The following is a 57,671-nucleotide window of genomic DNA, read 5'->3' as shown; positions in this document are numbered from 1 at the left end:
GTAAAACCAGCTACGCACTGAAAACGGCGTTAAGCGCTATTATTAGCCAGGGTCATAACGATCGCGGTTATAACTGGGTATTCTTTAACGCCAATGACCTTGATCGCTACTTCGAGAATGACGGTACAATTCTGGATATTTATTCAGAAAATCCGTCAGCGACAGACCCGTACAACTTCACCGTCAGCAACGACCAGTGTGGTAATTATCGTGCCGAAGATGACTGCTATAACCGTGAACATGCGTTTCCACAAAGCTGGTTCAACAAAGACTATCCAATGCGCTCTGATGTTCACCATTTATTCGCTACCGACGGTTATGTTAATGGTCGCCGCAGTAATAACCCTTACGGTAACGTCAGTTCTGCCAGCTGGACATCCCGTAACGGATCACGCTTAGGCAGTGAAAGCAGCGCTCAGTTTAACGGCCCGGTATTTGAACCCATTGATGAGTTCAAAGGTGATCTGGCGCGAGCTTATTTTTACATCGCGACTCGTTATGAAAGTCAGATTGCCAACTGGCAGGGAAATGGTAATGCGGATTCCGTGTTAAATGGAACATCAGATCAGGTGTTTGATGATTGGCAGCTTACCCTGCTAAAACAATGGCACGAGCTTGATCCTGTGAGTCAGAAAGAACAAGACCGTAACCAGGCGGCATTTGAATATCAGGGCAACCGCAATCCATTTGTTGATAACCCACAATGGGTGGATGAAATCTGGGGAAATTAATTCCGCTCTCAACACGCCATCACTGTGATAGCGAGTTCATTTCAGCAGCCTGACAATACGTCAGGCTTGCTCACCAATCAGTTGGCGGTCGCTCCAAACCTCCTATCCCCTGAGTGCGATATACTGCACGGGTTCACAAAATCCAGTACAGCGCTTCAAGCGCAACTGCAACCTGGATACGATTCTCGGCCAAAGGTCGCGGCAGCATCTCTTCAGCCTTGGCAAGTCGTCGCAACAATGTATTGCGGTGAGTGTGCAATTTTTTTGCAGCTTCCGTGGCATTACAACCAGATTCAAGGAATGCATGCAGCGATTGACGAACGGTGGCTGGCGCCTGCGCTAACTCACCTAATATGTGCTCCGAATAATGCTGAATTGATTTAGCATCTTTCGATAACACCGCCATCAGACGCACCCGCTCATAACTCACCAACTGTGTATTAGATTTTAATCTTCCCAGAACCCGCTGCGCGGCCTGCGCATCCAGATACGCCCGACGAAAACCGTCCAGGCCAGAGCTACCCGAACCAAAGCTTATCCGCACATTTTCGTGTTGTTTTAATACCGTTTCGAGCAGTCGTTCATTCACCGAAAAATCTGCCGATACCCACACCCAGATTACCGACGGGCTGACAATAATTTTTAACGATTCGGTTTGCTGACACGCTTTTTGGAATACCGCAGCGACCGTTTCCAGCGCTGAAATTTCGGTATCTATTTCCTCACTCCAGACAATGGCGCTGTGATGGGGTCGTTGAATCGAATAATTTAATAAGTGGCTGGTGTGAGCAATATCAATGTCCTGACCATCAATAATTCGGGTTACCAGATCAATTTGCTCTTCTGTGCCACTGCGCTTACGACTGGCTTCAATTTTCTCCAGGCGTTCGAGGCCAAGCTGCAGGGAATCTTCACTGAAGGTTCGGATAGAAATCGACGATAACTCCAACAGCTGCTGTAACTCAAGCGGGTCTTTACTCAGCTGAAAAACGATTTTCATCCAATATTGCCAGGCAATATCCTGAATCGAGTGGGAGTTCTTCTGCAACATCTGTGCTGCCTGAGACTGGTACATATCGACGGTACTATCCACCGCTTCATCGACTGAATACGGCGAAACCGGCTGATCTGGCGCTTCGATAATGGCGTTCAACCAATGCAAAACGCTGGCACGAATTGCCCGGCGGTGCTTAGCCTGAATCACGGGGTCATCATGCACATCATCAGTATTGTTGCCTTTGAAGTTAACCCCTTCTAATGCGTCCAAAAACAGCGGGCTGGTAGCCAGCTCCAAACCGATCTCAGCACCACGACGCATCAGCTCGATGATCCGCGGCGAGGCTCTGGGCCAGTTTTGGTGTGAATGGATGGCGATATCTAACATGCTAAAGGCGCCCATTTAAGTGCAATATGCACCAAATATTAATCACAGAGTGTTATTTTGTACATTGTTTAGCGGATATTTAGTTCATAAACTGAACAACGTCGAATAACAGTAACAATAAAGGCATGTTATGAATGATCACGCTCAGGGGACTAACCCGGATACCGATGTATTAATTATTGGCGCCGGTGTGTCTGGGATCGGCTTGGCTTATTATTTACAACGAGATCAACCGAATAAGCGTTTCACCATCCTAGAGTCTCGCCGTGATATTGGTGGCACCTGGGATTTATTCCGCTACCCGGGCATTCGTTCCGATTCCGATTTATACACCTTTGGCTACGAATTTAAACCGTGGAAAAGTCCCAAAGCGATCGCCGATGCCGCCACCATTATGGACTATCTGCGAGAAGCGGTTGACGAGAATCAGATTCAGCAGAAAATTCGCTTTAACAGCCGTGTTAAAACCGCTAACTGGTCAAGCGCCGATGCCTGCTGGCACGTTGAGTTTATCGATAACGACAGCGGTAAAACACAAACCATGACCTCTCACTGGTTATTCTCTGCCGCCGGTTATTACAATTACGAAGAAGGCTTCACCCCAGAATTTAACGGTCGTGAAAACTTTAAAGGTCAGATTATTCATCCGCAGCACTGGCCGGAAGATTTAGATTACAGCAATAAAAAAGTGGTGGTCATTGGCAGCGGAGCTACAGCAGTCACCCTGGTGCCGGCCATGGCCGATAAGGCGGCCCACGTCACCATGTTGCAGCGAACGCCTACCTATGTGATCAGCCTGCCTACTGAAGATGTCATTGCCAATATTATTAAAAAAATCTTCCCGGAAAATACCGCCTACAAAATGATTCGCAGCAAAAACATCAATCTGACGCGTTGGTGGTGGCGATTCTGTATGCGTTTTCCGAACGCTGCGCGTAAATTAATCCGTGCCGGAGCCAAAAGACTGTTACCAGCCAATTACCCGGTTGATGTGCACTTTAATCCGCCTTACAACCCATGGGATCAGCGTTTGTGTGCGGTAACCGACGGTGATTTATTCAATGTGGTCAGTCAAGGTGATGCGTCCATCGTCACCGATCATATCGAGACCTTTACTGAACAGGGTTTGTTATTAAAATCCGGTGAAACACTCGACGCAGATATTATTATTACCGCCACAGGTCTTAACGTTCAGCTGTTCGGCGGCATCGATTATCGCGTTGACGGTAAACCGATCGATTACCCGAATTCGGTCGCTTATAAAGCCCTGATGTTAAGCGGTGTACCGAACTTTGCTTACGCTATTGGTTACACAAACTCCTCCTGGACGTTAAAAATTGGCCTGATCTGTGAGCACCTGTGTCGCATCATGCAACATATGTCTGAACACAACCACCAGGTTTGTCAGGCAGAGTTGCCGCACCCGAACATGCCTACCCGCCCATTGTTAGATTTTGGCGCCGGTTACGTGAAACGAGTGATCGATACCCTGCCGCGTCGTGGAATGGAGCCACCCTGGGATGTCGCTATGGATTACAAAGCGGATGCAAAAAATCTGCGCTTTGGTTCAGTAACCGACGAATGTCTGAAATTTTACTCGGCTGAGCAAATGGCCCGTAAAAAAGCGAAAAATCATCCGGCAGAAAAAACAACCCGCGAGCGGCACAGTAAAATCGGAGCAGAAGCATGAAGCACTTTCACAACAAGGTTGTTGTCGTAACCGGAGCTGCTTCGGGTATGGGTCGTGAGTACGCATTGGAATTTGCCCGCCTCGGCGCTCTTGTTGCAATTACTGATGTTAATGAAGCCGGCCTGTCAGAAACGCACGCAATGCTGCAGAAAATCACTAACAAATACAGTTACAGCGAGGTACTGGATATCGCCTCACAATCCGGTATCGAAGTCTTTGCGCAAACGGTAGAAGCCAAACTGGGGAGGGCGCATGTGCTCATTAACAATGCCGGTATCGGCGGCGGGGGCGCTCCGCTGTGGGCACAGGACTCGGCACAAATCCACACCACGATGAACGTCAATTTTTTTGCAGTGGTGCATATGACACGGGCATTCCTGCCGCAATTATTGGCCAATCAAGAAGGTGCTTTAGTTAACGTCTCCAGCGTATTTGGGTTAATCGGAACACCCGGCACCAGTGATTATTGTGCGTCTAAATTTGCCGTACGGGGATTCAGTGAATCACTCATGGTTGAGCTGGAAGAAACACCTGTTTCAGTTCATCTGGTGCATCCCGGAGGTATTAAAACCAACATTGCCAAAGACTCGAAAAACGGTGCTGAATTTGAAGAAAAATACCTGAAAACCGCTCCATTGGATGCCGTCCGTACCGTGATTAAGGGTATCCAGAAAGGCAAGCAGCGTATGGTCTTCGGCTATCAGTCTTCGCTGTTAAATACATTAAGACTGTTACCACTGAAGTTACGTAACAAAATTCTCTCACGCGAAATGAGTGACATGAGAGACCCGGAACATTACGACCAACTTGCCGTTCTTGCCGGTCAGAGCAAATAACCATAAAGACAAGATCAAAAATAACAAGGAGTCCGCCATGAGTAATCTTAGCCAGCCAGAAATTGAAGCACGTAAAGGAATCGACTTCGGTTTAGATGAAACCCTGCCGAAGTACTGGCATTCCAATGATCCCTTTAAAACCCGCTTACACGATGCATTGCAATCGACCTTTCCGGAAGGTGAACGCTACTTTATCTCCAGCGTGCGCGCATTTCGGGACCGTATAACCGACCCCAAACTGCAACATGAAGTCAAAGAATTTACCATGCAGGAAGCACAGCACGGTATTGCTCATACGGTGTTTAATGATCTTCTGGAAAAACAGGGGTTGCCGATGAAACGCCTGCTGGCCGAGCATAAAAATAAAACCAAAGAAGACGAACGCCGCTGGACACCAGAATACAATCTGGCTGTTACGGCTGCCGCTGAACACTTTACTGCACTATTAGCAGACACCTATTTCTCCAATAAAGAAACCACAGCCGGTATGCACCCCAAAATGCGCGCGTTATTTGCCTGGCATGCTATTGAAGAAATGGAACATCGGTCAGTAGCCTTCGATGTGATGAAGAACGTTGCCAAAGTCGGTTATTGGACGCGTGCTAAAGCCATGGTTCGCGCTACCTGGATTATTTCTTATTTTATGCTCCACTTTGCCGATGAAATGTTGAAGGCTGATGGCTTCTCGAAATGGCAACGCCGCAAGTTATTCGTGAAAAATATTCCATGGATGTACGGTCCGCGCAAAGGTATTTTGTCGTCATTTGCACCAAATCTGCTGCGTTATTTTAAACCGAACTTCCACCCGGAAGATATTCCGGTGGTACATAACTATGATCAGTGGGTCGATGTATACGATAAAACCGGTAATCCACATAAAGCCTGTGATGCCATGCTTGCAGCGGCTTATTAATTGCAGTGTGAGCCGTATGATTACTACCACCAGTAAACAGGGCTGTGTTAATTCTAAACGCAGCCCTGTTGGTTCTCAGAACTCATCTTCCAGTATGTCCTTCGCCGCACGTAGTGCCTCCTGAGCTGCAGGAGCGCCGCAATACACCGCCGAATGTAATAATACCTCGCGAATTTCTTCCGGTGTTGCGCCGTTATTTAATGCTCCCTGAATATGGCCTTTAATTTCGGTAGAAGCTTTTAATGCAGCTAACATGCCCACAGTCACCAACGACCGGGTTTTACGATCCAGTCCTTCACGTTGCCACACCGATCCCCATGCATGTTCGTTAATCCATTGTTGTACCGGTTCCATATAGGCGCTGGTGTTATCCATGGCTTTGTTAACGAACGCCTCACCCATGACTTCACAACGCACCTGCAAACCATTTTCCAAGTCTTCTTTACTCATTACCGTTATCTCTGACATTCAATTTGGTCGCTATGTTACTTGCTTGTCTATTCAGGGCCAATCGCTACAGTGAAGTGGTCAAAGCCGACCAAACCAGTGGCATATTTAGCGTGCAAAGGTAACAATGCGCCTGGCTTACACATTTTTTTTATCCCTGATACTTCAAACATCGTTACGTAAGAAACTATGAAATCACTACTCACCAGAATCTTCTCGCCTATCCTTAATCTGTTCGAAACTGACCAGCCTGCGGTCAATTACAAACCATCACATCGCATCATTCTTAACATCGTTGGTTTATTGTTTTCACTGCTGTCGGCCGTGTCACTCATTGCTGCAATCAGCAGCGGCGTGTTGGGTGGACTCATCCCAGGCGCAGTATTCTTTGCAGTGGCTTTGGTTACTCTGGTCGTGGGTACCCTTGGGTCAGACAATGCGGTAGCAAAGATCTGGGGCAATCGTTCTTGATCATTTACTCACCCGACCAAGTGGTTGGCGGGACAGATATTGAAATTCAAACCATTTTTACTGCCCCCTGAGACGCCTTTTCATTATTTCACTGCAACCATAAACCGAATAATATGGGCGCCACCGTTACTGGATGGATATGACCATGAATCAGGATATTCAGAAGACATTTGATAGTTACCCGACTGATGCACAACAACGGCTGATGCAGATTCGTGAGCTTATCCATGGTTTGGTGGCAGAGCTTGAGCTGGGGCCTTGTGACGAGACTCTGAAATGGGGCGAACCCAGTTATTCGGTTAAAAGTGGCAGCCCGATACGGCTCGGCTGGAAGGAGAAACATCCTGAGCGAGTCAGCATCTTCTTTAACTGCAATACCAAACTGGTTGCGACCTTTCGTGAGGTATACTCAGGGCTGTTGGAATTTGAGGGGAATCGTGAGCTGATCTTGCCATTGTATCGGCCACTGCCTTTGGCAGAGCTGAAGCATTGTTTGCAGCTGGCGCTGACCTATAAGATAGTGAAAGACCTGCCATTGTTGGGTAGCTGATCACCTCCCCTGTGACATGAATATCTGACCAGTACAATTACCGAAAACCTTTAATGCCTGCCTTTATTCACGCGATAAATTGCAAATAATGCTCGCTTGCACTGGTCAGCGACGCACATCCGTTGCATAATTAGAATTTAACAGTTATATCACTTATTTCTGAGAGTGCGTCCTTAGCTGACACTCATACAAAGTCAAGATTTAAACTACTTTGGAGCAATACTAAATGACGAAATATATTTTGATGTTATCTCTAATAACGCCTTCGATGACTTTAGCTCGTGGCTTAGCAGATAGTTATGACGTAGACAATGTGAGAGTTGATAAATCTGGATTAGGCTTTGTGACTTTTAAGAGTGATTTAGTAGCAAATAAAGAAGAATTGCCTGATTGTGGAAAAGGCTATCCGCGATCATTAGCATTCGATACCAATACCGAAGGTGGTAAAGCGATATTATCAATGGCTCTTAGTGCAAAAATGAGTGGTTCTAGCTTATATGCAGTTGGAACCAACGAATGCAGTGGGTACCAGGTAATTGAGAATATGAGCTACGGATTTTTGGAATAGTTAACTTAATAATTCTATGAAATACAGCAATCGATACTGCTACTATAAAATGGGCATCAAAATCTAATTAACGTTGATATAACCAATGCCGAAATACAATATTTCAAGACAAATTCGGTTTTATTCAAATGAATTAAAAGTAAAATCGGTGAAGCTAAGTTACCCACCTGACAGTATGAGTAAGTAAGTGGTTTATGATTTCGGTATTCATCTTGAAATAATACAGAAGAGAAGGCAGACTTGGTGATATAGTCAAAAGAGAATCGATATAAGAAACCACAAGATAATTTTACCCCAATAATTAGCTAACACAGAATATTCAATTAAATATAGATTTAAAAATTTCAGAAGGAGTCCCACATTCTAGAGATGTAGTAGAATAAAGCCTGAATATAGTTTGCTCTGCCTGTTTTATAGCTGGTTTTGTTGTTTACTTTACATTTCCGGCAACTGTGAGCAATAAAGAAAACTGCTATATTTGAGCGGTAGATATAGATGACCCCAGTATCTTACGATGTTATTAGTTTGGAACTTACTCCAGAAAACGGTATTTGGAAAATCTTGTGTTTGCCTATCCATTATAATAATGATATTTCTGATGATATAATCAGATCTGCCCAACTATACAGAGATTATAGAGCGTTTCTCCGAAACTGGATAAGTATGTACTTTGAGGTTAAATTATCTAGCTAGGAGTGGGGGCGTCAAAAATAAAGCTGTTTTTTATAGCTACAAGCGTGAGAAATTCATGTTAGGATATTAAATGGTAAAAATTTATTTTTAACAATTACTTATTGGAGAAAACATGATAACTAGATTTTTTTTAACAATCTTATGCTTCGTAAGCATCCCAATATATGCAGCAGATTCTGTTGCTACCGGTATGACAGGTTACTTTGAAATCAAGAGGTTACGATTCGGTGGCGGATTCGTAAGAGTTACCGCATCGACGCAATTTGAGGATCCTGGCGACTGCATTACAAATAGTCGCGGCAAAAGTCCCGTTGTGCTAGTTATGGAAGATACGAAATCATATAAAGAGATTGTAAGCACTTTACTCACTGCAAAAGCAGCGGGGAAATCTGTTCAGTTTTGGATCAATGGCTGCAAGGAAGATAGTGGACTGGAGTATCCGAATGGTACTTTCATATACATCGAGTAGATGATGTTTAGGGAGTGTTTTATAAAAATCTCTTGAAATCCACTGTTTTTTAGTATTCATATGAGACGAAAGTATATTATGATTTCAAAATTATCTATGAATATTCATCGACTTAATCGCTACTAGTTAACTTGCTAGATATTTTTCTATTATATAAAATATTGCTATTGATATTCTACTGGCGGCAGGATATCAATAGAAGCATGCAGGCTGTTCGTGTTGTTAAAATCTCAATGAAACTTAATAAATCTATCCTTATAGTATCGCGACTCAGAAAAATTATCTTTATAACCGCTTACATCTCAGTAGCCGGAAGTCGCTTCCGAAGATCCAGTAATATATGGTATATTTAGTCCCCTAATCTGAGTAGCTCAGTATCTTCTGTTTTGGGCCACGATGCAAAACACCGCCATGAATAACGTATCCAGCATCGTAGCTCTTTATACAATTACACAGAAAATAATACGTCCTGGGGATAGCTCTATAATATCTGCCAAGTAGAGCCAGTCTTTCTGAGTAAGATGCAAATAGTATCTGCGGTCATTAGCATTCGATGCCGATGGTGGTAAAGCGATATTTTCAATGGCTCTTAGTGTAAAAACGAGTGCCTCTGGATTACCTGCAGCTGGAACTAACGAATGTAAATGGCACCCGAGAATTGAAAATATGAGTTATAGGTTTTTGAAATAGTTAACTTAACACGGCAATAAAACAGCCTCCGATCCGGCCAATTGAAGCCGAATAAAGTCCCAAATAGCTACTGCCATCCCCTGTCAGAGCAAGCCACTATAGTCCTTGTCCTATTAATAAATCCAATGAATCCCCAGATAAGGACCCACCATGAAAATGAACTATTTCGTTGTTGGTACCAACAACATGGAAGCTGCCACTCAGTTTTATGATGCATTGTTCGAAACCGAGGGCCTGCACAAGGCCGTCGCATCAGAAAGAATGACCTATTGGCTGGCTGAAGATTTTGCCTTTGCCGTAGCTATCCCATTCGATGAGCAGCCAGCAACTAACGGCAACGGGACGATGGTGGGATTCAGCCTGGGATCGGTGGATAAAGTGAAAGAGTTATACAACAAGGCCCTTGAACTGGGTGGCAGCTGCGAAGGTGAACCCAATCAGCGTGGTCCACGTTTCTCGGCGTATGTCAGAGATCTTGATAGCAATAAAATCTGTTTTTCGGATTAGAACGATCTAAAAGACAGTGCTTTTTATTGGTAAAACTAAAACGAATTGCCAAAGACGTCGATAAACAGCGACAATAAGTCATAAGAGGTGAATATTACTCAATGGGACTCCTAGGCTATGGCTGAACTCACAATTTTTTACGATGGTTTTTGTCCATTATGCGTCCGTGAAATGAATCATTTGCGCAAAATCGACCAGCAACGCAAATTACGTCTGGAAGATATTCAGCAAGCGGATTTTAATGAGCGTTATCCCCAAATTGATAAAGCAGAAGCCAGCGCCATTTTATTGAGCCAACTACCCAACGGGACACTTCTGAGAGGTTTAGACAGCACTCATAAAGCCTGGAGTGTGGTGGGCCAGGGTTGGCGCACTGGCTGGCTGCGCTGGCCAGTGATTCGCTGGTTTGCTGACAAGGCGTATCTGTTTTTTGCCCGTAACCGTTATTCAATCTCGCGCTTACTGACTGGCCAGGCGCGGTGCAACAGCTGTTCACTGGATAACGAGGGTAAGCGCAATTGCGATTAATCAGGCCGTTTTAGATTACCGCTTGAGAGTAAATCCAGCGTCACTCAGCCAGGTAATTGCTTGATCTTGTTCAGAAAAACTGCGGCGCTGAAACTCCCCATGCTGCTCAATAACCATGTCATTGGCCTGCATCTCCTTCAGCATTGACGGCGAATAAACATGGGCGGCACGCTTCAGATCGTTTGCAACACACCAATGTACAAGATCTTCAATAATCGGGATCATTTCCGGCACCCCCAGACTCCAGTCCTCCAGAAACACCAGATGGCCCCAACTTTCGGTTAGCAGAGGTTCCGCAACAATCCGAAATTCGCGGTCAAAGGCCAGAGCCGCCTCTTTGTTCCAACCACCAATCAGATGTGCCACGAGAATATTCCCGGAAACAGATAATTCAAACTCTCCATGTTGTACTTGGGTCTGCAACATACACAGTACTCATACAAAATCAGCACCGACAGCATGGGAAACCCGCAGCAGGATGTCAATATGCGACAAATTTGCTTACATATCGCGTAATGTTATGTAACCAGCCTGCTAACCGTCGTACGATTTTTTGCGTAATAAAGCCGTTTTGGCTGATCAGGTTTATCAGATAAGTTGACCCTATTTAAGAAGAGCCAGCTCTATCTGGCTTATTCTGTTTTGCCCGAGCCTGCGCCATTTTTTCACACAACTGACGCGTTCCGATTAAAAAACGCGAGGTCGGACGCTGAAAAAAATTCGGGTGTATATGAAACAAATTACCAGACTGTACGGCATTTAATCCGGCGTATTTCTTCCATTTATCTAACCATTCCGGACGAGATTTCCCCATTCCGCTGGCAACAATAACCTGCGGATCAATTGCCAGTATCGACTCCAGGCTGACTTGTGGTGCACGAATCGGTAAATCCCTGAAAATATTTTCACCGCCACATAGCTCGATGGCTTTGGATATGAATGTATCTTTATTTTGGGTCATCAGCGGCTGATGCCACACCTGATAAAAGACCGACAAAGATGTCTGGTGACTGTAAGTTTCTTCAAGATCGATGACTTCGCTCATAAAACGATCCGCAACAATATTGCCTTGTTGCTCACGACCGGTCAGTTTTCCTAACTTGCGCAGATTATCTGCGATTCCATAAAAGGTGATCGGGTCGGAGGCATACAACTTAAACCCAAGTTGCTTAAGGCGCTGCAATTCCCGACTGGCATTACCTTCTGGCCAGGATAATAAAATATCCGGATTCATTGCGGCGATGGCTTCAATATTTAAGCCACTGTAACCACCCACCACCGGTATTTCAGTTGCCGCTTTGGGATAGTCGGAATATTTCACCGTACCGACAATCAAATCGCCCGCCCCAACTTCAAACAGTAGTTCGGTGCCATGAGGCATCAGGCTGACAATACGCTGAACCGGTTTATCGAAGGTATGGGTCACACCGGCATCATCTGTCAGCGTAAATTCAGCGTAGCTAACCTGGTTCAGACACAGAGCTGACCAGACACCCATTATCCAACAGCAAACCTGCGATATTTTTTTCATATTCATTGCCACTCTTCTTTGGGCAGATCCATTATTTGATGCTGCCCGCTTTTAACGATGTCAGAGCGAGCTGTAGCCGCTCAAAATTATGTTGCTGTGGCAAACCCAGGCGCAGTAAGTTCTGTTGTTTAAAACAGCGGCTCCAGATTTTCCTGCTCGCCAGCTGTTGCTGCCAGTATTCAGCCTCAGAGCTTTGTAACGTAATAAATAAAGGCGTTGTGCCATAAACCGGTAAACCCTCACAGGCATCAATCAGCTGCTGCTGAATCTGCTGAATCGCCATACGGTTTTGTTGTTGCCAGACATGGTCAGCAAATGCTTGTTGAGCAAGCCATAGGGTTAACCCAGACACTGGCCAGGGACCAAGTTGCTCTCTTAGTCGTTGCGCCCATTGTGGAGGTAAAATACAACAACCAAAGCGTAATCCAGCAAGCCCGAAAAACTTTCCAATGGAGGTTAATAACAACAGATTATTTTCCGATTGGCGGGTATTTTCTGTGCCGTTTTCATTGTTAGAAAATCCTTCAGCTTTATTATTGAAAAATACTTCGCCATTACTATCCGCAAAGGCACAGTCAAGAATCAACCAACCATTGTTTTTACTGAGCCTTTTCTGCCAGCTCTGAATTTCGTCATACGTCCAGTTCTCACCACTGGGATTATCGGGATTCACCAACAATAGAATATCAGGCAACCCGACATGAAGGTCCTGCAAACTATCCCGCAGCTGTTGTGCTGATTTTTCTGTGACCTGAGCACCCGCCTTCCACCAGCAATAACGGTGTTCGCCATAACTGCCCGCCATTACCCAGATGCGCAACTCAGAAACCGGTTTTTGATACACATGGGCCGCAAAAAAAATCGGTAATTGTTGAATAATCGCCTGAGTGCCTGAGGCCAATACGTATTGTTCACAACCCGCCTGCGACAACGGCGCGTAATATTCAGCAGCGGCGGACTGTGTTGCCCGATATAGATCATCATCGGGTAATTGATGCCAGCAGCTTGATGGCGCTCTCGTTAATACCTTTGCTACTGGCCAGCTGTAAGGACTGATCCCCGTCGACAAGTCCAGCCATTGCTCAGCTTGCCCGCCAAATTCAGCCATGGCGTGCGATAAATTACCGCCGTGTTGAGGGCCACCGCAGTTTGTATCAAACATAGCCACCCTCTATAAAAACCAGTAACAATCCGGCCAGCAGCCACAAGCTCATGTAAAGCACAATGGCACGAGTCACCAGAGTCAGCGCTGGTTGAATATCCTTAACGTCTGCCGCGTCACCACATCCCATTGGTGGTTTTTGTTGCCACTCACCGTGGTAAAAAGCACCGTCACTTAAACGGCAATTTAATGCACCGGCTCCGGCTGTCATAACCGGTCCGGCATTAGGACTGGAACATTGCTCTGCCTGGGTTTGCCAGCAGTACCAGGCTGCATTACGGCGCTTATCCACCAGCCATAACCAAGGACTTAACAGGCAAAAACACATAGCGGTTAAACGCGCCGGAATGTAATTCATCACGTCATCCAGACGCGCAGCCGCTCGACCAAAATATAAAAATTGGGGATTTTTATAGCCCCACATTGCGTCCAGCGTATTCAGCCAGCGGTGTAACAAAACCAGAGATGCACCACCAATCGCAAACCAGAACAATGAAGCAAAGATAGCATCCGAACTGTTTTCCAAAGTGGTCTCGATATTCGCCTGAGCAACCTGTTGTTCACTGAGTTGTGTGGTTTCACGACTGACAATCCAGCTGAGTTTTTGTCTTGCAGTCATCAGGTCGTGTTGATCCAACGCCTGTTTTACTGCCAGCACATGCTGTTGCAGGCTGCGGCCACCAATACACACATACAACAGGATTATTTCGACCAGTGCGGCCAGCCAGTGGGAATAAGCGTGTAACAGACGGAGAGCGGCCCAGAAAAAATAAAACAGCGGCCCAACGGCAATTAACAATGCAATAACACCAAAGATAAATTGTAGCGTGGTCGAGCGGCGCAGCATTGCAGGAAAAAGTGCCGATACCTTAGGATTCAGTCGTTGCTGCAAGGCATTGGCCCAGTTGCCAAAACCGACTAAAGGGTGAAAGCGTTTTGGCTCTGCCAGGCGATAATCCAGTAACAACGCCAGGGCAGCAAAAAAAGCACTTAAAAGTAGCGTCATGCCGTAAAATACTCAAAATTCATAAATACCGGGCCAAACACAGCGATAAAGGCCACGGAGTTTACCAGAAGGCCCACTTTATGACCTCAGCACCACAGCAGTTAATGATACAAGGCACCACGTCTGATGCCGGTAAAAGTACGCTGGTGTGCGCGCTGGGGCGGATCTATGCCAACCGTGGCGCACGGGTCGCCCCTTTTAAACCCCAGAACATGGCACTCAACAGTGCAGTCACTGCCGATGGCGGTGAAATCGGCCGGGCCCAGGCGCTGCAGGCGGTCGCGTGTAACGTCGAGCCAACGACGGATATGAACCCGGTATTATTAAAACCGACATCCGATATGGGCAGCCAGGTCATTATTCATGGTAAAGCCATTGGCAACCTGGGAGCCGTCGCCTATCACGATTATAAGCAAACCGCGATGCAAGCGGTGTTACAGTCTTTTCAGCGCCTGAGAGATTCGTACGATGCCGTTCTTGTTGAAGGTGCAGGTAGCCCGGCTGAAGTGAACCTGCGCACCAATGATATTGCCAATATGGGTTTTGCTGAAGCCGTGGATTGTCCGGTGATTCTGATTGCTGATATTGATCGCGGTGGCGTATTCGCTCACCTGGTTGGCACACTCGACTGTTTGTCCGAGTCGGAGCGAGAGCGGGTAATCGGCTTTGTCATAAACCGCTTCCGCGGTGATATTAAATTGCTGGAATCCGGTCTGGACTGGCTGGAACAAAAAACCGGGAAACCGGTATTGGGGGTGTTGCCCTATCTGCATGGTTTATATCTGGATGGTGAAGATGCACTCAATCTGGAACAACACCTCGATAAACAGATTGACCCACAGCAGAAGCTCACGGTTGTTGTTCCGGTTTATCCACGCATCAGCAATCATACGGATTTTGATGCCCTGCGTGTTCATCCCCAGGTTGACCTGAAATTGATTGGCCCGGAGCAGACGCCACCCCCCTGTGATCTGGTGATTTTACCCGGGTCAAAAAATACCCGCGCCGACCTTCATTGGTTGACCAGTCAATCTGCCGACTGGCCACAATACTTAAACAAACACCTGCGCTACGGCGGTAAATTAATGGGTATTTGCGGTGGCTTTCAGATGCTGGGTAAGTGTGTATCAGACCCGGAAGGAATTGAGGGGATCGCAGGGAAAACGACCGCCCTTGGGTATTTGCCGATCACTACCGAACTGCAGGCACAAAAAACACTGAAGCAAGTCAGCGGAATATTATCATTGCCGGACCAACAGGATGCGACCATTCAGGGCTATGAAATTCATGCCGGTATCTCTTTCAACGATGACACCGAATTACAATCGGTTATCAAATCCGGCAAGGTACCTTGTGGCTTTCTATCCGCAGATCAGCAAATTCTTGGCACCTACTGGCATGGATTATTTGATACCCGCGAAGCCCTCGAACCGTTATTGCGTTGGGCCGGGCTGAGTGGTGTGGAAACACCCGACTTTAATGCCATTCGCCAACAACAAATAGAACGTTTAGCCAACAGTACGGAAGAAGCTATGGACTTCGGGAAATTACAATCGGCTCTGGAAAAATTTAACCGCCATCGCTCTTAAATACCGAAACATTTTAACAGTATTCCGCAAAGGGTCATCTGTCACAGCTACAAGGTAAATGCAGCAAGAAGCAACGTTTCCTGCAACGCAATCGAGGCGCCAATGGTATCCCCGGTACAGCCGCCGATGCGTTGTATCATCACATGACGGAAAAATGCGTTTACTGCCAACCACAGCAAGAGTAGCAAGATTGCCTTCTGCTGAAATACGATCACAGCGGCCATTGCGATCAGGATCAGCATCGTAAAAATTCTCAGCCGTGTGGCACCTTTTACCAGCGAACTGGCCAGCCCTTTTGCTCTGACATAATCAGTGCTGGCTAACATGCCGACAACGCTGGCACGTGACATCGCCGGTAGCAGTAATAACGTGGCCAGGATCTGCCAAGACGGTAAAGCACCAGAAAATAATACCTGCAGCGCCGCAAATTGAAGCAGCAACAACAAACCAATACTTAAAGCGCCAATTGGACCAACCCGGGGATCTTTCATGATCTCCAGCGTTTTTTCTTTATTTCCTAAACCGCCAATCCAGGCATCGGCACTGTCGGCCAAACCGTCCAGGTGCAGTCCACCGGTAATTAACGTCAGTAGTGCCACCGTTAAGGCCGCCAGTAATGTCGGTGAAACGGCCGGGTTATACCACCAGCAACTCATCACAAAAGCAGCTGATAATGCACCTACAATCGCGCCTACCAGTGGATAGAATGCCAGCGAGCGCTGCGCCACTTCATCATCCACGCGCTGTAAATAAGGTGCCGGAATGCGGGTGAGAAACACCAGCGCATACCAAAACGCCCAGTACCAGCTGGCCATTGTTATCCATCCCCCAGAATGGTGTGGACACGATCATCACTCAGCTCTTCACCATCCATCGCCAGCAGCGACACCCAGTGCCTGGTTTTACCATTTTCTGACGTGTGATCCACTTTAAAGCGAATCAGCGCGGCGTAAGGAATGGCCAACCGATTCATCGCCTGCGGATCAAGCTGCAGCAGGTGTTGCATCAATACGCGCATCACACCACCGTGATTAACCAATAACAGATGTTGTCCCGGATACTTTGCTAACAACGCCTCCCAGGCGGCAACAATACGCTGTTGAAAATCAGGAACAGACTCACCATTCGGAGCGCAGAATGACATGGGTTGCTGCCACATTTTCTGCGCCTGATGGGAATGTTGTTTAAATACTTCATCGACCGGTTTATTTTCCCAATCGCCGTAATCAATTTCCTGCCAGTCGCTCACTTCGGTACAAGGCAACGCCCGATCGCTCGCCAGCCAATAAGCACTGTCGCTGCAGCGCTGTAATGGTGAAGTGATGATTTGTTGCCAGTTTTGTCGATGTTGTTTTACACGCGCCTGAAACTGACGTTTTCCGGTTTCGGTCAGAGGCAAATTTACCCGGCCACGAAACACGTTACCGCCATCCGGCTCTCCATGACGAATCAGATCGATATAAGTCGTTGTAACGTTACTCGAATCGTTCATATCAGCTGTCCGCTCCTGAAACGTTAGCCTGGGCAAACGTTGCCATTTGATTGTGTAACGCCAGCGCCTGACGAATCAGACTGATTGCCACTGCAGCACCGGAACCCTCGCCCAGGCGCATGCCCAGATCGAGTAACGGCCTGGCACTGAGACCCGCCAGCAAAGACTGATGCCCCGGCTCTGCAGAACCATGACTGAACATCAGCCATTCACGCACCGATGGGTTTAATTTCACTGCCAATAGTGCCGCGCTGGTGGCAATAAAGCCGTCAACTAACACCGGAATTCCACGTTGTGCCGCACGAACGTATGCACCGGCAATAGCACCGATTTCAAACCCACCCAACTGCACCAGCGCATCCAGTGGCTGTGTGTATTGTTGCTGTGCACGGTCCACACTGGCGACCAGAATTTCACGTTTATGATCCAGCGCCGCGCCGTCAACACCGGTTCCCGGGCCCACCAGCTCAGCAACACTCTGGGATAACAGCAACGCTGAGATGCCACTGGCAGCAGAAGTATTACCAATCCCCATTTCACCGGCCATGAAGAAATCACAACCAGACTGTTTCAACCGATCAACCTGGTCAGCTCCGATGGCTAACGCTTGCTCAGCCTGTTGTTGTGTCATCGCTGGCTGCTGAGAAAAATCGGCCGTACCTGGCGCTACCGGCGCATGCACCACACCCTCTAATTGATCGCACGGGATGGCCGTACCACAGTTAACCACCGACAGTTCAAATTGATTGAGCCGTGACAGCACTGAAATGGCAGCACCACCAGCAACAAAGTTCTTCAGCATCTCAACCGTCACCGCTTGCGGAAACGCAGAAACGCCCTGAGCCACCACACCATGATCGCCAGCAAACACCACACAATGGGGCTTTCGGATTTCAGGGTGAGGCTGACGCTGATAAGCGGCCATCCGGGTAGCCAACTGTTCCAGCTGACCCAGTGCACCGGGTGGTTTCGTCAGTTGGTTCTGATGTTCCCAGGCCTTTGCGAGACTGGTTTTGTCGATATCAGCAGCGGCAGCCTGCCACCAGGATTCTGTAGTCATAGTGATACGTCTTTTATTCGTCGTTTTTTATCGGTTGTTTTTCGTTAACGTTCTGCGGCATTTTTTTCAGACATGGGTCAAGCAACCCATCAGTCAGATAACAAATGCAGGGGTGGGCAGGCTGCGCCCGACTGCATTTGACCATTGCGCTTCAATGCCATCGGCAAACCTGCAACCACCAGCGTGACATCATTGGCCAACGCTGCGATGTCCTGGTGCAACCAACCGGCCTCATCAACAAATCGACGACTCAGTTCACCCATGGGGACCACGCCCTGACCCACTTCATTACTCACCAGAATAACCCGCTGCCTCATATTGCCCAGCTGTTGCAGCAACTGCTCTTTTTGCTCGGGCCAGCATTCGCTGTTATCCGCTAACAAACAATTGGTCAGCCACAACGTCAGACAATCCACCAGAATCACCGCATCCGGATGGCTGCTCTGAATATCAGCCAGACATTGTGCCAGATTGACGCTCTCTTCCCGGGTAAACCAATGTGCCGGGCGCTCATCGCGATGACGTTTAATACGATCCGACATTTCACCATCACCAGCAAATGCCGTCGCAACGTAGACCACCGGCGAGAGCCCCAATTGCTCGGCGCGACCTGTCTGCTGCTCACCGTAGCGGCTTTTACCAGAACGGGCGCCACCTAAAACCAATTCAATCGCGTTCATGTGCCAATAACTGATCTATAGTTAAAACATGGATTTAACCACAAAAGAGAGCGGTTTGATGACTCCCGAGCACCCCACTTCTGACAAAGAGCAGCGCATGCACCCTCGCTGGACACTGAAAAGTACGGTCAGTGTGTTTGAACATGGCAGCAAAGAATATCTGGGGTTGCTGGTCGATTGCTCTGAAACCGGCATAATGATTTCCAGTTATGAAGCATTGGCTCCGGGCACCACCTTCGAACTGGACCTGGTTGATATCCCGCCCAATATTGACGGGCGCCGCACGGGTAACTGCATCGCTGAAGTAGTGTGGAGCGATAAACTGACGCCCAGTCTGTACGGCAACGGCTGCACCATCAGTGGCGCAACAGACATGTTAAAAACCATGATGAAAAGCTACAGCCATAACTAACGACAACTGCGGCCGTTCAAAGACCCATCTCATCTTACTCAGCAGCATTCCCGACCGCTTGAATCTACCTTACACTGCGCCTGTTGAATTCTGCAGCAGGCCTTTCAATGACACGCACCACAGTGCCGGGTAAAACCTCCAACTTAAACGCCACGACACAAACGGAATTCCGGTTTGGTATCGATCTCGGCGGCACCAAAACTGAAATCATCGCACTGGATCAACAGGGAAATACTCGCCTGCGTCGCCGCACTGCGACACCCGCTGATGACTACCAGCAAATCGTCAGCAATATCGCCACCATGGTGCGCCAGGCAGCCACAGAGCTGAATGCAGAATACACCCTGGGAGTTGGAATTCCCGGAGCCATCAGCCCAGCGACTGGTTTGGTAAAAAACGCCAACACGGTGTGTTTGATTGGCCAGGACTTGCAGGGAGATCTGGAACGGGCACTGGGACATGACATTATCATCGCCAACGACGCCGATTGTTTTGCTTTGTCAGAAGCCACCGACGGCGCGGCCGCGGGCAAAGCATCGGTATTTGCCGTGATTATTGGCACCGGCTGTGGTGGGGGCTGGGTCATCAATGGTGGGCTGGTCAGTGGCCCGAATGCCATCAGCGGTGAGTGGGGTCACAACCCGCTTCTGTGGCGTGAGCAACAGGATTCGGAAATTGCCTGTTATTGTGGCCAATCGGGCTGCATCGAAACGTTATTATCTGGCCCCGGATTGCGCCAGCAAGCTGCACAAGAAACCGGCATCGATCAAAGTGCCGAAGCCTGGGATACACAGGCAAGGCAGAGCAATGCCCAGGCCCAGCGGGTAATGAATAACTACCATCGGCGTCTGGCAAAAGCGCTGGCGGGCGTCATTAACACCCTCGATCCACACGCGATTGTATTGGGTGGTGGGGTTTCCAACATCGATTCGATTTATCAGCAGGTACCACAAATCTGGGGCGAGTTTGTCTTCTCAGATACGGTAGTAACACCACTTCTGAAAGCCAGATACGGCGACTCCAGTGGTGTCCGCGGCGCGGCATGGCTGGGAGCTGAGATAAAAAAGCGCGGACGATGAGAATATTCTCTGTTGAACAAGGTGCTGTGTCGTTCACCTACATGAGCACACAGCAACACAGCTCCGGGGCAATCGATCCTGGTTAAAGCAACCAACCGCCGATGGTGGCAAATGCAATCCCTACCATCCAGATCGACATACTGCGTAAATGCAGATAATGCCACTCCTTTAACTCGGCCACGGCAGATTCGGCATCTTCATCAACACGGTGCCACTCTTTTTCTTCACCGTTGTGAGTTAAGGCACTACAAGCAACCTGATACAACACGTCGGCACTGCTGGCCTGTGTTTGCCACAAAAAACGCTGCCACACAGGCAAAGCACGCATAAAGTTTCCAGCCAGGCCAAAAGTGAGTCCTAATAAACGCGCCGGAATCCATTCAAGAAAATGCAAATAACGCCAGGCTTTGGCATCGCAGTCACTGGCACGAGCGTATTGCACACTGAACCAGGCCAGTAATACCCCGGCAACGTCAGCCACCATGTACCAGAAGACCATCAAAAAGAAATACTCAAACCAGCGGTGCAACAACACTTTTATAACCTGAACATTTAACGTGCTGACGTCGTTGGTGATATCAATTTCCGGTACCGCCAGATATTGCTCGGCGCAACGATAAGCGCCCTGTGTATCACCACGCTCCAGATCTTTTACATAAGCTTCAAAGTGACGCTCAAAACTGATGTGAGATAACACGTAAAGCAACAGTGCCACTTCAAAGATCGCCGCCCACAAGCCCCAGCTGTATTGTTCAATAAAAACGAACGCTGCTGCGCCGCCAACGGTTGGCAGAACAACCAGCAAAAAGTATTTCAGATGGCGCGGTAAGCGGCCAAAAAAAACCCGCGTTGACCAGAAAGACAACCAACTATGAAAGCTGCGACTTCGCGCGCTGCGTCGTGGCAAGGTCAGATTGTTCTGCAAAAATAAGGCAATAAACACAATCAAAAACTTCATCAGGCTTCCTTATGGTTCTCTGTCTGCTGGCGATCGGTTGATGGGTATAACACTGATACTGCGCCGGTAAGCTGGCCAATCAAATGCTGGGCCAGGATCGGTTTTTCTCCCGGGTGCAATATGCTCATGTCCGGTAATCCGCTCAGCAGTTATCTTTGGGTAAGCAGTCATGAGCGCTTGGGTAACTTCAGCAAGCGCCCGATATTGTTCATCACTGTAGGGGGTATGATCAGTGCCCTCCAGCTCGATGCCGATAGAATAGTCGTTGCAGTTATCGCGCCCGACAAAGCAGGAAACTCCGGCATGCCACGCTCTGTGGTTAAAATTAACAAACTGAACAATATGCCCGGTGCGTTCAATTAACAAATGACTGGATACCTGCAACCCGTCAATTTCTCTGAAGTAGGCGTGATCATCAATACCAAGACGATTCTGAAAAAACTGCTGAACATACCCTCCACCAAACTGACCGGGTGGCAAACTGATGTTGTGAATAACTAACAAAGACACTTCATTTTCAGGCCTTACGCCATAGTTGGGGGAAGGTAGCCATTCGGCTTGCTGCAATAGTCCATTTTCAACGTTCATAACACTCAGCCAGTTTTATCTGGTCATACTCTAAGTCAATTTTCCCGATATAAACAGCAACAGAGAGGCTTTCCAAGCGACTGAAAATAAATCTATCCGCACGGTCAAAAAAGTAGTTTCCCGCATTGGCTTAGCAGAATTGCGGGGATATAGTGTGAAATCTAAAAAACAGATAAAGAAGGAGCTGAGAATGGAAGCACTTAATAATCTGATCAGTCAGATCAATGCTTTTGTTTGGGGGCCCCCAATGTTGGGGATGCTGGGCGTAACCGGTGTGCTGCTGACCGTCGGTATGGTGTTTATGCCCTGGCGCAAAGTCGGTTACGGCTTCCGTCAGTTGTTCTCGGACCAGAATGACAGCGAACGTGGTGATGTTAAACCGTTCAACGCGCTGATGACTGCCATGTCCGCGACCGTCGGTACCGGTAATATTGCTGGTGTGGCGACAGCAATCGCGCTGGGGGGACCGGGCGCCATCTTCTATATGTGGGTCATTGCGTTATTCGGCATGGCAACCAAATACGCTGAAGCGGTGTGCGCTGTAACCTATCGTGAAGTCGATGAAAACGGCAAACACGTTGGCGGCCCAATGTATTATCTGCGTAATGGCGTGGGTGAGTTTGCTCCGGAGATGGGTAAAACGCTGGGTGTACTGTTCGCTATCTTTGGCGCAGTTGCCGCGTTTGGGATCGGCAACGCGGTTCAGGTAAATTCAATGGCTGCGGTGCTGGACGACAGCTTCAGCATTCCAACCTGGGTCACCGGTGTTATCGTTGCGGTACTGGTTGGTGTTGTTGTACTGGGTGGCATCAAACGTATTGGTGATGTGGCGGGTAAACTGGTTCCGGCCATGATCGTACTGTATGTTGGTGCATCGATTGTTATTCTGCTGATGAATGCCAGCGAGATTCCAAATGCATTCGCCATGATCTTTAAGTACGCCTTCGAGCCTGTCGCAGCAGTTGGTGGCTTTGCCGGTGCAGCGGTTGCAGCCGCCATTCGTTTTGGTGTCGCACGTGGTGTGTTCTCCAACGAAGCGGGGCTTGGTTCAGCTGCTATTGCCCACGCAGCCGCAAAAACCAATAACCCGGTTCAGCAAGGCGTTATTGCAATGCTCGGTACCTTTATCGATACCATTATTGTCTGCACCATGACTGCGTTGGTCATCCTGACCTCCGGCGCCTGGATGGCAACAGGTGCTGACGGTATTGGTCTGACGGGCGCCGTGTTAACCTCCGAAGCCTTCTCAAGCACCATTACCGGCGGCGATTATGTGGTCACCGTGGCTCTCGCCGTGTTTGCATTTACGACGATTCTTGGCTGGTCTTATTATGGCGAGCGTTGCTGGCAATATCTGTTCAGTGAAAAAACCCTGATCATCTATCGCGCAATCTTTGTACTGGCGATTCTGGCGTTTGCCAACGTTAAAGTCGATTTCGTCTGGAATCTGTCAGACACGCTCAATGGTCTGATGGCTATTCCGAACCTGGTTGGGCTGCTGTTACTGGCACCGATGGTGTTTAAAGTAACCCGCGAGCATTTCGCTAAGAACGACTGACCCCTTCAGCAGGCAGAGTGCCTCTGCCTGCTTTCTCCGATCTTCCTTACCCAGCGCGATGCAGAAGCCCGACTTTCGGGTTAGAATGCGCGCAATTTTTAGTTTCAAGAAAGAGTTACCAACATGGACCTGAGCCTGCACACGTCTGATATTCACCAAGCCGTGGCCAACGCCTTATCCGAAGACATTGGCAGTGGCGATATTACTGCACAGCTGATTCCGGCAGAAAATCAGGCTCATGCACGTATTATTTGCCGTGAACGCGCCATCATTGCCGGTATTGACTGGGTTAATGAAGTGTTTCGTCAGCTCGATCCATCTGTAGCCGTTATCTGGCGTGTATCCGAAGGCCAATGGGTACGCCCAAATCAAACCTTATTCGAACTGAAAGGTTCCGCCCGTTCGTTACTGACTGGTGAACGCTGCGCATTAAACTTCCTGCAAAGCCTGTCAGGAACAGCAACACTGTGCCGTTTCTATGCAGATATGGTTTCAGGCACCCAGGTGAAGTTGCTGGATACCCGTAAAACCATTCCGGGCCTGCGCATTGCACAAAAATACGCCGTATCCGTGGGTGGATGCTTCAACCATCGCATTGGTTTGTACGATGCTTTCCTGATTAAAGAAAACCACATTATGGCCTGTGGTGGCATTCAACAAGCCGTTGCCCAGGCGCATATCATCGCACCGGGTAAACCGGTAGAAGTGGAAGTCGAAACGTTCGAGCAACTGGATCAGGCCATCGATGCCGGTGCAGACATTATTATGTTGGATAACTTCTCACCAGCGGCAATGACACAAGCTGTTGAACATACCCGCAATAAAACCAATGGCCGGGTCAAACTCGAAGCTTCCGGCGGTATCACTAACGCCACTCTGCGTAGTTACGCAGAAACCGGTGTGGATTACATTTCAATTGGTGCACTGACTAAAGATTGCAAAGCCGTGGATCTGTCGATGCGACTGATCTGATTTGGTCTGATTAAAAGCCTACCGACTTTTAAATAACAACAAGTCATAAGAAGAAATAAGAGAGCCAGCTATGTTGGGATTAACACATTTAAACCGCTATCAGGCATTCGGAATTCACTTTTTGGCCAGCTTGGTGGTCTTTGCCATTCTGACGGCGCTGATCTTTTTTTACTGGTTCCCCGGCATATTGCGGGTCGCAGACCCAAGCTGGCAACAAATCCTGATAGTGATTGCTGGTGTTGACCTGGTGCTCGGCCCCGCGCTGACGTTGATTATCTTCAACCCAGCAAAAAAAAGCTTAAAGATGGATTTATCCATTATTGCTGCTCTTCAGATTGCGGCTTTGGCTTATGGCTCTTACACCGTGCATAACACCCGACCGCTGGCACTGTCTTTATCTTTTCCTGCAGCAGGTTTTGAAATTCTCTACCACGATAAAGTCACACCAGAGTTGGCCGACTTTATTCAGCAAAACCCGCCAAGCCAAAAAACTGCCTGCACAAAACTGTATATCTATACCGGTGATGCACCATTTGGCGTCGATATCACTAAACTAGCAACCGAAGATCTGACTGAGCTGCCATCAGATAATTTTGCCGATTGGATGAAAAAGAAAAATGGCGCAGATTTTCTAACGGAAGATATCTATACCTTGCCCCTGGGTTTTAGCAGCTCATATCAGGTTAATTTATCAACAACCGGGGAATTAATCGGCTGGAAATCAATCATAAAAACATCAACGCAGACACCCGCCGACAGTAAGTGACAAAATTTGTCACTTACTGCATTAAAACTCCTTCCCCCTGAATCATCAGCAATTGTAAAAACCCTTAATTCAGGGGCCTGCACAGGCTTGCAGAAAAAAAAGAACATTGGCACACTCTTGGCTATGTTATTCAACGTAGTAACTTATCAGGGAGCTGGCTTTGTTCTTAATTGAAAAAGATCAGCCCCGTAATAACAACATCTCACAATGAGAGTGGAGAATAGTATGAAAACTATGCAAAAAGGTTTTACCTTAATCGAACTGATGATCGTAATTGCGATTATCGGTATTCTGGCTTCTGTAGCGATTCCACAGTACCAGAACTACATTGCCCGTTCCGAAGTTCAAACCAGCTTGGGTGACTCTCGCGGCATCGTACTGGCTGTAGAAGATTATGCTGGTCGCTACGGTAAACTTGCTGCTGATGCCACTGCTCTGACCGGTTATACTGGTTTCGCACCTGCTGCTGATATGTCTACGAACCCAAAATGGACTGTTGCGGCTGATGCAACTACTTGGGCTATTACTGTAACATTCTTAAGTGGCGCATCGAGTGCTCTTAACCAAACCGGCGCAGACACCTATACTTTGACCCCTACTGTAACTGCATTCAGCGGCACAGCTGGTAAAGAAAGTGTATCATGGGCCGTTGGTGGAACGGTACCTGCTCAATACCAGCCGAACATCACTGATTAATTCGGTGTAAGCGAAAGCCTTCTAATAAAAACCCAGTGCTAATTGGTAGTACTGGGTTTTTTTATGATTTCTATTATTCAGTTTCCGACTAGACTAAAGGGCACCTAGCTACACAAACTTTTGTCTGGTATGTTCTTCTGAAATAGCAATTAGTGTCAGGCTTACAAAATGAGCGGTATCTCCGGTTTACCCAAACGCTTAGTCGAACAAAATCTAATCGATTCCAGCCAAGCCATACAAATATTAGAAAGCGCTAAAAAAGACAAAGTTAGCTTTGTTAGTGCTGCAGTTAGATCCGGCAAGATTAAAGCGAAGCCAATCGCAGTACTCGCTTCGGAAGAATTTGGCTTACCGGTTCTGGACTTATCCGCGTTTGATTTTGATCTTGCACCTCAAGATCTGGTCAGCAAAGACCTGATTGAAAAACATCGCGTTCTTCCTCTTTTCTCTCGCGGTACACGCCTGTTTGTCGCACAAAGCGATCCATCTGCCATGATGGCGATTGACGAAATCAAATTTAATACAGGCATGAATATCGAGTCGATATTGGTCGAGGAAGATAAACTCGCAAGTGCCGTTGAAAAATTTCTGAGCGACAATGACAATTCATTTGGTGATCTTGATGGCGAGCTGGATGACGTTGACCTTGAAGACCCTGATGAAGAGCAGAAAAAGCGCGAAGCTGAGCAAGAAAATGCTGATGATGCCCCCATTGTAAAATTTATCAATAAAATGCTGCTCGATGCCATTAAGATGGGCTCATCCGATCTGCATTTTGAACCCTATGAAAAACGCTACCGCATTCGTTATCGAACCGATGGTGTATTACACGAAGTGGCCAGCCCACCGGTTAATCTGACTGGTAAAATTGCCGCCCGTCTGAAAGTGATGTCGCAGATGGATATTTCCGAGCGCCGCATCCCCCAAGATGGCCGGATTAAAATGAAAATATCCAAAACCAAAGCCATCGATTTCCGGGTGAATACATTACCAACCCTGTTCGGTGAAAAAATTGTATTACGGATTCTTGATCCCTCTTCTGCTCAGCTAGGCATCGACATGCTGGGTTATGAACCGGCTCAGAAAGAGCTGTATATGGAAGCGTTGGGCAAACCCCAGGGGATGATTCTGGTTACGGGTCCAACCGGCTCTGGAAAAACGGTATCACTTTATACCGGGCTCAATATTCTCAATGTGGAAGGCACCAATATTTCAACCGCAGAAGACCCGGTTGAAATCAACCTGGAAGGTATTAACCAAGTTAACGTCAATGCCAAAGTAGGTCTGGATTTCGCTTCAGCGCTGCGTTCTTTCCTGCGTCAGGACCCGGATGTTGTGATGGTGGGCGAGATCCGGGATCTCGAAACTGCGTCAATTGCAATTAAGGCGGCGCAAACTGGCCACATGGTGATGTCAACGTTACACACCAACAGTGCGCCGGAAACACTGACTCGTTTAGCCAATATGGGGGTTCCTAACTTCAGCATTGCTACTTCCGTTAGCCTGATTATCGCTCAACGTCTGGCCCGTCGATTGTGCCCAGCCTGTAAGAAACCCGCGGATATACCGGCAGAAACGCTGAAAGAAGCCGGTCTGACAGAACAGCAGATAGCTGAGGGCGAGTTTTATCAGGCAGTGGGCTGTGACAGCTGCAAAGAGGGTTACAAAGGCCGTGTGGGTATTTACGAAGTTGTTAAGATTACCGATCCAATTTCCCGTATTATTATGGAAGGTGGTAATGCCATTCAGATTTCCGATGCGGCACGGGCTGAAGGCTTTAACGATTTACGTACTTCAGCTTTGATGAAAGTGGCTGCTGGCGTTACCAGTCTGGAAGAAGCAAGCCGTGTAACCACGGACTAATGTAAAGAGACAAACGGTTCAGTTTGATATGGCGAAGAAAATAAAATCAGCCAATTTCGTTTGGGAAGGTACCAACCGCAAGGGGATGCCGGTCAAAGGCGAAATCGTTGGCCAGAATGCAGCCATGGTTAAAGCCCAACTGCGAAAGCAAGGGGTTAATCCACAAAAAGTTAAAAAAGCTCCTCAGCCTTTATTTGGCCTGGGTGGTGGCGGTGCCAAAGGCAAGAAGATTAAATCTGCTGATATCACCTTCTTTGTGCGCCAAATGGCAACCATGATTAAGGCGGGTGTCCCGCTGGTTCAATCATTTGATATCGTTGCTGATGGCGTTGATAACCCAACCATGAAAGCGCTGATTTTTGAGCTGCGTGATACAGTTTCAGCAGGTAACGACTTCGCTTCGGCTCTGAAGCAACGCCCGGACCTGTTCGATGACCTGACCTGCAACCTGGTGGAAGCTGGCGAACAAGCCGGTGCACTGGAAACTATGCTGGATAAAGTCGCCAACTACAAAGAAAAAACGGAAGAATTAAAGTCAAAGATCAAAAAAGGCCTGACTTATCCAATCGCCACGTTAACCATTGCGTTTGCTGTAACGGCATTACTCCTGATTAAAGTGGTTCCCACCTTTGAGGATATGTTCAGCAGTTTTGGTGCCGAACTGCCAGCACCAACACAATTTGTTGTGATGTTGTCGGAAATGGCGCAAGCCTACTATATCCCGGTGCTCGCCATATTAGCGGGAACGATATTTGGCTTCAGCTATATGATGAAAACTTCTCAGACCTTTAAGGATAGCTTTGAACGGGCAACGTTAAAGTTTCCGATCTTTGGCGATATGATTCGCAAAGCCGCGGTTGCCCGTTACGCGCGGGTTTTATCCACTACTTTTGCTGCGGGCGTCCCCTTGGTAGAAGCTCTGGATTCGGTCTCCGGTGCTGTTGGTAATGTGGTGTACCGCAATGCGGTACTCAGTATTCGTGACGAAGTAGCCACCGGCCAGCAAATGCACTTTGCGATGCGTGCTACCGGCGTATTCCCCAATATGGTGATTCAGATGACCAGCATCGGCGAAGAATCTGGCGCCCTGGATACCATGCTTGATAAAGCTGCCACCTACTTCGAACAGGAAGTTGATGACGCCGTAGAAGGCATGACCGCTCTGATGGAGCCCTTTATTATGTCCTTCCTTGGTGTGGTGATTGGTGGTCTGATTTTGGCGATGTACCTGCCGATCTTCCAAATGGGATCCGCGATGTAATGGAAACCCTGTTGATGTATCTGCAAAACCACCTGGCTGCCCTGGTGGTTTTTGTTTTTATCTTGTCTTTATTAGTGGGCAGCTTCCTCAACGTTGTTATTCTGCGTTTCCCAATCATGCTGTTTCGTGGCTGGAAGCAGGAATGTGACGAATTCAGTGAAAACATGCCAAAACATCCGGCTTTGGATGATTTATCCAAGCCCTACAACCTGGTTAAACCGGATTCACATTGCCCAAAGTGCCACGCACCGGTAAAAGCCTGGCAAAATATTCCGGTAATCAGTTACTTATTACTCAAAGGCCGATGCGCCGGCTGTGGTACCAAAATCGGCTTACGCTACCCGGTGGTTGAACTGGTCACCGCCGTTATGAGTGCCATGTTATTGCTGGTATTCCCGTGGGGATGGCAATTGGCGGCGATGCTGGTGTTTACCTGGTTGTTAGTCAGCATGTCGGTGATCGACATCGACCATCAGATTCTGCCTGATGGTATGACTCTCGGCTTGATGTGGCTGGGTTTACTGGTGAATACTCAGGGACTCTTTGTTGATCTGGAAAGTGCCGTGGTAGGCGCTGCTTGTGGTTATGGCTCACTCTGGTCGGTGTTCTGGTTATTTAAGCTGGCCACCGGCAAAGACGGAATGGGCTATGGTGATTTTAAATTATTGGCAGCACTTGGCGCATGGCTGGGTGTGACAGCACTGCCGCTGATCATTCTGCTGTCGTCGATTGTCGGTGCCGTTGTTGGTATTGCCGGAATCCTGATTATGGGTCGCGACAAGAATCTGCCAATTCCATTTGGTCCTTATCTGGCTATGGCTGGTTGGATTGCCGCATTGTGGGGTGAACAGATAATTGGTTGGTACTTAGGTACCCTATAACCGCGTCCTGAATCTGTTGTTATGCTGAAAGTGTGATTTTTTAGAGTACTGTTATGTGGGTATTAGGCTTAACCGGTGGTATTGGCAGCGGTAAAACTGCTGCCAGCGATTATCTTGCAGAGAAAGGCATCGCCATCATCGACGCCGATGTGGTTGCCCGCGAGGTTGTTGAGCCTGATCAGCCTGCATGGCAGGCCATTGCGAAACGCTATGGTGAGGATGTTCTGCTTTCGGATAGGTCACTGAATCGCCCCTGGCTTCGCCAGAAAGTCTTTTCTGAGCCGAAAGAGCGCCAATGGTTGGAGTCACAAACTCATCCGCGTATTAGGGACTCCATCATCAATCAGCTACAGCAAGCCGAATCCCCCTACTCGGTACTGGTATCACCGCTGCTGTTTGAAAGCGGTCAATTCCAGCTGACTCAGCATACCTTGCTGATTGACGTCCCCGTTGAACTTCAGGTACAACGCGCCTGTAAGCGCGACAGTAACAATGAAGAGCAGATCCGCAATATCATTTCTGCTCAAATGAGCCGCGACGACAAACGCGCCAAGGCAAACGATATTGCAGACAACAGCAGCGATTTACCCCACCTGTACCAACAGCTGGACACGCTGCATCAAACGTATCTGAAACTGGCTGAGGCCTGATCGGGAAAACCATATGAAAGTCCAATGCCCTACCTGCCAGAAAGACGTGGTGTGGCAACCAGAAAGTAAATACCGCCCTTTTTGCAGTGAGCGATGTAAACTGATTGATCTCGGGGAGTGGGCCAGTGAGCGTCATGCCATTCCCGGAAAGCCGGCAGACGAAGTCTTGATGTCAGAACAATTAAATGACTTCAAGCTCTGACACCTTCAACAAGGCGCTGGTTGTCGTTCGATTACCTGCTGTGCTTCTTCTGCCCAGGCTAACCAGGCATTAACATGATGAATACCACGACGCAAAGTCAGGTATCGCAATTGGTAAAGCTGCTGATCTTGCTCAGTCATAGCCTGGTACTGTTGTTCAATCTGCAACAACACCGATAACGTCTTCTCATGGGTATCTTTTTGCTGCTGCAGGTCTTTCAGTACATAGGTTTTATCGACCAGATGTCCACCGTACAATTTCAACAGCAGACTATCGTTGACCTTCATTGGCTTACAACTTTGCTGCATCCAGGCAATTAACGACTGACGACCCATATCGGTAATCCGATACTCTTTGCGATCGGGCTTGCCCTGCTGACTGACGTCTTCAACACCAATCATGTCATCGTTAAGCAGACCTTTTAATTGCTGGTAAATTTGCTGATGACTTGCCTGCCAGAAAAACCCCATATGCTGCTGGAAACGTTTATGCAGGTCATAACCCGAGGCCGCCTGCTGATCAAGCAGCACCAAGATGGCATGTTTTAACGACACACTGTTCTCTCATCTCTTACTTTTCATTCGAATCTGATGAATTCTACCTGAATTACGCCAATGCTATGCAATTTATTGCATAGCGCTTCAATTCGGGTTAGCCTGACTCAATCGATATGCAACTTATTGCATAAAAATAATAAGGAGATAGCAGATGGCTAGGGTCAAAGTTCGTACCGGTAAACGCTTCCGTCGGGACAAAGCAGAGAATCAATTTGACGTTATTGTGGTTGGCTCAGGCATGGGCGGCCTGGCGAATGCCGCCTTATTGTCACTGCTTGGGTATAAAGTTGCTGTACTTGAGCAGCACTACACCGCCGGAGGCTTTACCCACGCTTATCACCGCAATGGCTATGAGTGGGACGTGGGCGTTCATTATGTTGGTGAGGTCCACAAACCCTCAACATTGCGCCGGGTATTCGATGTCATCAGCGAGAGTCGGTTGAAATGGGCCGCAATGGAGCCTGAATACGATCGCATTATTCTCGGTGAAGAAGAATATGGATTTGTGGCAGGACGGGATGAATTTGCCAACATGTTGAAACAACGCTTTCCCGGCGAAGAACAAGCCATTGATGACTACATTGAACTTATTCGTGAGATCAGCCGAAAAACACCAAAATTCTTCGCCGGTCAGGCGATGCCTCCCTGGTTAGCCAGAGTCTACAATCTGGTTCGTCCAATGTTGGTTCCCAAAGAGTTCTTCCAGACCACGCGAGACGTTCTCGAAGGAATGACCAGTAATCAGCAACTGATTTCCGTGCTGACCGGCCAATGGGGTGACTATGGTCAGGCACCGGCCGATGCGGCATTTCTGATGCATGCTCTGATTGCAAAACACTACCTGGCGGGAGGGGCCTATCCGGTTGGTGGCTCATCGGATATCGCGCGCTCGATTATCCCAACCATCCAGAAAAGCGGTGGAGAGGTATTCACATACGCAGACGTTGAGGAAATTCTGGTTAAAAGTAACAAAGCGTATGGGGTTCGATTGGCCGGTGGTCATGAACTTTATGCCGACCGTATCGTAAGCAACGCAGGCTTCTATAATACCACCCAACGGTTATTACCCAATGACGTTAAACAGAGGCTGGGCGTGGAAAAATGGAGCGAACAGGTCCAGTTATCCAGCTCTCACTTTGGTATTTATGCCGGGTTTAAAGGCACCGCAGAAGAACTGGGTATAAACACCACAAACCTTTGGATTTACCCAGATGGTAAACACGAAGAAAATCTGCAACGTTTCCACGATGATCCAGAGCAAGATTTCCCGATCGTATATATTTCGTTCCCGTCAGCGAAAGACCCGGATTGGAATAACCGTTACCCGGGTAAGTCGACGGTAGAAATTGTAACCATGGCGAAACACGAATGGTTTGAACAGTGGAAAGATGAAACCTGGGGACAACGCGGTGAAGAATACGAAGCTATCAAAGAAAAATTCAGCCAGCGTTTATTAGAAGTATTATTTAAACGCATGCCGCAACTGCGCGATGCACTGGATTATTACGAGTTATCAACGCCACTTTCAACAGACTGGTTCCAGAAGGCCACCAAAGGCGAGATCTATGGTTTGGACCATTTTGTTGATCGATTTAAAAAACCGTTTCTGCACCCGGTAACACCGGTTAAAAACCTGTATATGACTGGCGCAGACGTAATGACTGCCGGTGTCGGAGGTGCACTGATGGCAGGATTAATGACAACTTGTGCAATGCAAGGTCGTAAAGCCAATGAAGTACTAAAGTTGTTAAAAGAGTATCAGGAACCAGAACCGGAAGCGCTTCCTGAAGGTGCCTGACAGGTTTTACTGCAAGGTATTTCCATTCTTGTTAATAAGAGACATGCAAAAAGGTGGCTGTTATTCAGCCACCTTTTTTCGTATTTAAATCGAGTCGGTATTGTCTGGCGGGTCACATTATTTGATTGAACGCAGCTTCGCAGTTACGGTTTCACAGTCACCGTTTTTAAAACATAATTTCAGTGGTAATGCTTCTGCTAATGGCAGATTCAGTTTAAATAGCATCAGATGTAAACCACCTGGCTGCAATTCAACGGTTTCCCCCGCGGGAATTTCCAGCGCCTTCAGCTGTCGCATACGCATGACGCCGTTATCGTGAAGATGCGTATGAATTTCAATTAACCCGGCCCACTCTGCATGGGCACTCACCAGAGTACGGTTTTTTTCGGATTCATTTTCTATTTTAAGGAAAGCCGCGCTCATGTAACGTCCGGGAATTGGTTCACGCACATAGGCGTCTTCAATTTCCAGAGAGTCAGCCACGACAAACACAGGGGATAACAGCAGTGCGATAGCAACAACAGAGCGTAGGAATTTCATCATTATTTCTCCACCAGAATCAGGCATATGGTCTTCAATCAGACCAACACAATAGCGCCGTTTAAACAGTGAATACCAGTGACGAAATGTCGCATCATCCTCAGTATTTGACGAATAACTCGACCTGTTCAGGTCACTTGCCAATGTTGTGCTTGTGTCAGATCAGCCATGGGCTTACTGAAGAAATAGCCGCTCATACCATCTACACCCGTTGAGCGCAGCGTTTCTACATCCGACTTTTCTTCAAGACCCTCACCGAGTACTAACAGGTCCAGATTGTGGGCAATTTGTACCATCGACTGAATAAAAAACTTGTGATCCTGAGCCTTGTGTAACCCACGGTTAAAGCTCCCGTCAATGCGCACATAGGCTAGGGGTAAACGCTGCAGATAAGCAAACGCCATACTGCCTGTGCCAACCTGGTCAATACCGACGTTAACACCATAATCATTTACCAACAGTGCAAGTCGCGCCAGTGCAGACTCCATGTTTGCCAAAGCAAACTCGGGAATTTCCAAAGCAATCATCGCAGCAACGTCGCGATACTGATGCAATAATTCCATTAACTGTTGGTGGAAATGCTCATCCATCACCGACGCTGGTGAAATATTTATGCAGTATTGAGGGTATGATTTAGCATTTCCCAACGGGCTCTGCTCAGCCTTGTTCAATGCCGTAAGCACTTTCTCAACAATGCATAAATCATAGGCCGATGCCATTTGATGCTGCTCAACCATTGGCCAGAATCGAGCAGCAGATAATGTTTGCTGCTGCCACTGAATGCGGCTGAAGACTTCAAACTGCAGTAGTTCCTGACTGCGATTGCTGACAATCGGCATAAACTGCAGCTCAATCGCTTTTTCTTTTAACACTGCTTCCAGTAACGATTGCCATTCGTGAGCCGCCCACTCCTGCTGATTATCGGCTTGCTCGCCATACAACTGCGCACGCGCTTCAGGATGACGCTGAGCCTGACGCAATGCTGCATCTGCTTTCATCAGCGCCGGTTGAATGGCTTCATGCTGAGCCTGTAAGAATACGGCACCAATATGAAAAACTAACTGCTCGCCCGACGCTTCCTGACGTTGTGATAACGCACCGGCCGCCAGCTCGGAGAATGTCTGCTGCAGCATATCCTCAGCCTGACGACGATCACTGCAGGGCACATAGAGAGCAAAGTCAGCGCCTGAACGACGTCCTATCAGAGCATGCTGGTGCTGCTCACGCCATTCAGACAAGGCCACCGCCAGCGTGCGCAAACGGTCATCGCCTTCCTGCCGGCCGTACTTCTGATTAAACTCTGCAAAATTATGCAGTTGTAACAACATCAGAATACCGGAGTGTTCGGCCTCCCCCTCCAGAACGTGAGCAATACGCCGGTCAAAACCACTGCGGTTCGGCAGTCCGGTAACCGAATCCTGAAAAGATTCTTCACGCAGCTGGTCAGCCATCGCCGACTGCTCTTCAAAAATGCTACGTAACTTGCGCACCATTTTATTCATCGCCAGTACCATACGGCGTAACTCCCTGGCCCTTGGGATATCCTGTTGTTCCTGCCAGTCTTTCTCACAAATCGCCAGGGCCTGCTGCTCGACACGCTGCAATGGACGAAATAGCCAGCCCAGTAATAGTTGTAAAGCCACCAGACTGACAACCAACACCCAGGCGAACCAAACCAGCTCAGCACGCACCATGGCCCACAAATCGCGATAAGCAAAATCGCTGTGACTGATGACTTTGACGCTGCCCAGACGCTGCCAGCCACGGGTTACGTCAGCCTCCGCAGCGACCAGATTGAGATCCACCCAGGTAATAAACCAGTTGGGGGCTGGTGCCTGCTCAAGCGCCTGGCGTGCACGACGGTGCAGAGGCTGACCGTCTAACCGGTTGAATTCAATTTCGGCAAAAAAACCACGATCAAACAACACATCGATGACACGCGATAACTGCACATCATCAGCGGTGTTCACTTGCGTCATCGACAACGCCAATGATGTCGCCGCATCATAGGCGCGGCCATTAAGCTGCTGTTGAAAATAATCACGACCGTTCATCACTGTCACTAATAAATTGCCTGCAAGCAGCGTCACAACCAATAAGCCGGTCAGAATTGAAAATTGTTGCTTCAGTGTCATGGCCAGACTTCCTTATAAATCCATACCGAGTTCATTCATACGAATCCGAAGATCGGTCCATAAATCGAGTTTGTTGGGATTTCCCATACGAATCCCTTCACCTTTCATCCGCTCCAGCCACATCCCTTCGGCATTAAAACTGTAAACCGGCGCAAGATCGCGACGCTCGGATGCCGGGCGAATACTTTTAATCAGGTTATCCAGTACAAAAGGCACCGCATCCGGTGTTGGGAAGTAGGTTAACACCATATGAGCCTGGTTATAACGCAAGGCTTTCACATAGGTAATGCGCAGTTTACGGGTATCAACACCCAGCTTGCGCAGAGAATAATATTTTGCGATCACATAATCTTCGCAGTCTGCGCCGTTGGTTCCCAGAGCTTCATAAGGCGTTGCCCAATAATCAACTTTCCCCCAGTGCTTGTCATCGTTTACAAAGCGAATATGTCGGTTAAAAAAGTCGTTTACCCGTCGCAGTTTTTCGGTTTCAGACTCATCTGCAATGTCACGCAATTCGGTTTGCCAGTCCCGGATACGTTCGGCCGCTGAGTTGCCGTATTGCTGCCGTGCCTTGTCAATCAGGTCCGATGGCACCCAACGCTCCCAGTCTGCCACCAGCCACACAGGCATAGATGAACAAAACAACAGCAGTAATAGCCGGGAGCAGGATTTTAACATCCTGACAGAGGATTGAAGGGTCAGATCCATAGAATGGGAGATATCAACAAAACGGTAACTGCCCTTAACTATAGCCAGCAATTTTCGCTTGTGTGATTACCAACGACCCTTTCTGAAAGTGCTACGCTTGTAAAGTCACAGATGGGTATTGAAGTTAATGACTCAAGCAAAAACCAAAGCCGAGAAACTCAGGCAATTATTCTCAAACCGGGTGATTAATCAGGTTCGTCAGGTACTGGACCTGTGGCGCTGCCTGCCTGATACCAACTGGTCGATTACCGCAATGTCAGACTTTGTCTGCGCATTGGAAAAGCTTGAGAGCTATGCCGCTCGATTTGAGGCTGAAAAACACGTAGCTCTGGCACGGGAACTATTAACCATTCTCGCCGAGATAAAACGCGGCCAGCCCCCCGCCAGTGATCAGTTGGAAAAATTGAATAAACAGGTTCGCCAGCTCAGCGAAACGGCGTTGCGGCACGGCGACAAAGCCGGCGCAGATAATCTCATTCCCAGTAAAAAACCGATTTACATTGCGGTTGATCATCAGGAAACGGCGGCAACTCTGTCGCAGCAAATGGAATACTTTGGTCTGCGTGGCGCGATTCAGGAAACCGAGCAGGCATTCCTCGCGGCCCTGCATGAGCGTCATCCGGCAGCACTGGTGCTGGACATTAATTTTGTCGCTGACGGCCATGGCTTGGTGCTGGCCGATAAGATTCAGTCAGAGCGCGAGCAACTGCTGCCCATTCTGTTTACTTACCAGCAGCAGCAACCAACCATTGAGCAAAAGCTGAATGCCATGCGCAGTGGTGGCATTGGTCTTTACAACAGCGATGAGATTCATTCGTTAATCGGTACCCTCGAAGACCTGCTGGACACCACGCCAGAAGACCCGTTCCGCATTCTGATTGTGGATGATTCCAAATCACAAGCGATGTATAGCGCCAAAGTGCTGAATAAAGCTGGAATGCTGACAGAGATAGTGAACGAGCCGTTACAGGTACTGGATATACTGAACGACTACAACCCGGACCTGGTACTGATGGATATGTACATGCCAGACTGTAACGGTATGGAGCTCGCGAAGGTCATTCGACAGCACAAAGAATATATCAATCTGCCGATTATTTACCTGTCGGGCGAAGAGGATAAACAACGCCAACTGGATGCTATGGCAGAAGGCGGCGATGATTTTCTGACCAAGCCCGTCGGTGCAAGGCATCTATTGTCGACCGTCCGAACCCGGGTTCTTCGGGCTCGACAGCTGCAGCATCTGATCGCTCGTGACAGCCTCACAGGCCTGCTGAATCACACTCATATTCTTGAATCATTGCAAGACAACCTGAAGCAAAACGATGAATTGCCAGTCAGCTTTGTGATGATTGACATCGACCATTTTAAAAACATCAACGACCAATATGGCCATCCGGTTGGCGATATTGTCATTAAAAATCTGTCTCTGTTTCTGAAGCAAAGCTTGCGAAAATCGGACTCGATCGGTCGCTATGGTGGAGAAGAATTCGCCGTTATCCTGCGCGACGCCGATAGCAAGCAAGCATTACAGGTAATGGAAAAACTGCGCGCTAACTTTGCCAACCTGATTCATACCAGCGATAAATCGCTGCAAGTCACCTTCTCCTGCGGCCTGGCGCAATGGTGTGGCGAGTCGGTGAGTGATTTGGTAGAACGTGCTGACCAGGCTCTGTACCGCGCCAAACATAATGGTCGTAATCAGGTATTTGCCGCCGACAGCGACGCTTAAAACTGGACGCTACGGGCAGTTTACGGCAAACTCGCGCATAAATTATTGTCTCCGGAAAACGAGCGTAGCGATGTCAAAAATACTGGTATTACAAGGCCCGAACCTCAACCTGCTGGGCACTCGTGAACCGGAGATTTATGGGGCTACGACACTTGCTGACGTTGAAAAGCAGCTGCAGGCAAGCGCCAAACAAGCAGGCCATCAGCTTGAACATCTGCAGAGTAATGCCGAGCACGAGCTGATTGACCGGATCCATCAGGCACGCAGTGATGGCACTGGCTTTATCATCATCAACCCGGCGGCATTCACGCACACCAGCGTTGCCCTGCGCGATGCCTTAGCCGGTGTTGCAATCCCCTTTATCGAAATTCATATCTCCAACGTGCACGCCCGTGAGAGCTTCCGCCACCATTCTTACCTGTCGGATATCGCTGTGGGCGTTATTTGCGGTCTGGGTGTGCAGGGTTATGACCTGGCACTGCAATCCGCCATCGCGCAACTGGAAAACACTTCATTGAAAAACCACAAGGCCTGAGATGTCCTGGATTCAGATTCGTATTCACGCGCAACGTGCGCAAGTTAATTCCATTGAAGAAGCACTGCTTGCACAAGGCGCATTGTCCGTCACCCTGCAGGATGACGCTGACCAGCCCATTCTTGAGCCTGAGTTGGGGACCAACCCTATCTGGGATGAAACTCAGATTATTGGCCTGTTTGAGGCTAACCAGAACAGCGAAATATTGCTGAAAAACCTCAACGATTTCTACCAGAATCTGAGTGCCCAGCCACTGCCAAAACACAAGCTGGAGATTCTTGAAGATAAAGACTGGATTCGCGCCTGGATGGAAGATTATCACCCGATGCAGTTTGGTCAGCGTTTGTGGGTGTGCCCAAGTTGGCAAACACCCCCGCAACCGGATGCCGTCAACCTGATGCTCGATCCAGGCCTGGCGTTTGGTACCGGCACACACCCGACAACGGATTTGTGTCTGCAGTTCCTCGATCAGGAAGTGACGGGGAAAGAGCTGGTCGTCGACTATGGTTGTGGCAGCGGTATTCTGGGTATTGCTGCGTTATTACTGGGTTCGGAGAAAATGGTTGGAGTCGATATTGATCCGCAGGCATTGACGGCAACCCGTGATAACGCCGGACGCAATAATATCCGCGATGATCTGTACGATGTCTTCCTGCCGGACAAAACCCCGGACGTAAAAGCCGACATTATGGTGGCGAATATTCTGGCCGGCCCGTTGCAAGCACTGGCTCCCGACATTGCCCGTCTTACCCGACAGGGTGGCAAGCTGGCGTTATCCGGGTTACTGGCTGAGCAGGCGGAAGACGTATCTCAATGCTACAGTCAGTGGTATAACATGAATCCTGCCAAACAGCTCGGTGACTGGGTACTACTTACCGGAACCCGCCGTGAAGACTGACGCTCAACATCAATCGGAAATGGAGTAAAGGATACTCAATGGCCGCTCACGTGACTCAATGTCCACATTGCCGCACCACCTTCCGGGTGCGCGATGAACACCTGAAGGTAGCTAACGGGGCTGTGCGCTGCGGCTCCTGCTTACAGGTATTTCAAGCCGCCGAACATTTTGTTGATGAAGAACAACTGCAAGCTGACAAGAAAGCTCCGGAAAAGTCAGCCAGTCAGGCAGTAACATCCATCGAACCGAAGCCGTCTGCCACTGAAGATGACCAGCTGATTCACGATGACTTATTAATTCATGATGACATGGATGACGACATCGACGATGACGTGAGGATTGGCGACGACGGCCTGATTCATGACGATATGGATGATAACGAGCCGGATACCCATGACAGCATCAGTGATGACCCAATGGTCGATCTTGGCATTCGTGCTCCGGAAAAAGAGGATCGTCCGGCGCCACGCAATGACCTGGAGATCGACTCTTCAATCTTCGATCTGAAAAATGCCAGTACCGACTCTCTGGATCTTCTCAGCCCGGATTCGACTGCTCATGAGTTCATTTCCGACAAAGACCCGGATGAAGCTTGGGCAGATGCCCTGCTCGATGATGATGATGGTATTGAGGAAATTACGGTTGGTGGTTTGGAAATCTCAGAAACCAGTCAGTACGACTTCGATGACCAGAGCAATAATGAGGAAGAATACAGCCAGTTCAAGGCGGGTGCCGAAGTCGATGATTTCGACGGCTTTATTGATGACGACGATAATATGCACCTCGGCAGTGATGATCCGAACAATGAAGCAACTGAAATTATGGTGGTTGCCGATAGTGTCGCCGGATTGCAGGAAGATCCACTGGAATTACAGAAGCGCAGCAGTGGTCCCGCTTTTCCGTGGGGCTGGGGCCTTGCTTCACTGATCATGCTATTGATCGCCGGGGGACAAACACTGTTCTTCAAATTTGATCAGTGGTCACGCACACCACAATGGCGTCCGTTGTATACCCAGATCTGTAATCTGGCAGATTGTACACTCCCGAACGTACAGAATATGAAGCAGTTGAGTACCCAGCATCTGGTGGTCCGCAGTCACCCGAAACTGCAAAAGGCGTTAATGGTTGATACTCTGATGCAAAATCTGGCCAATTACCCACAACCCTTCCCAGACCTGGAGCTGGTGTTCAGTGATCTGAATAATAATGTGGTTGCCAGCCGTCAATTTCTGCCATCAGAGTACCTGTCGGGTGAGCTTGCCGGACAAACGCTGATTCCGAGCAGAACACCCATCCATATCGCGCTTGAGATTGTTGACCCAGGCCCGGAGGCGGTTAGTTACGCCATCCGTCTGCAGAGCAACCAGTAAGAAAATACTCAATTAACAAAATTTTGCGCATAGGCAATCATTTCCCCTTTATTCGCAAAGGGGTTATGAGTATCATACCGCGACTTTTTCGTCGCACACTTTTTGATCAGTTTTAATCGGTTATTCATGCCTGCAATTGGCCCATATACGCTACCTAATCCAGTGATTCTGGCACCTATGGCGGGAGTTACCGACCGTCCGTTTCGCCAGCTTTGTCGTCAGCTCGGCGCCGGCCTGGTTGTGGGTGAAATGGTGGCCGCTAACCCGGAGATGCGTCATACACGCAAATCCCAGCTACGCCTCGACCATACAGGTGAGCCTGAGCCCATAGCTGTACAAATCGTTGGTGGTGACCCGCAAATCCTGGCAGACAGTGCCCAATTTAACGCCGCCAATGGTGCCCAGATAATAGACATCAACATGGGCTGCCCGGCCAAAAAGGTCTGTAACAAGGCTGCTGGCTCAGCGTTACTGAAAGATGAAGGTTTAGTGAAAGAGATATTGCAGGCCGTGGTGGCTGCTGTCGATGTGCCAGTCAGCCTGAAAATACGTACAGGCTGGAGCCCTGATCAACGTAACGGTGTGAATATCGCCCAAATCGCACAAGATGCAGGCATTGTCTCTTTAGCAGTACACGGGCGCACACGTGCCTGCGGCTACAAAAATACGGTGGAATACGACACTATCCGCAACGTCAAGAGCAGCATCGACATTCCGGTGTTTGCTAATGGTGATATCACCAGCGCCGAAAAAGCCGCAAAAGTAATGCAATATACCGGGGCCGATGGCGTGCTTATTGGTCGCGCGGCGCAAGGCAGACCCTGGATTTTCAGAGAAGTCAGTCACTACCTTGCAACCGGCGAGCACTTACCCGCCGCAGAAATTGACGAAATTGAACAGATTTTATTATCCCATCTGGCCGCCTTACATGAGTTTTATGGCGACTATCTGGGAGTACGGATTGCTCGCAAACACGTTAGCTGGTACCTGCAACATCAAGCTAACGGCAGCGATTTCCGCCGAATTTTTAATCGTCTGGAAACAGCGACAGAACAGCGCCAGGCCATTGAAACGTTTTTTAAGGAATATGACAGTGAGGGACAAGCCGCATGAACACAGAAGCATTATTAAGGAAGGTTGAAACAGTGACCGACTCATCTGATCTACAGAACAACTTAAGCGCACCATCAGAATCATCGCAAACCCTGCGCGACAGTGTGGAAAAGGCTCTGCAAAATTATTTTGATCACCTGGATGGCCAGCCAATTGTCGATTTATACGACATGGTGTTGTCCGAGGTCGAGGCGCCGTTGCTGGAAACGGTGATGAAATATACTCGCGATAACCAAACCAAAGCGTCGATCGTGCTGGGATTAAACCGCGGTACTTTGCGTAAAAAGCTGAAGCAGTACGGAATGCTTTGATCTGATTTGTATTTTCTTAAGCGGCCTTGGCCGCTTTTTCTTTTTTTAATAGCTTAGAAAAATTGACCATATGAGCAACTTCATCCCTGCAAACGACATCCCAGCGGATATCACTCCTGTTCGTCGCGCTTTGATCAGCGTATCGGACAAAACCGGCATCGTAGAATTTGCCAAAGCCCTGCATGCGGCGGGCGTGGAAATCCTGTCGACCGGAGGTACCTACAAGCTGCTGTTGGATAACCAGATCCCGGCAGTAGAAGTATCGGATTACACGGGTTTCCCGGAAATGATGGATGGTCGGGTAAAAACCCTGCACCCGAAAATTCACGGTGGCGTGCTCGGTCGTCGTGGTCAGGATGATGAAGTCATGAACGAACATGGCATCAACCCGATCGACCTGGTTGTGGTTAACCTGTATCCGTTTGCGGCAACCGTAGCGAAGGAAGACTGTCACTTGCCACTGGCAATCGAGAACATTGATATCGGCGGCCCGACCATGGTTCGCTCGGCGGCAAAAAACCACGCTTACGTTGGCATTGTGGTTAACACCAGCGACTACAGCAACGTTCTGGAAGACCTGAACAGTCACAACGGCCTGCAATACAAAACCCGTTTTAATCTGGCATTAAAAGCCTTCGAGCACACCTCCAGCTACGACGGAATGATTGCTAACTACCTGGGTACTATTGATCAGGAAGCGGAAACGTTAAGCACTGATAACCGCAAAGATTTCCCTCAGACTTACAACAGCCAGTTCGTCAAAGCGCAGGACATGCGTTACGGTGAAAACCCGCATCAAAAAGCTGCTTTTTATGTGGAAGCTGAACCTGCCGAAGCATCCATCGCTACTGCGAAGCAGCTGCAGGGTAAAGAGCTGTCCTACAACAATGTGGCGGATACAGACGCGGCTCTGGAATGCGTTAAGTCATTCGTGAAGCCAGCCTGTGTGATTGTTAAGCACGCCAACCCATGTGGTGTTGCCGTCGTACCGGAAGACGAAGGCGGTATCCGTAAGGCTTACGATCTGGCTTTCGAAACCGATACCGAATCTGCCTTTGGTGGCATCATCGCTTTCAACCGTGAACTGGATGCCGAAACCGCCAGCGCGATTGTTGAACGCCAGTTTGTTGAAGTGATCATCGCACCAAGAGTAAGTGCTGAAGCTGTAGCGATTGTTGCCGCTAAGAAAAACGTGCGTCTGCTGGAATGTGGCGAATGGCCTGCCGAACGTCCACAGGCATTCGACTACAAGCGCGTTAACGGCGGCCTGCTGGTTCAGGATCGCGATAACGGTATGATCACGACTGACGACCTGAAAGTTGTAACCAAGCGCGCACCAACTGAAGCTGAATTACACGATCTGATCTTCAGCTGGAAAGTCGCTAAGTTCGTTAAGTCTAACGCCATCGTTTACGGTAAGAACCGTCAAACTGTCGGTGTTGGCGCAGGCCAGATGAGCCGCGTAAACTCAGCTCGTATCGCAGCGATCAAAGCAGAACATGCTGGTTTGCAAGTTGAAGGTGCAGTAATGGCATCCGACGCTTTCTTCCCATTCCGTGATGGTATTGATAACGCCGCGAAGGTTGGCATCAAAGCAATTATCCAACCGGGTGGTTCGATTCGTGATGAAGAAGTGATTGCCGCAGCCGACGAAGCTGGCATCGCCATGGTCTTTACCGGTATGCGTCATTTCCGTCACTAATAACCAAAGAAAGCTATTGCGCTCACTCTGGCGGCGTTAAAAATTTTATCGAGATGCTCACTTAGCCCACTAAGCGCCGCTCTCTCAAAAATTTTTGCCCTGCCAGAGCATCGCTCATCACACTTTCAAAGCGTTTTTTTGGATAGATTTTTACGTAAGTTTAAAGGTTTATGCGTCAGATTTTTCTTAAGGAGACCTCGGGCAATATGGATGTTACACGAGAGCCTGCAGAGACATGCTCACGGCGAGTCGACGTAGAAAATGTGACGTGTAAACCGGCAGAATTATCAAGTTACTCCTAACAGGATGAGTAAAATGAAAGTTTTAGTAATAGGCTCTGGCGGTCGCGAACACGCGCTGGCGTGGAAAGCACTGCAATCTCCACTGGTTGAAAAAGTCTTCGTAGCTCCAGGCAACGCGGGTACCGCACGCGAAGACAACATGGAAAACGTCGCCATCGATGTGATGGCTTTTGATGAACTGGAAGCCTTCGCCAAAAACAACGAAATTGGCCTGACCATCGTCGGTCCGGAAGCACCTCTGGTGGATGGTCTGGTCGATCAGTTCGCAGCTGCAGGTCTGAAAGCTTTTGGCCCAAGCAAAGGTGCAGCACAATTAGAAGGTTCTAAAGCATTCACCAAAGATTTCCTGGCACGCCAGAATATCCCAACCGCGGATTACCAGAACTTCACCGAAGTGGAACCCGCTCTGGCTTACCTGCGCGAAAAAGGCGCTCCGATCGTTGTTAAAGCCGATGGTCTGGCAGCTGGTAAAGGTGTGATAGTTGCCGAGACTCTGGAGCAAGCTGAAGCAGCGGTTAAAGACATGCTGTCAGGTAACGCGTTTGGTGATGCCGGTTGTCGCGTCGTGATCGAAGAATTCCTGACGGGTGAAGAAGCCTCTTTCATCGTAATGGTCGATGGTAAAAATATTCTGCCAATGGCCACCAGTCAGGATCATAAACGTGTCGGCGATGGCGATACTGGCCCGAATACCGGCGGTATGGGGGCATATTCCCCGGCTCCGGTTGTCACAGCCGAAATCCATGATCGTGTCATGGCCGAGGTGATACGCCCGACCGTCGAAGGTATGGCAAAAGAAGGCAACGACTATACAGGCTTCCTGTACGCAGGCCTGATGATTAATGAAGCCGGCGCGCCCAAAGTGATCGAATATAACTGCCGTTTTGGTGACCCTGAAACTCAGCCAATCATGATGCGGATGCAATCGGACATGGTTGCTCACTGCTTAGCAGCTCTGAACGGCAACCTCGATCATGAAGTCACGCAGTGGGACCCAAGGGCCGCTATGGGAGTTGTACTGGCGGCTGGCGGTTACCCTGCGAGCTACAACAAGGGCGACGCAATCAGCTTACCAGCTGACGACGGCGCTGATCGGAAAGTATTCCATGCCGGTACTAAGCTCGACGGTGATGATGTTGTCACCGCCGGAGGTCGTGTATTATGTGCAACGGCTTTAGGCAACAGCGTGAGCGAAGCTCAGCAACAGGCCTACGAGCTGGCGGCACAAATCGACTGGAAAGATGTTTTCTACCGTAAAGACATCGGTTATCGTGCCATAGCCCGCGAGCAAAGCTAACGGTTTATCGATAACAACAAATAATCGCGGAGATTCAGGGATGACACACTTGCTGAGTAACTATGAGGTTCGTCGCATGGTTACCAGCAAGCGGTATTTGTGGTTACTGGTCGGCCTGGCTTTACTGAGTTACTGCGCTCAAAGCCAGGCAACCAACCCGGTACTGATTCCCAACCAATCGTTTGATTATGGCGTGACTCCCTACGCCTCGGTCTATGAAGACAAGCAAAAGCAACTGACCATTCGCGATATGCTCTCACCGGAGCAGCAACTGCGATTCACCCCCAGTCATAGCGAAAAGCTGAAGTTCGGTTTAACAACGTCTGCCTACTGGTTACGCATCAGTATTTCCAATCCGTATAAAGATCCTAAGCAGGCAGTATTGAGCTTGTCGAATCCCGATCTGAAACAGGTATCACTTTACAATATCAATGATCCGGAACCACAAACTTACAGCCGCCAGAGCCGTGGCCGTATTGGTGGTTATATTCAGGCCTACCCGTTTCTGATCGATATTCAGCCGGAGAGTACTGAAAGTTTTCTGATTCGCATTGCCTCGGATTCTATTCTTAATACCGAGCTTCGTCTCGCAAGCCTGGATTACTTCCTGTTCAACGAGCAATGGGATTTTATCATCCAGGGGCTGGTATTAGGCTGGGTATTTGGAACCCTGTTGTATTTCGTCAACCTGTATCGTCAGCAACGGCTCCTCATCGCAGCGGCGGCCGCTAGCTACTGCCTCTGTGCTTTAATGTTTTTACCGAGCTGGACCGGTTTACTCAGTATGCTGTTTACCATCAGTGGTGAAACCCTGGCAGGCTTCGGCTACGTCATGATCAGTGTATCGGCTTCAGCACACGGCTTCGTGGTTTACAGCCTGGGCTGGCGCCGACGCCACATCGAACAGAAACTGTTGGTCGTGAGTGCACTCTACTTAGTTACCAATCTGGTCATCATCGCCGTCATTGAATCAGGTATGCAGTTCTTTGTTGCCCTGAGCTTGCTGCTCTACGGCCTGGCAACCAGTATTTTCCTGATGTTGGTTCCCAGCAAAGAGTTACCAGCACAACGCTGGCTAACCTACGGAGCATTGGCACTGACGATAGGCCTGATTCTGACTTTGCTCACCACTCAGAATCTTTTAACCCTGGAATTCCTGCACGACTGGGCCATTCTGATTTTACCGTCATCACTGATTCTCAGCATGGTTGCGGCAGTGGCTGCGATCACCGATAGACGAACCAGCAAGCACAATGCTTCCAGTAACGAGCTACAGATTAATGCAGCGATGCTGTCACACATCAGCCATGAGCTGCGTTCACCGATTAATGGTGTGTTGGGGATGAGCCAGTTGCTGAACGACACTCCGCTGGGCAATAACCAGCGCGATTTTCTCAATACCATCAGCGAAGCCGGACATGACCTGCTGCATGTGGTCAATCAGGTATCCGATCTTGGTAAAGTTCAGAGTAATCAGCTCGAACTGGAACCTGAACCGGTTGAGATCCGCAAATTACTGAATCAGACGGTACAGCATTTCCAGCAAGGTGGTGTTCGCAAGCAAATGGAACTGGTGATCGATATTGATGATCAGGTGGCGAATCGTGTCATTGTTGACCGCACCCACCTGCAGTCACTGATCCATTCGATTCTGGCAAAATTACTGGCGTACAGTGAGCATGGTGTATTAGCTCTGGCTGCCCAACCATACAACAGCCAAATGACATCGGGGCTGATGTTGCAACTGCGAGTGAATAGCCAGCTGGCGCGCCCGGATGAACTGCGCAGCGCGTTACAGATTTTGCAACACCATAAACCACAGCAACGTATTGGTGACTTCAGTAAACAGTGGAATATGCGGGTGCTGCGTAAAGTGATGAAACGCATGAAAGCTACTCTGGAAATTGAAGACTTCAATCTCCAGGGCGCGTCGCTGACGCTCTACCTGCCGCTGGAAAGTGATCAGCAGCCCGTTCTGCAATCTCACGACGACAGCTTGCTTGGTTTGCGGGTCTTGATCGTGGATGACAATGCATCGGTGCGTAACGTCATTGAAAAACAATTAAGACGACAGGGAATGCGTGCTGAAAGTACCTACAGTGGCAAAGAGGCGCTGGCGATGATGCGCCATCAGAATTCTATCAATGAACCTTATGAGGTATTGATTATTGATCACGATATGCCTCTGATGGATGGGTTGCAGTTATCGGAACGGGTATTATCTGACCCTGATATTGGTAAAAAACCGGCGCGCCTGATGCTAACGGGTATGAACATAAGCAATGTCCGCGAAGACGCACTGGATGCCGGGATTCAGCAGCTATTGGCCAAACCTGCCGACCCGGATCAGTTACGCCGAGCCATCTCAGGATTATTGTCTGCGTCCACTCAGAAACGATTTTAATCAGCCGTCACAGCGCGACCATTAGCCCAATCGCGCAACCCCTGCAGCTGTTCGGCCATGGTCACCGACAATGGCTGAGTACGCTGAATTTCGCGCAGTAAGATTTCGGTCGTAATCCCGTCACCGTCCTCATCAAGGCTGTGCACCGAGTGCCATGCAGACACCACGGCTTGTTCCAGTTCTGCCCCGGAAAAGCCAACACTGGCCTGAGCCAGTACGGTGATATCAAACCGCTCCACCGCCAGGCCACGTTTTTCCATATGCAACCTGAGAATAGCCTCCCTGACATCCGGCTGAGGCAGATCAACAAAGAACAATTCGTCCAACCGACCTTTGCGCATCAGCTCCGGCGGTAATGCGTGAATGTTATTGGCCGTTGCAACCACAAACACTTTGGACTCATGTTCAGCCATCCAGGTGAGCAGTGTGCCCAGTAATCGCTGACTGACACCCTGATCATTACCGTCCTGGCCGAGTCCTTTCTCCACTTCATCCATCCACACTACGCAGGGCGCCATGGTCTCGGCAAGCTTGAGCGATTCACGCAAATTCCGTTCAGTTTCACCAAAAAACTTGTTGTAGAGAGCACCAAAATCCAAGCGCAACAATGGCACCCCCCATGAACCCGCCACAGCTTTAGCCGCTAAGCTTTTGCCACTGCCCTGTACACCAAACAGCATCATCCCGCGCGGACGTAAATCATCATCAACGTTGAGGAAGGCATGGTGGCGCTGCTCGAGCCAGCTCTTCATGTTCTCCAGACCAGCGACGTCGCCAAAACGCGCAGTGTCGTACTCAAAACTCATAACACCTTCCATATCGAGCAATTGCATCTTCGCTTTACTCACCTCTGGCACATCATCCTGAGTAATTGCACCGTCATCGACGATCACACCTCGCACCAGACGACGTGCATCAGAGAAGGTTAATCCACGTAAATTAGCGACGATCTGCTGCAGAGTCGCGGAATCGGTCTTCACCTTACGACCGCTGTTTCTGGCATAGCGCTGAGCTTCCTCTTTGACCAGCGACATCAACTGGCCTTGATCGGGCAGTTGTAAATCAAAGGTCATGGCCAAGCGCTGTAACTCGGAGGGTGCATCAATGCGATGACTCAATAACACCAGAGTTTTACCGAAACGTTCATGCTGCAGAGCAATGTCTTTAATTAAACGAACGACCAGTGGATCTTCGAGATAAGGGTGTAAATCGCAGAATACAAATAAACCGCCCTGGTCCCTGGCTTTAACCTGCCGGAGTGCCTCAACCGGCTGCGAGGTATCCGTCTCTTTGGCCACATCTTCACCAAACCCAAGACGACGTAAACCATCAGAAACAGTCCATTGCTGCAGTGCCAAACCACGCTTGATAGCAACACGGGTTAGTAGCTCCAGCACCCGCGCTTCTTCATAAGATTCAACCAGTAACAGTGGCACGTGCCGGTCGAGCATTAGCCCCAGATCGCGTAAATCCTGCATAACAATTTCCGTTTTTATATGGATGCCTGACACTATATCAATATCTTTGCGTCTGCAGCAGAACATCGTTTTGTGTATTTTGCTTTCAAGAACGTGTGCAGCTCACGTCGAATTCACTTAAACTTGTCGAAATTATTCTTCTGAAGTTATCACTATGAACACTCGTCAATACTCTTTGTTCGATAAGCTGATTCACAATGCCGACCTGGCATTGCGCACCCTGGTACCGGGAGCTGCCCAAGAGGAACGCAGCTCGCCAGCACAAGCGCGTGACTTCGCAGAAATGACCGAAGAAGAGAAAAAACACGCTGCTGGTTTGATGCGTATTAACCACACAGGCGAGGTTTGCGCTCAGGCGCTGTATCAAGGTCAGGCACTCACGGCAAAATTACCGGAAGTACGTGAATCGATGGAAGAAGCGGCTCAGGAAGAAGTCGATCACCTGGTATGGTGCGAGCAACGGATTAAAGATCTTGGTGGTCATACCAGTTACCTGAACCCTGTGTTTTATGGCTTGTCATTCGCTATTGGCGCTGCGGCCGGAAAAATCAGCGATAAGGTGAGTTTGGGCTTTGTTGCTGCAACCGAAGAGCAAGTGTGCAAACACCTGACAGAGCACCTGTCTAAATTGCCGGCCCAGGATGACAAAAGTAAGGCCGTACTGCTGCAAATGCTGGAAGACGAAGCCAGACATGCATCCGCAGCAATTGACGCTGGCGGCCATCAGTTCCCATTCCCGGTAAAACTGGCGATGAGTGGCCTGGCTAAAGTAATGACCAAAACCACTTATCGGGTTTGATCGCTCTCCTCCGCTATTCCGCTTTTTTTACCCAGCGACGTTTCCACCAGTATCGCGTGATCTGAATTGCACCAAAGCAGTTCAGATCAGCCGACTATAAGCCAGATGTTGAATAGATTGATTCAGCGTTTAAGCGGCAAACTGTTTTATTACTTCTTATGCTTAATCCGGCAACTTTGCGCAAATGGATGAGACAACGGAGGTAATACCGTGATTAAACTGGATCTGATTAGCCGTATCCGCCGCTTTTATAAATTGCCTGATAACAATCCGGAATTTATCTGGACCCGTTCAACAACCTATCAGAGACGCCTTGAACAAGTTAAAACAGGTTGGATAGTGGCTGGCCTTTTGATGCTGGCCAGTGGTAGCACCAGTGCTGTTATCGTAATCAGCGCTTTCAGTGGCTTTTTATCGTTGGCGTTTTTAGAAAAAAACTGAGTGAGAGCTTTTGACAACAAACAGCCCGGCGACTTTCTCAGCGCTGCGTCTGAGCCACACTCTATAATTGCGGCACAGACACAACACGCATTGAAAAGTAAGCCAGGCTTCTGCTTTCGTCGGGCGTTACAGACTCAGTACTTTCTCGCCACGGGAAATGCCGGATACTCCCGTACGAACCGTTTCGAGTACCGATGCAGACCCCATCGTTTCGATGAAAGCTTCAAGTTTGTCGCTGGTGCCGGTCAGTTGAATGGTGTAAACGTTAGCCGTTACATCCACAATCTGACCACGGAAAATGTCCGCTGTACGTTTAATTTCAGCACGCTGGGCACCAACCGCTTTAACCTTGATCAGCATCAGCTCGCGCTCAATATGAGAGCCCTCTGACAGATCAACCAGCTTCACTACCTCGATCAGCTTATTCAGCTGCTTGGTGATTTGTTCAATCTTGCGGTCATCGCCCACGGTGGTCATGGTCAGACGAGACAGCGTCTCATCTTCCGTTGGTGCCACTGTTAAGGTTTCAATGTTGTAACCACGCTGAGCAAATAAACCCACCACGCGCGCCAATGCACCCGGCTCATTTTCCAGCAGAATAGAAATAATGTGTCTCATATCAGGTACGCTCCGTCTTGCTCAGCCACATATCGCGCATGGAACCAGTCGGAACCTGCATTGGGTAAACGTGTTCATTTTCATCGACAGCAACGTCGAGGAACACAAGACGGTTTTTGTATTTGCCAAAAGTATCTTCCAGCGCCTGAGGTAGCTCATCCCGCTCTTTAACCTGAATACCTACATGACCGTAAGCCTCTACCAGCTTCACAAAATCAGGCAAAGATTCCATGTAAGAGTGAGAGTGACGACCTTCGTAGTTCATATCCTGCCACTGACGAACCATTCCCAAGGAACCATTGTTCAGACACAGGATTTTTACCGGAATGCCATACTGCAGGCAGGTCGAAAGCTCCTGAATGTTCATCTGAATCGACCCTTCGCCGGTAACACAAACCACGCTTTCTTTCGGGAAGTTCAGCTTGATACCCATTGCTGCCGGGAAACCAAAGCCCATGGTGCCCAGACCACCGGAGTTAATCCAACGATTCGGCTTATCAAACTTATAGTATTGAGCAGCAAACATCTGGTGCTGGCCTACGTCGGAAGTCACGTATGCGTCGCCCTTTGTGGCTTCCCACATGGCTTCGACAACTTCCTGAGGCTTCATCAGGCCGTTTTCATTTTTCTCATAACGCATAGCATGACGCGGGCGCCAGTCATTAATCTGTTTCCACCAGGACTCAATTGCCGCCTCATCAGGCGCATCGCTGCTCTCATCGAGCAGCGCAGTCATTTCATCAAGAACGGTGCCTACCGGGCCAACAATGGGCACATCAGCATCAATGGTTTTCGAAATTGATGATGGATCGATATCAATATGAATGATCTTAGCGTCCGGGCAGAACTTATTGGTCGCATTGGTTACACGGTCGTCGAAACGTGCACCGATCGCCAGAATAACATCCGCGTGATGCATGGCCATATTGGCTTCGTAAGTCCCGTGCATACCCAACATACCAAGGAAGCGCTCACCGGTGCCTGGATACGCACCCAAGCCCATCAGAGTGTTGGTACAAGGGAAGTTCAGGCGATCAACCAGAGCACGCAGTTTGTCTGAGCTGCCGTCAATAATGACGCCACCGCCGGAGTAAACAACCGGACGCTTAGCCTTGACCAACAACTCAACCGCTTTTTTGATCTGACCGGCATGGCCACGCTGTGGCGGTGTGTAAGAACGCAGCTTCACTTTTTTCGGATAAACGTATTCGTAACGCTCATTCGGCATGGTCATGTCTTTCGGAATATCGATCAGTACCGGACCAGGACGACCCGTACTGGCAATATGAAACGCTTTTGCCACCATATCCGGAATATCTTCCGGACGACGTACAGCAAAACTGTGCTTAACTACCGGGCGTGAAATACCCAGCATATCGGTTTCCTGGAAGGCATCGTCGCCTACCAGATGGCTCATTACCTGACCCGAGATAACAACCATAGGAATCGAATCGGTAAATGCCGTCGCAATACCGGTAATTGTGTTGGTGGCACCGGGACCAGAGGTCACCATCACCACGCCTGGTTTGCCAGTCGCACGGGCATAACCATCGGCCATATGAGCAGCGGCTTGCTCGTGACGGACCAGGACATGTTTGACGGCGCTTTGCTTGTAGACTGCATCGTACACGTGCAGCAGCGAGCCGCCCGGGTAGCCATAAATATATTCAACGCCCGACTCGTGCAATGCACGAACCAACATATCTCCGCCGGAAAGTAATTCCACCGTACTATCCTCATTCACAAGCTCTTTAACAGAGCATGGGTAAAAAAATTATTTGTGCGATATAGAGCCTTTAACAACTGAGGCTCGCTCAGGCTGGATAAACAACTTTTAATTGTTTATCAGTGTCTCGTTGCCTGGTCGAGGACGTCGAGGCTGAACTGGGTCGGAGGATAACCGCACCAGAGGCTGTCGTTGCCAGTCACGTTCTCCGGGGTGTTGCAAAACGCGGCTCTGGCAAAAGCGCGGTAATTTTAGCATTACAGCCAGTTTTGTCCACAGCAAAAACAGCAAAAAACCTTGACAAATCATACGGTTTAAATAACGTTGCGTGAATACTCAGCGTTGATACCAAGGTAGACATCTGAGCCGTAAAAATGACCATTTTGAGCAGATCCCGCCGAGGCCAATATGCGACTGATGCTGATCCCACTGTTTTTTTCCTTTCTGGGCTTGTCCACACTGGCAGAGGCAGCAAAAGTCTATCGCTGGACGGATGAGCAGGGGCAAGTACATTTCAGTGCTCAGCCACCGCGCAGTCTTACTGAAGATGTCTACAAGCTCCGGGTCGATAAAGCCGCAGATGCACCACCAGCGAAGTCAGTTGAAGCAGGCGCTGAAGTAAATGAAACCTCAGCCAAATCAAAAACCACAGAGCAGCCGCCACAAATCGACCCGCGTGAGGCGAAAAAATACTGCCAGCAAGCACGCGACGCCAAGGTCAAACTGTCGGAAAACTTTAACCGTCGCTATCAACAAGAAGATGGTTCTGTGCGGCCCCTGACAGACAAAGAACGCGCCAATATGATGCAACAGGCAAACGAATCCATCGCAGCTTATTGCAAATAGCCATACAGGATAGACAGCTACTTTTCGATCCAGATCAGACTGGCCATTCGACCCGTCACCGCTTGACGCCGGTAGGAATAAAAGCGATCTGTATCCGTGAAGGTACAGAAATCGCCACCGGTAATATCTGTCACTCCCTGCATCGATAACTGCTCACGCGCCAGTTGATAAATATTCGCCATTAACCGGTCATCCCTGCCGGGCAAGAAGCATTGATCGGATGCCCAGGAAAAAGCCAGCCGTACTTCAGGTCCAACTTCAAAATGTTCAGGCCCAATGGCAGGCCCCAGGTAAACCGAAACATCAGAGTCGAAACGGCGCAGTGCATTACTGATGATACCTGCCGCTAAACCGCGCCAACCGGCGTGAACCGCAGCAACTTGCGAACCATCTTTTGCCGCAATCAGCACCGGCAGACAGTCTGCCGTTAGAACCGCACAAGCCATACCGGCTTGTGATGAGAAGCAGCCATCCGCTTCAGGAATAACAGCTCCTGAACATGCTGTCACAATGCGATCTGAATGGGTTTGATTCAACCATTGAATGGCCCGGATGCCGCTTTGTCTGCGCAGCAATACAGCGCGGTTTTGCAATACAGAGGTTCGACTATCACCAACATGAAGGGCCAGGTTATTGGATCGATAAGGTGGGACTGATAGCCCACCCTCGCAGGTTGTGATCAGTGCTTTTACGCCTTCTGGCAACTCCCAGCACGGTGTGATCATTCGAATGGCTCGCGCTCTTCTTCATCAAATGCCAACACTTCCAGCAACTGCTCAAAATCATCCGGCAGCTCAACCTGCCACTCACAATACTCTTCGGTAGCGGGGTGAATCAGACCCAACTGACGAGCATGCAATGCCTGTCGGGGGAAATTCTGCAATGCGTCGCGCAGCTCTGGCGTTACGCCTTTGGCCAGACGAGTACGACCAGCATAGGTTGCATCACCAACCAGCGGATGAGCAATGTGTGACATATGCACACGAATCTGATGCGTCCGACCCGTTTCTAATTTGCAGTGGATGTAGGTGTGAGTCGGAAATTTGTGCAACACTCGGTAATGAGTCACCGCTTCTTTACCCAAAGGGTTCACCGCCATCTTGGTACGCTGCGTGCCGTGACGACTGATTGGCTCTTCGACTGTACCGCCACCGGTCATGACGCCTTGCACAACAGCTTCGTATTCTCGCCCCATGCTGCGATCCTGCAATTGGGCAACCAAATGGCTTTGAGCCTGCAATGTTTTAGCAACCACCATCAGACCCGTAGTATCTTTATCCAACCGGTGCACGATGCCGGCACGCGGGATGTTTTTGAGCGATGGCGCATGATGCAGCAAACCATTTAACAACGTGCCAGTGTGATTCCCGGCAGCGGGGTGTACCACCAAGCCCGCTTGCTTATTCAGCACAAGAATGTGTTCATCTTCGTAAAGAATGTCGAGCGGAATATCCTCCGCCTGCCAGTCCCCTTCAGCCTGCAGCGTGGCAACCAACGCCAGGGATTCTCCACCCACCAGTTTATCGCGGCCGCGCCAGGCATCACCATCGACCGTTAACAGTCCCTCTTTGATCCACTGCTGCAACCGCGAACGGGAGAAGTCAGGGAACAGCTGCGCTGCCACCTGATCGAGACGTTTATTACCCAGCTCATGGGGGACTTCGACAACTTGATTGATCTGATCGGACATAACACTTATTTCGTTGCAACCGCACTTCTTTACGCTCAGGAAGCGGAAGGACTTATTGGGGCTGTGTAGTGACTGTGGTTTAATACGGGACTAATTCTGCCGTCAGTATATCGATATTTAGGAACACTCTCCATGAAGTCTCTTTTCAGCAACCGGTTTCGCGGCTGTCTCCTACCCACATTGCTCACAGCTCTGTTGTTGGCCGGTTGTTCCGATAATCCAACCAAACCTCAGGAACTGACGGAAAAAGAATATTACGAGCAAGCCAGCGAAGCGCTGGAAAATAATAACTACCTGGTAGCAGTTGAGCGCTTGCGCGAGCTGGAATCCCGCTACCCCTTTGGTCAGTATGCCGAGCAAGCTCAACTTGAGCTGATTTACGCTCAGTATCAGACTGGCGATATGGACGCGGTATTGGCTTCCAGTGAGCGCTTTATCCGCTTACATCCATTACACGCACAGGTGGATTACGCTTACTACATGCGTGGCTTAGCAACCTACGACCTGGGCTTTTCTTTTGTGGAGCGCTACCTGCCTCACGAATTATCACGTCGGGATCAACGGCCACTGCAAGATGCCTTTAATTACTTTTCTGAATTACTGGCGCGTTTTCCGGACAGCCCATATAACGCCGATGCCCGTGCCCGTATGGTGTACCTGAATGACCGAATGGCATCCTACGAACTGGGCGTTGCACAGTACTATATGAAACGTCATGCCTATGTTGCAGCGGCCAACCGCGCTCAGAAAATTGTGCTCAATTATCAGAAAACCTCATCGGTTGCTGATGCTCTGGCTCTGCAGGTTGAGGCATATCAATTGTTAGAACTGGAAACCGAATCGCAACAGGCACTGACCTTGTTGACGCTGAACTTCCCTGAGCACAAACAACTCGAAAGCGGCGAATTTAAGCGCAGCGGTCTGATTTGGGTTGACCGACGCTCGCTGCTGAACGTGATTACCTTTGGATTGCTCGATAATAAAGAATAGTCCTGCGGATAATTCGCCGCGACAATCTTGTGCTTAGAGATCGGAGAAGAGAACACTGGAGGATGTATGCTGAAGCCAAGCCACACACCCATTCTGTTCGCACTGTTGATGTCTGGCACCATGGCAGCCATCGTATCGGCCGTTGTTGTTGTCATTAACACCGGAATCGATACGGCTGTTTTCAGCCGTTGGCTGTCCAGTTATGTGATTGCCTGGCCGGTGGCTTTTGTGTCTTTGTTCACACTGAAAGAGAAGATAACCAGAATCGCCGAGAAGCTCACCAGGCAACCTTGAGCCTGCTATCCCTTAAACAGGCACTGGGACGGCTCGGCTGGAACCATTAAATCCCGGCCTGCCAACCGTTTGTCACCGGATAACGACGATCACGGCCAAAACCGCGCTGTGTGATACGCACCCCAATAGGCGCCTGACGGCGTTTGTATTCGTTCACATCCACCAGCCTTAACACCCGCATTACATCTTCGTGAGCGAACCCATCGGCGATGATGCTATCAGCACTCATGTCCTGCTCAATGTAACGTTCGAGAATCGCATCCAAAACATCGTATGGCGGCAGACTGTCTTCGTCTTTCTGATCAGGTGCTAATTCAGCCGATGGCGGGCGATCTATGACTCGCTGAGGAATCACACAACCCAGCGTATTGCGGTACTCGGCCAACTGAAAAACCTTGGTTTTATAAACGTCTTTCAGAGCGCTGAACCCGCCCACCATGTCACCATAAAGCGTGGCGTAACCAACGGCCATTTCGCTCTTATTGCCCGTGGTGAGAACCATAT

The 57,671-nt window shown here is 49.0% G+C and carries 58 protein-coding genes and 1 pseudogene (2 of these 59 cut by a window edge); 37 read left to right on the top strand and 22 right to left on the bottom strand.

Annotation, left to right across the window (positions count from 1 at the left end):
• Positions 1–731 carry the 3' portion of an endonuclease gene (locus tag MK185_12775; GenBank protein ID MCH2041499.1) on the top strand. The gene continues 472 nt to the left of window position 1, outside the view, so only the last 731 of its 1,203 coding nucleotides appear in the window; the start codon falls outside the window, past its left edge; it ends in the stop codon at positions 729–731.
• Positions 732–864: 133 nt separating this feature from the next.
• On the opposite strand, the gene MK185_12770 is transcribed toward MK185_12775, so the two are convergent.
• Positions 865–2,115 carry a helix-turn-helix domain-containing protein gene (locus MK185_12770; protein MCH2041498.1) on the bottom strand — a complete coding sequence of 417 codons (1,251 nt, stop codon included), beginning with the start codon at positions 2,113–2,115 and terminating at the stop codon, positions 865–867.
• A 130-nt stretch (positions 2,116–2,245) separates the two neighbouring features.
• Between MK185_12770 and MK185_12765 the strand changes: the two genes are divergently transcribed.
• Genes MK185_12765 through MK185_12755 form a run of 3 tightly spaced genes read left to right on the top strand, consistent with a single transcriptional unit; the run spans position 2,246 to position 5,554 of the window.
• Positions 2,246–3,805, top strand: coding sequence for an NAD(P)/FAD-dependent oxidoreductase (locus tag MK185_12765; GenBank protein MCH2041497.1), 1,560 nt, complete (start codon positions 2,246–2,248; stop codon positions 3,803–3,805).
• Positions 3,802–4,641 (top strand): SDR family NAD(P)-dependent oxidoreductase, encoded by an 840-nt coding sequence (locus tag MK185_12760; GenBank protein ID MCH2041496.1) that lies wholly within the window; start codon positions 3,802–3,804, stop codon positions 4,639–4,641. The genes MK185_12765 and MK185_12760 overlap by 4 nt, the downstream gene beginning before the upstream one ends.
• A 37-nt stretch (positions 4,642–4,678) precedes the next feature.
• Positions 4,679–5,554, top strand: a complete 876-nt coding sequence (locus MK185_12755; GenBank protein MCH2041495.1) for a metal-dependent hydrolase — start codon at positions 4,679–4,681, stop codon at positions 5,552–5,554.
• A 75-nt stretch (positions 5,555–5,629) separates the two neighbouring features.
• On the opposite strand, the gene MK185_12750 is transcribed toward MK185_12755, so the two are convergent.
• The gene (locus MK185_12750) at positions 5,630–6,004 is read right to left on the bottom strand and encodes a carboxymuconolactone decarboxylase family protein (GenBank protein ID MCH2041494.1); all 375 of its coding nucleotides are present in this window, start codon (positions 6,002–6,004) and stop codon (positions 5,630–5,632) included.
• A gap of 186 nt (positions 6,005–6,190) precedes the next feature.
• Here MK185_12750 and MK185_12745 point away from each other — a divergent pair, with 186 nt between their 5' ends.
• The 5 genes from MK185_12745 to MK185_12725 all read left to right on the top strand — a co-directional run bounded on the left by MK185_12745 (position 6,191) and on the right by MK185_12725 (position 10,477).
• Entirely contained in the window at positions 6,191–6,472 is a 282-nt protein-coding gene (locus tag MK185_12745) for a hypothetical protein (protein ID MCH2041493.1), read from the top strand.
• Between the two features lie 145 nt (positions 6,473–6,617).
• The gene (locus tag MK185_12740) at positions 6,618–7,022 is read left to right on the top strand and encodes a DUF1801 domain-containing protein (GenBank protein ID MCH2041492.1); all 405 of its coding nucleotides are present in this window, start codon (positions 6,618–6,620) and stop codon (positions 7,020–7,022) included.
• Between the two features lie 226 nt (positions 7,023–7,248).
• Entirely contained in the window at positions 7,249–7,590 is a 342-nt protein-coding gene (locus MK185_12735) for a hypothetical protein (protein ID MCH2041491.1), read from the top strand.
• 2,002 nt (positions 7,591–9,592) lie between these two features.
• Positions 9,593–9,949, top strand: coding sequence for a VOC family protein (locus MK185_12730; protein MCH2041490.1), 357 nt, complete (start codon positions 9,593–9,595; stop codon positions 9,947–9,949).
• Positions 9,950–10,066: 117 nt separating this feature from the next.
• Complete coding sequence (locus tag MK185_12725) at positions 10,067–10,477, top strand: DUF393 domain-containing protein (protein MCH2041489.1); 411 nt, start codon at positions 10,067–10,069, stop codon at positions 10,475–10,477.
• Between the two features lie 15 nt (positions 10,478–10,492).
• On the opposite strand, the gene MK185_12720 is transcribed toward MK185_12725, so the two are convergent.
• The 4 genes from MK185_12720 to cbiB all read right to left on the bottom strand — a co-directional run bounded on the left by MK185_12720 (position 10,493) and on the right by cbiB (position 14,176).
• Positions 10,493–10,903 (bottom strand): hypothetical protein, encoded by a 411-nt coding sequence (locus tag MK185_12720; GenBank protein MCH2041488.1) that lies wholly within the window; start codon positions 10,901–10,903, stop codon positions 10,493–10,495.
• A gap of 181 nt (positions 10,904–11,084) precedes the next feature.
• Complete coding sequence (locus MK185_12715) at positions 11,085–12,014, bottom strand: cobalamin-binding protein (GenBank protein MCH2041487.1); 930 nt, start codon at positions 12,012–12,014, stop codon at positions 11,085–11,087.
• A gap of 25 nt (positions 12,015–12,039) precedes the next feature.
• A complete protein-coding gene (locus MK185_12710; protein ID MCH2041486.1) occupies positions 12,040–13,170 on the bottom strand; it encodes an aminotransferase class I/II-fold pyridoxal phosphate-dependent enzyme in 1,131 nt (376 codons plus the stop codon).
• A complete protein-coding gene (cbiB, locus tag MK185_12705; GenBank protein MCH2041485.1) occupies positions 13,163–14,176 on the bottom strand; it encodes an adenosylcobinamide-phosphate synthase CbiB in 1,014 nt (337 codons plus the stop codon). The genes MK185_12710 and cbiB overlap by 8 nt, the downstream gene beginning before the upstream one ends.
• A gap of 80 nt (positions 14,177–14,256) precedes the next feature.
• Between cbiB and MK185_12700 the strand changes: the two genes are divergently transcribed.
• Entirely contained in the window at positions 14,257–15,765 is a 1,509-nt protein-coding gene (locus MK185_12700; GenBank protein ID MCH2041484.1) for a cobyric acid synthase, read from the top strand.
• Positions 15,766–15,812: 47 nt separating this feature from the next.
• Here the strand turns inward: MK185_12700 and cobS are convergent, their stop codons facing one another.
• The 4 genes from cobS to cobU all read right to left on the bottom strand — a co-directional run bounded on the left by cobS (position 15,813) and on the right by cobU (position 18,997).
• The gene (gene cobS, locus MK185_12695; GenBank protein ID MCH2041483.1) at positions 15,813–16,580 is read right to left on the bottom strand and encodes an adenosylcobinamide-GDP ribazoletransferase; all 768 of its coding nucleotides are present in this window, start codon (positions 16,578–16,580) and stop codon (positions 15,813–15,815) included.
• A 2-nt stretch (positions 16,581–16,582) separates the two neighbouring features.
• Complete coding sequence (locus tag MK185_12690) at positions 16,583–17,257, bottom strand: alpha-ribazole phosphatase family protein (protein ID MCH2041482.1); 675 nt, start codon at positions 17,255–17,257, stop codon at positions 16,583–16,585.
• 1 nt (position 17,258) lies between these two features.
• The gene (cobT, locus tag MK185_12685) at positions 17,259–18,317 is read right to left on the bottom strand and encodes a nicotinate-nucleotide--dimethylbenzimidazole phosphoribosyltransferase (protein MCH2041481.1); all 1,059 of its coding nucleotides are present in this window, start codon (positions 18,315–18,317) and stop codon (positions 17,259–17,261) included.
• An 89-nt stretch (positions 18,318–18,406) separates the two neighbouring features.
• Positions 18,407–18,997 (bottom strand): bifunctional adenosylcobinamide kinase/adenosylcobinamide-phosphate guanylyltransferase, encoded by a 591-nt coding sequence (cobU, locus tag MK185_12680; GenBank protein MCH2041480.1) that lies wholly within the window; start codon positions 18,995–18,997, stop codon positions 18,407–18,409.
• A 28-nt stretch (positions 18,998–19,025) separates the two neighbouring features.
• Between cobU and MK185_12675 the strand changes: the two genes are divergently transcribed.
• The gene (locus MK185_12675) at positions 19,026–19,409 is read left to right on the top strand and encodes a PilZ domain-containing protein (protein ID MCH2041479.1); all 384 of its coding nucleotides are present in this window, start codon (positions 19,026–19,028) and stop codon (positions 19,407–19,409) included.
• Between the two features lie 107 nt (positions 19,410–19,516).
• Complete coding sequence (locus tag MK185_12670; GenBank protein ID MCH2041478.1) at positions 19,517–20,488, top strand: ROK family protein; 972 nt, start codon at positions 19,517–19,519, stop codon at positions 20,486–20,488.
• A gap of 82 nt (positions 20,489–20,570) precedes the next feature.
• On the opposite strand, the gene ampE is transcribed toward MK185_12670, so the two are convergent.
• Positions 20,571–21,446 (bottom strand): regulatory signaling modulator protein AmpE, encoded by an 876-nt coding sequence (gene ampE / locus MK185_12665; protein ID MCH2041477.1) that lies wholly within the window; start codon positions 21,444–21,446, stop codon positions 20,571–20,573.
• Positions 21,447–21,455: 9 nt separating this feature from the next.
• Positions 21,456–22,034: a 1,6-anhydro-N-acetylmuramyl-L-alanine amidase AmpD gene (gene ampD / locus MK185_12660; GenBank protein MCH2041476.1), complete on the bottom strand. Its 579-nt coding sequence runs from the start codon at positions 22,032–22,034 to the stop codon at positions 21,456–21,458.
• 190 nt (positions 22,035–22,224) lie between these two features.
• Between ampD and MK185_12655 the strand changes: the two genes are divergently transcribed.
• The 10 genes and pseudogenes from MK185_12655 (at position 22,225) to yacG (ending at position 30,883) form a co-directional block, all read left to right on the top strand.
• Positions 22,225–23,592: a sodium:alanine symporter family protein gene (locus MK185_12655; protein ID MCH2041475.1), complete on the top strand. Its 1,368-nt coding sequence runs from the start codon at positions 22,225–22,227 to the stop codon at positions 23,590–23,592.
• A 123-nt stretch (positions 23,593–23,715) separates the two neighbouring features.
• Positions 23,716–24,564 (top strand): carboxylating nicotinate-nucleotide diphosphorylase, encoded by an 849-nt coding sequence (nadC, locus tag MK185_12650; GenBank protein MCH2041474.1) that lies wholly within the window; start codon positions 23,716–23,718, stop codon positions 24,562–24,564.
• A gap of 70 nt (positions 24,565–24,634) precedes the next feature.
• Entirely contained in the window at positions 24,635–25,330 is a 696-nt protein-coding gene (locus tag MK185_12645; protein ID MCH2041473.1) for a hypothetical protein, read from the top strand.
• A gap of 225 nt (positions 25,331–25,555) precedes the next feature.
• A pseudogene (locus MK185_12640) lies at positions 25,556–25,675 on the top strand (prepilin-type N-terminal cleavage/methylation domain-containing protein).
• A gap of 9 nt (positions 25,676–25,684) precedes the next feature.
• Positions 25,685–26,026 carry a pilin gene (locus tag MK185_12635; GenBank protein ID MCH2041472.1) on the top strand — a complete coding sequence of 114 codons (342 nt, stop codon included), beginning with the start codon at positions 25,685–25,687 and terminating at the stop codon, positions 26,024–26,026.
• A gap of 168 nt (positions 26,027–26,194) precedes the next feature.
• Positions 26,195–27,889, top strand: a complete 1,695-nt coding sequence (gene pilB / locus MK185_12630; protein MCH2041471.1) for a type IV-A pilus assembly ATPase PilB — start codon at positions 26,195–26,197, stop codon at positions 27,887–27,889.
• Between the two features lie 28 nt (positions 27,890–27,917).
• Positions 27,918–29,150: a type II secretion system F family protein gene (locus MK185_12625; GenBank protein ID MCH2041470.1), complete on the top strand. Its 1,233-nt coding sequence runs from the start codon at positions 27,918–27,920 to the stop codon at positions 29,148–29,150.
• The gene (locus MK185_12620) at positions 29,150–30,031 is read left to right on the top strand and encodes an A24 family peptidase (GenBank protein ID MCH2041469.1); all 882 of its coding nucleotides are present in this window, start codon (positions 29,150–29,152) and stop codon (positions 30,029–30,031) included. The genes MK185_12625 and MK185_12620 overlap by 1 nt, the downstream gene beginning before the upstream one ends.
• A 53-nt stretch (positions 30,032–30,084) precedes the next feature.
• Entirely contained in the window at positions 30,085–30,681 is a 597-nt protein-coding gene (coaE, locus tag MK185_12615) for a dephospho-CoA kinase (GenBank protein MCH2041468.1), read from the top strand.
• A gap of 13 nt (positions 30,682–30,694) precedes the next feature.
• Positions 30,695–30,883: a DNA gyrase inhibitor YacG gene (gene yacG, locus MK185_12610; protein ID MCH2041467.1), complete on the top strand. Its 189-nt coding sequence runs from the start codon at positions 30,695–30,697 to the stop codon at positions 30,881–30,883.
• A gap of 5 nt (positions 30,884–30,888) precedes the next feature.
• Here yacG and MK185_12605 read toward each other — a convergent pair whose 3' ends face one another.
• Positions 30,889–31,437 carry a PadR family transcriptional regulator gene (locus MK185_12605; GenBank protein MCH2041466.1) on the bottom strand — a complete coding sequence of 183 codons (549 nt, stop codon included), beginning with the start codon at positions 31,435–31,437 and terminating at the stop codon, positions 30,889–30,891.
• 154 nt (positions 31,438–31,591) lie between these two features.
• On the opposite strand from MK185_12605, the gene MK185_12600 reads away from it, so the two are divergent.
• Positions 31,592–33,238 (top strand): NAD(P)/FAD-dependent oxidoreductase, encoded by a 1,647-nt coding sequence (locus MK185_12600; protein MCH2041465.1) that lies wholly within the window; start codon positions 31,592–31,594, stop codon positions 33,236–33,238.
• Between the two features lie 117 nt (positions 33,239–33,355).
• Here MK185_12600 and MK185_12595 read toward each other — a convergent pair whose 3' ends face one another.
• The 3 genes from MK185_12595 to MK185_12585 form a co-directional block, all read right to left on the bottom strand.
• Positions 33,356–33,781 carry a copper chaperone PCu(A)C gene (locus MK185_12595; protein MCH2041464.1) on the bottom strand — a complete coding sequence of 142 codons (426 nt, stop codon included), beginning with the start codon at positions 33,779–33,781 and terminating at the stop codon, positions 33,356–33,358.
• Positions 33,782–33,906: 125 nt separating this feature from the next.
• A complete protein-coding gene (locus tag MK185_12590) occupies positions 33,907–35,913 on the bottom strand; it encodes an EAL domain-containing protein (GenBank protein MCH2041463.1) in 2,007 nt (668 codons plus the stop codon).
• A 12-nt stretch (positions 35,914–35,925) separates the two neighbouring features.
• Positions 35,926–36,543: a transglutaminase-like cysteine peptidase gene (locus MK185_12585; GenBank protein MCH2041462.1), complete on the bottom strand. Its 618-nt coding sequence runs from the start codon at positions 36,541–36,543 to the stop codon at positions 35,926–35,928.
• Positions 36,544–36,748: 205 nt separating this feature from the next.
• On the opposite strand from MK185_12585, the gene MK185_12580 reads away from it, so the two are divergent.
• The 9 genes from MK185_12580 (at position 36,749) to MK185_12540 (ending at position 48,285) form a co-directional block, all read left to right on the top strand.
• The gene (locus tag MK185_12580; protein MCH2041461.1) at positions 36,749–38,353 is read left to right on the top strand and encodes a diguanylate cyclase; all 1,605 of its coding nucleotides are present in this window, start codon (positions 36,749–36,751) and stop codon (positions 38,351–38,353) included.
• A 70-nt stretch (positions 38,354–38,423) separates the two neighbouring features.
• Complete coding sequence (gene aroQ, locus MK185_12575; protein MCH2041460.1) at positions 38,424–38,888, top strand: type II 3-dehydroquinate dehydratase; 465 nt, start codon at positions 38,424–38,426, stop codon at positions 38,886–38,888.
• A 1-nt stretch (position 38,889) separates the two neighbouring features.
• Complete coding sequence (prmA, locus tag MK185_12570) at positions 38,890–39,786, top strand: 50S ribosomal protein L11 methyltransferase (protein ID MCH2041459.1); 897 nt, start codon at positions 38,890–38,892, stop codon at positions 39,784–39,786.
• 38 nt (positions 39,787–39,824) lie between these two features.
• Positions 39,825–41,156 carry a DUF3426 domain-containing protein gene (locus MK185_12565; protein ID MCH2041458.1) on the top strand — a complete coding sequence of 444 codons (1,332 nt, stop codon included), beginning with the start codon at positions 39,825–39,827 and terminating at the stop codon, positions 41,154–41,156.
• A 126-nt stretch (positions 41,157–41,282) separates the two neighbouring features.
• The gene (dusB, locus tag MK185_12560; protein MCH2041457.1) at positions 41,283–42,269 is read left to right on the top strand and encodes a tRNA dihydrouridine synthase DusB; all 987 of its coding nucleotides are present in this window, start codon (positions 41,283–41,285) and stop codon (positions 42,267–42,269) included.
• Positions 42,266–42,580, top strand: coding sequence for a DNA-binding transcriptional regulator Fis (gene fis, locus MK185_12555; GenBank protein ID MCH2041456.1), 315 nt, complete (start codon positions 42,266–42,268; stop codon positions 42,578–42,580). The genes dusB and fis overlap by 4 nt, the downstream gene beginning before the upstream one ends.
• A gap of 70 nt (positions 42,581–42,650) precedes the next feature.
• A complete protein-coding gene (gene purH, locus MK185_12550; GenBank protein MCH2041455.1) occupies positions 42,651–44,282 on the top strand; it encodes a bifunctional phosphoribosylaminoimidazolecarboxamide formyltransferase/IMP cyclohydrolase in 1,632 nt (543 codons plus the stop codon).
• A gap of 315 nt (positions 44,283–44,597) precedes the next feature.
• A complete protein-coding gene (gene purD / locus MK185_12545) occupies positions 44,598–45,881 on the top strand; it encodes a phosphoribosylamine--glycine ligase (GenBank protein ID MCH2041454.1) in 1,284 nt (427 codons plus the stop codon).
• 40 nt (positions 45,882–45,921) lie between these two features.
• Positions 45,922–48,285, top strand: a complete 2,364-nt coding sequence (locus MK185_12540; protein MCH2041453.1) for a response regulator — start codon at positions 45,922–45,924, stop codon at positions 48,283–48,285.
• Here MK185_12540 and MK185_12535 read toward each other — a convergent pair.
• A complete protein-coding gene (locus tag MK185_12535; GenBank protein ID MCH2041452.1) occupies positions 48,282–49,763 on the bottom strand; it encodes an AAA family ATPase in 1,482 nt (493 codons plus the stop codon). The two genes, MK185_12540 and MK185_12535, sit on opposite strands and share 4 nt — an antisense overlap.
• A gap of 154 nt (positions 49,764–49,917) precedes the next feature.
• On the opposite strand from MK185_12535, the gene coq7 reads away from it, so the two are divergent.
• Positions 49,918–50,562 (top strand): 2-polyprenyl-3-methyl-6-methoxy-1,4-benzoquinone monooxygenase, encoded by a 645-nt coding sequence (gene coq7 / locus MK185_12530; protein MCH2041451.1) that lies wholly within the window; start codon positions 49,918–49,920, stop codon positions 50,560–50,562.
• A 210-nt stretch (positions 50,563–50,772) separates the two neighbouring features.
• Complete coding sequence (locus tag MK185_12525; GenBank protein MCH2041450.1) at positions 50,773–51,003, top strand: hypothetical protein; 231 nt, start codon at positions 50,773–50,775, stop codon at positions 51,001–51,003.
• 126 nt (positions 51,004–51,129) lie between these two features.
• On the opposite strand, the gene ilvN is transcribed toward MK185_12525, so the two are convergent.
• On the bottom strand, positions 51,130–51,621 hold the full coding sequence (gene ilvN / locus MK185_12520) for an acetolactate synthase small subunit (GenBank protein ID MCH2041449.1): 492 nt from the start codon (positions 51,619–51,621) through the stop codon (positions 51,130–51,132).
• 1 nt (position 51,622) lies between these two features.
• Entirely contained in the window at positions 51,623–53,347 is a 1,725-nt protein-coding gene (locus MK185_12515; GenBank protein MCH2041448.1) for an acetolactate synthase 3 large subunit, read from the bottom strand.
• Between the two features lie 408 nt (positions 53,348–53,755).
• Here MK185_12515 and MK185_12510 point away from each other — a divergent pair, with 408 nt between their 5' ends.
• Positions 53,756–54,193, top strand: a complete 438-nt coding sequence (locus MK185_12510) for a DUF4124 domain-containing protein (GenBank protein ID MCH2041447.1) — start codon at positions 53,756–53,758, stop codon at positions 54,191–54,193.
• A 17-nt stretch (positions 54,194–54,210) separates the two neighbouring features.
• On the opposite strand, the gene pgeF is transcribed toward MK185_12510, so the two are convergent.
• Complete coding sequence (gene pgeF, locus MK185_12505; protein MCH2041446.1) at positions 54,211–54,918, bottom strand: peptidoglycan editing factor PgeF; 708 nt, start codon at positions 54,916–54,918, stop codon at positions 54,211–54,213.
• A complete protein-coding gene (gene rluD, locus MK185_12500) occupies positions 54,915–55,883 on the bottom strand; it encodes a 23S rRNA pseudouridine(1911/1915/1917) synthase RluD (GenBank protein MCH2041445.1) in 969 nt (322 codons plus the stop codon). The genes pgeF and rluD overlap by 4 nt, the downstream gene beginning before the upstream one ends.
• Positions 55,884–56,015: 132 nt before the next feature.
• Here rluD and MK185_12495 point away from each other — a divergent pair, with 132 nt between their 5' ends.
• Together MK185_12495 and MK185_12490 are read left to right on the top strand one after the other, a co-directional pair.
• Positions 56,016–56,873, top strand: a complete 858-nt coding sequence (locus MK185_12495) for an outer membrane protein assembly factor BamD (protein ID MCH2041444.1) — start codon at positions 56,016–56,018, stop codon at positions 56,871–56,873.
• A 66-nt stretch (positions 56,874–56,939) separates the two neighbouring features.
• A complete protein-coding gene (locus MK185_12490) occupies positions 56,940–57,167 on the top strand; it encodes a DUF2798 domain-containing protein (protein ID MCH2041443.1) in 228 nt (75 codons plus the stop codon).
• 46 nt (positions 57,168–57,213) lie between these two features.
• Here the strand turns inward: MK185_12490 and MK185_12485 are convergent, their stop codons facing one another.
• Positions 57,214–57,671, bottom strand: the 3' portion of a protein-coding gene (locus tag MK185_12485) for an NAD+ synthase (protein ID MCH2041442.1). The gene runs 1,159 nt beyond the window's last position; 458 of the gene's 1,617 nt are visible here — the last part of the coding sequence; its start codon lies off the right edge, out of view; it ends in the stop codon at positions 57,214–57,216.

Source organism: Saccharospirillaceae bacterium (assembly GCA_022448365.1).
Lineage (GTDB): Bacteria > Pseudomonadota > Gammaproteobacteria > Pseudomonadales > Oceanobacteraceae > Bacterioplanoides.
The sequence above is the reverse complement of the archived record's forward strand: the minus strand, read 5'-3'. Positions and strand labels throughout refer to the sequence as shown.

Bases quoted from the DNA above. Each gene is read 5' to 3' on its own strand.
- MK185_12770 (MCH2041498.1), bottom strand. From the start codon at position 2,115: ATGTTAGATATCGCCATCCATTCACACCAAAACTGGCCCAGAGCCTCG.
- MK185_12765 (MCH2041497.1), top strand. From the start codon at position 2,246: ATGAATGATCACGCTCAGGGGACTAACCCGGATACCGATGTATTAATT.
- MK185_12760 (MCH2041496.1), top strand. From the start codon at position 3,802: ATGAAGCACTTTCACAACAAGGTTGTTGTCGTAACCGGAGCTGCTTCG.
- MK185_12755 (MCH2041495.1), top strand. From the start codon at position 4,679: ATGAGTAATCTTAGCCAGCCAGAAATTGAAGCACGTAAAGGAATCGAC.
- MK185_12750 (MCH2041494.1), bottom strand. From the start codon at position 6,004: ATGAGTAAAGAAGACTTGGAAAATGGTTTGCAGGTGCGTTGTGAAGTC.
- MK185_12745 (MCH2041493.1), top strand. From the start codon at position 6,191: ATGAAATCACTACTCACCAGAATCTTCTCGCCTATCCTTAATCTGTTC.
- MK185_12740 (MCH2041492.1), top strand. From the start codon at position 6,618: ATGAATCAGGATATTCAGAAGACATTTGATAGTTACCCGACTGATGCA.
- MK185_12735 (MCH2041491.1), top strand. From the start codon at position 7,249: ATGACGAAATATATTTTGATGTTATCTCTAATAACGCCTTCGATGACT.
- MK185_12730 (MCH2041490.1), top strand. From the start codon at position 9,593: ATGAAAATGAACTATTTCGTTGTTGGTACCAACAACATGGAAGCTGCC.
- MK185_12725 (MCH2041489.1), top strand. From the start codon at position 10,067: ATGGCTGAACTCACAATTTTTTACGATGGTTTTTGTCCATTATGCGTC.
- MK185_12720 (MCH2041488.1), bottom strand. From the start codon at position 10,903: ATGTTGCAGACCCAAGTACAACATGGAGAGTTTGAATTATCTGTTTCC.
- MK185_12715 (MCH2041487.1), bottom strand. From the start codon at position 12,014: ATGAATATGAAAAAAATATCGCAGGTTTGCTGTTGGATAATGGGTGTC.
- MK185_12710 (MCH2041486.1), bottom strand. From the start codon at position 13,170: ATGTTTGATACAAACTGCGGTGGCCCTCAACACGGCGGTAATTTATCG.
- cbiB (MCH2041485.1), bottom strand. From the start codon at position 14,176: ATGACGCTACTTTTAAGTGCTTTTTTTGCTGCCCTGGCGTTGTTACTG.
- MK185_12700 (MCH2041484.1), top strand. From the start codon at position 14,257: ATGACCTCAGCACCACAGCAGTTAATGATACAAGGCACCACGTCTGAT.
- cobS (MCH2041483.1), bottom strand. From the start codon at position 16,580: ATGGCCAGCTGGTACTGGGCGTTTTGGTATGCGCTGGTGTTTCTCACC.
- MK185_12690 (MCH2041482.1), bottom strand. From the start codon at position 17,257: ATGAACGATTCGAGTAACGTTACAACGACTTATATCGATCTGATTCGT.
- cobT (MCH2041481.1), bottom strand. From the start codon at position 18,317: ATGACTACAGAATCCTGGTGGCAGGCTGCCGCTGCTGATATCGACAAA.
- cobU (MCH2041480.1), bottom strand. From the start codon at position 18,997: ATGAACGCGATTGAATTGGTTTTAGGTGGCGCCCGTTCTGGTAAAAGC.
- MK185_12675 (MCH2041479.1), top strand. From the start codon at position 19,026: ATGGATTTAACCACAAAAGAGAGCGGTTTGATGACTCCCGAGCACCCC.
- MK185_12670 (MCH2041478.1), top strand. From the start codon at position 19,517: ATGACACGCACCACAGTGCCGGGTAAAACCTCCAACTTAAACGCCACG.
- ampE (MCH2041477.1), bottom strand. From the start codon at position 21,446: ATGAAGTTTTTGATTGTGTTTATTGCCTTATTTTTGCAGAACAATCTG.
- ampD (MCH2041476.1), bottom strand. From the start codon at position 22,034: ATGAACGTTGAAAATGGACTATTGCAGCAAGCCGAATGGCTACCTTCC.
- MK185_12655 (MCH2041475.1), top strand. From the start codon at position 22,225: ATGGAAGCACTTAATAATCTGATCAGTCAGATCAATGCTTTTGTTTGG.
- nadC (MCH2041474.1), top strand. From the start codon at position 23,716: ATGGACCTGAGCCTGCACACGTCTGATATTCACCAAGCCGTGGCCAAC.
- MK185_12645 (MCH2041473.1), top strand. From the start codon at position 24,635: ATGTTGGGATTAACACATTTAAACCGCTATCAGGCATTCGGAATTCAC.
- pilB (MCH2041471.1), top strand. From the start codon at position 26,195: ATGAGCGGTATCTCCGGTTTACCCAAACGCTTAGTCGAACAAAATCTA.
- MK185_12625 (MCH2041470.1), top strand. From the start codon at position 27,918: ATGGCGAAGAAAATAAAATCAGCCAATTTCGTTTGGGAAGGTACCAAC.
- MK185_12620 (MCH2041469.1), top strand. From the start codon at position 29,150: ATGGAAACCCTGTTGATGTATCTGCAAAACCACCTGGCTGCCCTGGTG.
- coaE (MCH2041468.1), top strand. From the start codon at position 30,085: ATGTGGGTATTAGGCTTAACCGGTGGTATTGGCAGCGGTAAAACTGCT.
- yacG (MCH2041467.1), top strand. From the start codon at position 30,695: ATGAAAGTCCAATGCCCTACCTGCCAGAAAGACGTGGTGTGGCAACCA.
- MK185_12600 (MCH2041465.1), top strand. From the start codon at position 31,592: ATGGCTAGGGTCAAAGTTCGTACCGGTAAACGCTTCCGTCGGGACAAA.
- MK185_12595 (MCH2041464.1), bottom strand. From the start codon at position 33,781: ATGATGAAATTCCTACGCTCTGTTGTTGCTATCGCACTGCTGTTATCC.
- MK185_12590 (MCH2041463.1), bottom strand. From the start codon at position 35,913: ATGACACTGAAGCAACAATTTTCAATTCTGACCGGCTTATTGGTTGTG.
- MK185_12585 (MCH2041462.1), bottom strand. From the start codon at position 36,543: ATGCCTGTGTGGCTGGTGGCAGACTGGGAGCGTTGGGTGCCATCGGAC.
- MK185_12580 (MCH2041461.1), top strand. From the start codon at position 36,749: ATGACTCAAGCAAAAACCAAAGCCGAGAAACTCAGGCAATTATTCTCA.
- aroQ (MCH2041460.1), top strand. From the start codon at position 38,424: ATGTCAAAAATACTGGTATTACAAGGCCCGAACCTCAACCTGCTGGGC.
- prmA (MCH2041459.1), top strand. From the start codon at position 38,890: ATGTCCTGGATTCAGATTCGTATTCACGCGCAACGTGCGCAAGTTAAT.
- MK185_12565 (MCH2041458.1), top strand. From the start codon at position 39,825: ATGGCCGCTCACGTGACTCAATGTCCACATTGCCGCACCACCTTCCGG.
- dusB (MCH2041457.1), top strand. From the start codon at position 41,283: ATGCCTGCAATTGGCCCATATACGCTACCTAATCCAGTGATTCTGGCA.
- fis (MCH2041456.1), top strand. From the start codon at position 42,266: ATGAACACAGAAGCATTATTAAGGAAGGTTGAAACAGTGACCGACTCA.
- purH (MCH2041455.1), top strand. From the start codon at position 42,651: ATGAGCAACTTCATCCCTGCAAACGACATCCCAGCGGATATCACTCCT.
- purD (MCH2041454.1), top strand. From the start codon at position 44,598: ATGAAAGTTTTAGTAATAGGCTCTGGCGGTCGCGAACACGCGCTGGCG.
- MK185_12540 (MCH2041453.1), top strand. From the start codon at position 45,922: ATGACACACTTGCTGAGTAACTATGAGGTTCGTCGCATGGTTACCAGC.
- MK185_12535 (MCH2041452.1), bottom strand. From the start codon at position 49,763: ATGCAGGATTTACGCGATCTGGGGCTAATGCTCGACCGGCACGTGCCA.
- coq7 (MCH2041451.1), top strand. From the start codon at position 49,918: ATGAACACTCGTCAATACTCTTTGTTCGATAAGCTGATTCACAATGCC.
- ilvN (MCH2041449.1), bottom strand. From the start codon at position 51,621: ATGAGACACATTATTTCTATTCTGCTGGAAAATGAGCCGGGTGCATTG.
- MK185_12510 (MCH2041447.1), top strand. From the start codon at position 53,756: ATGCGACTGATGCTGATCCCACTGTTTTTTTCCTTTCTGGGCTTGTCC.
- pgeF (MCH2041446.1), bottom strand. From the start codon at position 54,918: ATGATCACACCGTGCTGGGAGTTGCCAGAAGGCGTAAAAGCACTGATC.
- rluD (MCH2041445.1), bottom strand. From the start codon at position 55,883: ATGTCCGATCAGATCAATCAAGTTGTCGAAGTCCCCCATGAGCTGGGT.
- MK185_12495 (MCH2041444.1), top strand. From the start codon at position 56,016: ATGAAGTCTCTTTTCAGCAACCGGTTTCGCGGCTGTCTCCTACCCACA.
- MK185_12490 (MCH2041443.1), top strand. From the start codon at position 56,940: ATGCTGAAGCCAAGCCACACACCCATTCTGTTCGCACTGTTGATGTCT.